Source organism: Streptomyces sp. NPDC003393 (assembly GCF_053589015.1).
This window is the reverse complement of record NZ_JBSFRB010000007.1, coordinates 225926-270441: the sequence shown is the minus strand read 5'-3', so window position 1 is coordinate 270441 and position 44516 is coordinate 225926. Positions and strand designations below refer to the sequence as shown.

Genomic DNA, 44516 nt, shown 5'->3' with positions numbered 1-44516 from the left:
TCGGTGTCTCCGACTCTATCAGATCTTTTCGACCCGATTTCCTCGGTGCTTTCCAGGTTCCCGCTCTCGCGTTTCCCTTTCCGGCGGACCCGACTCTATCAGATCCTTTTCGGCCTGATCCCCGGTCAGCGGGGTTCGTCCTCCCGGCCGTTGGGCCGTTCCGACGAGTGAGACTTTAGCGGATTCCTTGCTCCCGAGCGAATCGGGGGCCCGTCCTTTCGAACGCGGATTCCTCATTCCGTAAATGCGCATACCGACGACACGACGGCAGACGAATTGCACGACTGTCGTCGAGTAGCGGTTGGTACCTACGGAGTGGCTGTCCGGGGACCGACCGAGGTCGGCTCTCACGTCGGACAACCCGGAGAACAGTACGGATCTCGCCGGGCTGTGTCAACCCGCTGCCGGAGGGGCGCTGTGGGCGTACCCTGGGCGCCATGACCACGCGTACGCACACCCGGCAGTGGTGGCCCGCCTGACGGCGGCCGCCTCTCACGTACGCATGCAACGGCCGCCGCTCTGGCGGCCGTTCTCGTTTCTCCCTCAGGGCTCCTGGGGCCGGCCGTCCGGGGACGGCGGCCACGACCAGGAGATGGAGTGGAGATGACACGGGTTTTCAGCGGGATCAAGCCGACCGGGCACCTGACGCTCGGGAACTACCTGGGCGCCCTGCGCCGGTGGGCCGAGGTGGACCAGCACCAGGCGGACGCCTTGTTCTGCGTCGTCGATCTGCACGCGCTGACCGTGGAACACGATCCGGCGCGGGTGCGCAGACTCAGCCGGCAGGCGGCGACTCTGCTGCTGGCTTCCGGGCTCGATCCCAGACGGTGCACGGTGTTCGTGCAGAGCCATGTGGACGAGCACGCGCGGCTGTCCTACCTGCTGGAGTGCGTGGCCACCGACGGCGAGATGCGGCGGATGATCCAGTACAAGGAGAAGGCCCCGCGCGAGCAGCAGCGGGGCGGGAGCGTGCGGCTGTCGCTGCTGACGTATCCGGCGCTGATGGCCGCGGACATCCTGGCGTACGGCACGGACGAGGTGCCGGTCGGCGAGGACCAGAGGCAGCACGTGGAGCTTGCGCGCGATCTGGCGGTGCGGTTCAACCACCGGTACGGGCACACGTTCGTGGTGCCGAGGGCGACGGCCCCGAAGGTGGCGGCGCGGGTGATGAATCTGCAGGACCCGACGTCGAAGATGGGGAAGTCGGACGACTTCGGGCCGGGCATCGTCTATCTGCTGGACGAGCCGGAGGTGGTGCGTAAGAAGATCATGCGGGCCGTGACCGACAGCGGTCAGGACGTCGTCTACGACCGCCCGGAGCGGCCCGGCGTCGCGAACCTGCTGGAGATCCTGGCCGCCTGCGTGGGCGGGGACCCGGAGGCCCTGAGCGGTGACTACGCGTCCTACGGCGCCTTGAAGAAGGACACCGCGGAGGCCGTGGTCGAAGCTCTCAGGCCGGTGCAGGAGCGGCACCGGGAGCTGTGCGCGGATCCCGGATACGTGGACGGGGTGTTGCGGGCCGGCGCGGAGAAGGCCAGGGAGATGGCGCGGCCGACCGTGGACGCGGCGTACCGGGCGATCGGGCTGCTGCCCGCCTGAAGGAGCCCGGTCGGGGTGGGCCCGGAGGGGGTCGCCTTCCGGGCCCGGCGCGGAGCGTCAGTTGTTGCCGGAGGCCAGCTCGCGGCCGCGGTCGCGGGCGGCTTCCAGCGCGGCGATGAGGGCGGCGCGCACTCCGTGGTTCTCCAGTTCACGGATGGCGCTGATCGTCGTGCCGGCCGGGGAGGTGACGTTCTCGCGGAGCTTCACGGGGTGTTCCCCGCTGTCGCGGAGCATCACGGCGGCGCCGATGGCGGACTGGACGATCAGCTCGTGGGCCTTGTCGCGGGGCAGGCCGAGGAGAATCCCGGCGTCGGTCATGGCCTCGACCAGGTAGAAGAAGTACGCGGGACCCGAACCGGAGAGGGCCGTGCAGGCGTCCTGCTGGGACTCGGGGACGCGGAGCGTCTTGCCGACCGCGCCGAAGATCTCCTCGGCGTAAGCGAGGTGGCCGGCGGTGGCGTGGGTGCCGGCGGAGATGACGGACATGGCCTCGTCGACGAGGGCGGGCGTGTTCGTCATGACCCGGACGACGGGGGTGCCCGCAGCCAGGCGCTCCTCGAAGAACGAGGTGGGGATGCCCGCCGCTCCGCTGATGACCAGGCGGTCGCCGGGGACGTGGGGGGTGAGTTCGTCGAGGAGGGTGCCCATGTCCTGCGGCTTGACCGTGAGGATCAGGGTGTCGGCAATCTTGGCTGCCTCCGGGTTGGTGACCGGGGTGACTCCGTAGCGGGCACGGAGTTCCTCGGCCCGTTCGGGGCGGCGGGCGGTGACCAGGAGGTCGGAGGGGGCCCAGCCGGCCCGGATCATTCCGCTGAGCAGGGCTTCGCCGATCTTGCCGGTGCCCAGGACTGCGACTTTCTGGCTCATGGACTCATCCTCGCACCGGCGCTGCGCGGGGCGATGGGTTTGTCCGTCAGGCGGAACGGCGGGGTGGGCGACGGCCGGGGCCCGTGTGCCGCGGGGCTATGCGGTGCGGCGCCGGAGGGTCGCCGCTCCCAGGCCCAGGACCAGCAGGGCGCAGCCGGCCACGACCAGTACGTCCCGGACGAAGGTGGCCGTCACGTCGGTGTGGCGCATGACCTGGTTCATGCCGTCGACGGCGTAGGACATGGGCAGGACGTCGGAGATGGCCTCCAGGACGGGGTGCATGCGGGAGCGCGGGGTGAACAGGCCGCAGAGCAGGAGCTGGGGGAAGATCACGGCCGGCATGAACTGGACCGCCTGGAACTCGGAGGCCGCGAAGGCGGAGACGAAGAGGCCGAGGGCCGTGCCGAGCAGTGCGTCGAGGAGGGCCACCAGGAGGAGCAGCCATGCTGAGCCGGTGACCTTCAGGCCGAGGATCCAGAGTGCCAGGCCGGTGGCGAGGGCGGACTGGACGATCGCGAGGGCGCCGAAGGCGAGGGCGTAGCCGGCGATGAGGTCGCCCTTGCCGAGGGGCATGGCGAGGAGGCGTTCGAGGGTGCCGGAGGTGCGCTCGCGCAGGGTGGCGATCGAGGTCACGAGGAACATCGTGATGAGCGGGAAGATGCCGAGCAGCGAGGCGCCGATGCTGTCGAAGGTGCGCGGGCTGCTGTCGAAGACGTAGCGCAGCAGGACCAGCATGACGCAGGGGACCAGCAGCATCAGAGCGATGGTGCGGGGGTCGTGGCGGAGCTGGCGCAGGACGCGGGCGGCGGTGGCGGTGGTGCGGGCGGCGCCGAGGGCGCGGGTCGCGGCGGGGGCGGGGGTGGTGCCGGTCATCGTGCTGTCTCCTTGGCGCGGCCTGCGGCGACCGCCTCGTCCACCAGGTGCAGGAAGGCCGCTTCGACGGTCTCGGTGCCGGTGCGGGTGCGGAGCGCCTGCGGGGTGTCCTCGGCGAGGATGCGGCCCTCGCGCATGAGCAGGAGGCGGTGGCAGCGCTCGGCCTCGTCCATGACGTGGGAGGAGACGAGGAGAGTGGTGCCGCGGGTGGCGGCGATGTCGTGGAAGAGGTTCCACAGATCGCGGCGCAGCACGGGGTCGAGGCCGACCGTGGGTTCGTCGAGGACGAGCAGTTCGGGGGTGCCGAGGAGGGCGACGGCGAGGGAGACGCGGCTGCGCTGGCCGCCGGAGAGGTTGCCGGCGAGGGCCTCGGCGTGGCTGGTGAGGTCGACGTCGGCGATGGCTCGGGTCACGTTGTCGTGCCGGCGTTCGGCCGCTGCGTGGCCCGGGTCGAGGACGGCGGAGAAGTAGTCGAGGTTCTGGCGGACGGTCAGGTCGTCGTAGACGGAGGGGTGCTGGGTGACGTAGCCGATACGGGTGCGCAGGGCGGGGTGGCCGGCCGGGAGGCCGAGGACGTCCAGGGTGCCGGTGACGCTGGCCTGGGTGCCGACGATGGCGCGCATCAGGGTCGACTTGCCGCAGCCGGAGGGGCCGAGCAGGCCGGTGATCCGTCCGCGGGGGACGGTGAAGTCCAGGCCGTGCAGGACGGTGCGGCGGGCGCGGACGGCGGTGAGGCCTTCCGCGTGGACGGCGTGGCCGGCGTGGTGGTGCGCGTCCGGTGGACTGGAGGGGTCGTCAGAATTATTCACCATTCGATGATTAATGCGCGTCACGGCACCCCCGTCAAGGGGTGCCGTGGAGGTGATGGCGGGTCAGGGCTTGGTGGCGACGAGGAGCAGGACGTCGTAGGTCTCCTCGACGACGCCGTCGGGAAAGACGTTCAGCAGGTGGTCGCGCTCGGCGGTGAGGAAGGCGGTCTTGCGTTCCTCGGGGCAGACCAGGAAGACCGAGTGGCTGGCGAGGTTGGCGAGGTGGGTGTCGAGGGAGACGCGGCGGCTCCAGCGCACCGTGCGGCGGGTGAAGTCGAGGCGGCCGCTGGGGTCGGCCAGTTCGACGCGGGCGGCGCGCTGTTTCTCGGCGGGGACGTCGATGCCGAAGTGGTCGCCGACGCGGCGGCCCGCCTCGGCGATCCACTCGATGTCGAGGGCCTCGGTGTTCCACCACAGCGCGAGCGCGCCGCCGGGGCGCAGGACGCGCAGGGCCTCCGGCACGGACCGGGCGGGGTCGGTCCAGTGCCAGGCCTGGGCGTAGGTGAGGAGGTCGGCGGAGGCGTCGGCCAGCGGGAGGGCGTCGCCGTTGCCGCGCACGATCGGGATGCGGGGGTGAGAGCGGCGGAACTGGGCGGCCATGCCCTCACCGGGTTCGACGGCCAGCACCCCGGCACCGCGCTCGTGCAGGAGGGCGGTCGCGATGCCCGTACCGGCGCCGATGTCCGCGGCGCGCGCACCGGCGAGGGGGCGGCCGGCCAGTTCCTCGACGGCGTCGAGAAGCGCGGGCGGGTAGGAGGGCCGGTTGGCGGCGTACTGGGCGGCGGCGGCGTTGAAGGAACGGGCCCGGGCGGAGTGGAGGGGCCCGGAGCCGTGCCCGGGCGGCGACGATGCCGGAGACGACGACGGCACCCTGGGCGACGGGGCGGACTGGGGCGACGGAGACGCGGTCATACGCCCATGATCCGACGGCGGCGCGGGCGGGTGTGAGCGGGCCGCGCCTCTCGCGGGCGGGCCGCTCAGGAGCGGCGGCGCTTCTTCGACGGGCTGCCCGAGCGTCGCCCGGTCCGGCGTTCGTGACGCTCGCGGGCCTCCTGGTACTCCTGTCGGTGCAGGCCCTCGCCGGGGGCCTCGGTGAGGGAGCGGAAGAAGTAGGCGAGCAGGGAGCCGATGAAGCCGATGGCGAGCAGGCCGCGCAGGGAGGAATGGCGCTCGGGGTCGGGCCGCTCGGTGAAGCCGTCCCAGGTGTGCCGGAAGGCGAGCGCGCTGCACACGGCGAACATGACGACGACCAGCAGCGTGACGAAGGCTCCGGAGCCGGCGATCTGGAGCCCCTCGTAGGCGAAGCGGAGCACGAAGCACGCGGCCGCGGCGGCCAGCAGCGAGCCGACGGCGACGCCCGCGCGGCGCACCGCGTACCCGTCGTCGTGGTGCACCCAGCTGGTGCCGAAGAAGCGCAGGGGCTCGGGCCGGGGGCCGCCGGAGCCGGCGGGCCCCCTGGAGCCCGCGGTGGTGTCCGGGGTGCCGTTCTCGTCGCTCACGGGACGATTATGGCTCCGGCGCGGCCGCGGGCTCGGGGCGGGCTCAGCCGCAGCGGGGGGCCACGTAGCCGTCGCTGCCGGTGAGCACATAGGTGTCGGAGACGTACTGGCCGTCGTCGATGTTGTCCCAGATGTTCGACGTGCCGTACCGGCCGGTCACCGTCGTCCCGGGCCGCTGGCAGAAGATCGGGACCTTGGCGCCCTCGGGCAGGACGCGGACGATGCCGTAGCCCGTACCGGGACCGCTGCGGACATTGAGGCGGACGCCCGGAGCGACCGGGTAGTAGTGCACGGCCGCGGCAGTCTCCGGTGCCTCCCGGCCGGTCGCGTCTTCGGTGTGGTCAGCGGACATGAGGTACCTCCCCCGTCGAGCCCCACGACTGCCGTGGGGCGGGCGTTGTCGCCACGGAACGCGCCGTGGAGCACACGTTCGCGACTCGCACGCGGAGGCTAGCAAGCCGCCTCGGTCCCGTACGAGTCATCGACTAGGGTCGGTGGGTCGCGCGCGGGACGAACAGCACGGGGGTGATCCCATGACGCCACGGCGCGCCACCGGAACCGGCGCGGAACCGGAACTTCCGGAGTACGCCGGTCACTACCGTCTGGAGTCGCGGCTGGGTTCCGGTGGCATGGGTGTCGTGCACCTGGCCCGCAGTACCTCCGGGATGAAGCTCGCGGTGAAGGTCGTGCACGCCGAATTCGCGAGGGACCCGGAGTTCAGAGGCCGTTTCCGGCAGGAGGTGGCGGCGGCCCGCAGGGTGAGCGGCGCCTTCACGGCGTCGGTCGTCGACGCCGACCCGGACGCCGAACGACCCTGGATGGCGACGCTGTTCATCGCCGGGCCGTCGCTGGCCGAGCATGTGAAGCGGAACGGCCCCATGGACTCCGCCCAGTTGCGTCGGCTGATGGCCGGACTCGCCGAGGCGCTGCGCGACATCCACCGGGTCGGTGTCGTGCACCGGGACCTCAAGCCGAGCAACGTTCTGCTCGCCGAGGACGGGCCGAAGGTCATCGACTTCGGCATCTCGCGGCCGAAGGACAGCGAACTGCGCACGGAGACGGGGAAGCTGATCGGGACGCCACCGTTCATGGCTCCCGAGCAGTTCCGGCGACCGCGGGAGGTGGGCCCCGCGGCGGACGTCTTCGCGCTCGGGTCCCTGCTGGTGCACGCCGCGACAGGACGCGGACCGTTCGACTCCGACAGCCCGTACGTCGTCGCCTACCAGGTGGTGCACGACGAACCGGACCTGACGGGCGTACCCGAGCATCTCGCGCCGCTCGTCCGGAGCTGCCTGGCCAAGGAACCCGACGACCGGCCCACACCGGGCGAGCTGATGCGGGAACTGCGCTCGGTGGCGGCGTCGTACGACACCCAGGCGTTCATACCGGAACAACGCGCGGGTGAGGCCGCCGTGCCGGCCGTGCGGTCCCGCGCCGCCGAGCCGGCACAGCCGCCCGGGCGGCGGCGGGGCAAGCGGCTGGCGATCGCCGCCGGAGCGTTCGGCCTGGTCCTGGGGGGCGCGCTGACCTCGGTCGAGCTCTTCGAGGCCGGCCGCGGTGCCGCGCCGAGGTCCGACCGGGCGCCGACGGCCTCGGCCGCGTTCGCTCCCTGGGTGAGCCGGCCGGTGTCCCGGACCGGCGGTACACCTCACTGCTCCTACGGTGTCGGCAGATTGGTGTGCGCGCAGTCGGGCGCGGTCTTCGCCCTCGATCCCGTGGACGGCCGGCTGCTGTGGCGGCGCACCGTCGCGAAGGCGGCGACGAGCCGGGCTCCGCTGATGTCGGGCGGTCTCGTGCAGCCGCCGGCGACCCGCAGCCGCCGGCTTCAGGCGCTCGATCCCGCCTCCGGCAAGGTCCGTGCCGTGCGCGACGTTCCGGCGTACGAGGCGATCCGGTTCGTCGGGGACATGCTGCTGCTGACCGCCGCCGACGGCACCGTGACCGGGATGGACAGCACCTCCGGCGCCATCAAGTGGAGCAGGCGCATCCCGGGCCAGCGGGCCGCGTACTTCAGCTCGTTCGCCGGGGACCCGCTGGCGTACGCGGCGAACGTGTCGAGCGACCGGGCGAGCACACGGGTGACCGCCGTCGACCCCGAGACGGGTGACGTCCGCTGGGCGGCCCGGCTGGACGGCGCCCTGCGGCCGTTCGGTGCGAGCGGTGGCTCCGTCCTCTTCCAGTCGGTCGGCAGCGTCTACGACGACACACGCGCTGTCGTCCGCTACTCCCCGGCGTCCGGGTCCACGCGACGGGTCACGCTGCCGGTTCCGCTCCAGCTGGCCCATGCGACCGTGCACGCGGACGTGGTCTACCTGTTGGCGGCCGGTGGCTCGCTGGCGGCCGTCGACATGGAGGCGGGCAAGCACCTGTGGTCTCTGGAGACGTCCTTGAGCCGCGGTTCCGCACCGGTCGCCGACGGCCGCCACGTGTACATCTCGTCGGCCGACGGTCGGCTGCTCGCCGTGGACGCCCGCACGGGGGCGCTGGTCGGCCAGACGCCCGCACGGCTCGGCGCCCACGCCGATCGCGTCGCGCCCTCCGTTCCCGAGCCCGTCCTCGCCGGCGGTCACGTCTACGCCGGCGCGCCCGACGGCACCGTCTTCGCCGTGGACGGGCGCAGTCCGGCGAGCTGGTGACGTGCGGAAAGGGCCACCCCCGTGAGGGGGCGGCCCTTTCCACCGGGTCGGCGGTGGTCAGCCGAGCTTGGTCACGTCCCGGACCGCGCCCTTGTCCGCGCTGGTCGCCATCGCGGCGTAGGCGCGCAGGGCGGCGGAGATCTTGCGGTCGCGGTTCCGGGGGGCGTAGGTGCCGTTCAGGGCCTGCTCGCGACGGGCGAGTTCCTGCTCGTCCACCAGGAGTTCGATGGTGCGGCCCGGGATGTCGATGCGGATGCGGTCGCCGTCCTCGACGAGTGCGATCGTGCCGCCGGAGGCCGCTTCGGGCGAGGCGTGGCCGATGGACAGGCCCGAGGTGCCGCCGGAGAACCGGCCGTCGGTGACCAGGGCGCACACCTTGCCCAGGCCGCGGCCCTTCAGGTACGAGGTCGGGTAGAGCATCTCCTGCATGCCGGGGCCGCCCTTGGGGCCCTCGTAACGGATGACGACGACGTCGCCCTCCTTGACCTGCTGGGTGAGGATCTTCTGGACGGCCTCCTCCTGCGACTCGCAGACGACCGCCGGGCCCTCGAAGGTCCAGATCGACTCGTCGACGCCGGCCGTCTTCACCACGCAGCCGTCGACGGCCAGGTTGCCCTTGAGCACGGCCAGGCCGCCGTCCTTCGAGTACGCGTGCTCGACGCTGCGGATGCAGCCGTTCTCGGCGTCCTCGTCCAGGGCCTCCCAGCGCTCCGACTGGGAGAAGGCCTCGGCGGACCTCTCGCACCCGGGCGCCGCGTGCCACAGTTCCACCGCCTCGGCGGACGGGGAGCCGCCGCGGACGTCCCAGGTCTTCAGCCAGTCCGCCAGGGACGGGCTGTGCACCGCGTGCACGTCCTCGTTGAGCAGGCCCGCGCGGTGCAGTTCACCGAGCAGGGCGGGGATGCCGCCGGCCCGGTGCACGTCCTCCATGTAGTACGTGCGGTTCTTGGCGACGTTGGGCGCGACCTTCGCCAGGCACGGGACCCGGCGGGAGACCGCGTCGATCTGCTCCAGACCGAAGGGGACGCCCGCTTCCTGGGCCGCCGCCAGCAGGTGCAGGATCGTGTTCGTGGAGCCGCCCATCGCGATGTCCAGGGCCATCGCGTTCTCGAAGGCCTGGAAGGTGGCGACGGAGCGCGGCAGGACCGTGTCGTCGTCCTGCTCGTAGTAGCGGCGGGTGAGGTCCATGACCGTGTGGGCCGCGTCGACGTAGAGCCGCTTGCGCGCGGTGTGGGTGGCGAGGACCGAACCGTTGCCCGGCAGGGAGAGGCCGATCGCCTCGGTCAGGCAGTTCATCGAGTTGGCGGTGAACATGCCCGAACAACTGCCGCAGGTCGGGCAGGCGTTCTCCTCGATGCGGAGGATGTCCTCGTCGGAGATCTTGTCGTTGACGGCTTCGGACATCGCGTCGACCAGGTCGAGGGTGCGGACGGTGCCGTCGACCAGGGTGGCGCGGCCGGACTCCATGGGGCCGCCGGAGACGAAGACCGTCGGGATGTTCAGGCGCAGGGCCGCCATCAGCATGCCCGGTGTGATCTTGTCGCAGTTGGAGATGCAGACCAGGGCATCGGCGCAGTGGGCCTCGACCATGTACTCGACGCTGTCGGCGATCAGGTCCCGGGAGGGCAGCGAGTACAGCATGCCGCCGTGGCCCATCGCGATGCCGTCGTCGACCGCGATGGTGTTGAACTCGCGCGGGATGCCGCCCGCCTCCCTGACCGCCTCGCTGACGATCCGGCCGACCGGCGCCAGGTGGGTGTGGCCGGGCACGAACTCGGTGAAGCTGTTGGCGATGGCGACGATCGGCTTCCGGCCGATGTCCGCACCGGGTACACCGGAGGCGCGCATAAGGGCGCGAGCGCCCGCCATGTTGCGGCCGTGGGTGACTGTGCGGGACCTCAGCTCGGGCATCGTCGCTCGCTCCTTCGAAGGGTTCTGCCTCAGGGTCCTGCCGGGAGGCCGGCGGGCCGTGGGACGGCATGCCATCGCGGCAGAGTTCTGACGGGGTCGAGCGTACGCCGGTCATCCACGGGGCGGGACACACTGTCCGGAATGCGGGACGCGTGTCTCGGGCGGGCCGGCCCGCCCCGGCCGGGTCACCGGCCCGTGAAGTGTCTCTCCACGACCGGTGCCACCCGGGCGATGATCTGCTCCACGTCCGCCGACGCCAGCGGCTCCAGCCTGATCACGTACCGCAGCATCGCGCACCCCACCAGCTGCGCCGCCGCCAGTTCGGCGCTCAGCTCCGCGTCCGGCTGCTCGAGCCGGCCGGCGATGCGGCGCAGCAGCTGGGAGGCGACCAGACGGCGGAAGACCGCGGCCGCGGTGTCGTTGTTCATCGCGGAACGGACGATCGCCAGCAGGGGCGTGCGGGTGGTGGGGTTCTCCCAGATGCCGAAGAAGTAGCGGGTCAGGCGTTCACCGACCCCCTCCAGCGGGCCGTCGGCGATCATGTGCGACGCGCTCAGGGCGGGCGCGAAGGCCACCTCGATCGCCGCCTCGAACACCTGCTCCTTGGTGCCGAAATAGTGGTGGACCAGGGCCGAGTCGACTCCGGCGGCCTTGGCGATGCCGCGCACGGACGTCTTCTCGTAGCCCCGCTCGGAGAACTCCTCGCGCGCCGCGGTCAGGATGCGGTCGCGGGTGTCCCCCGCCTCCTCCCGCCTCGGGCGCCCACGGCCCCGGCCGCTCCGGCCGGCCGTGCCGGATCCGGGGCCGGTGGAGCCGGGGTCCCGGCTGGTCGTGTCGGTCATCGCCGGGGCACCCGCACGGTCGAGGTCAGGTGCAGCCGGGTGAAGGCCAGGGCCTCGGCGAGGTCGGACTCGCGCTCCGCGCCGGACATGGCGCGGCGGGTGTTGACCTCGATGACGACATGGCCGTCGAAACCGGTGGCGGCGAGACGTTCCAGCAGTTCGGCGCAGGGCTGGTTGCCGCGACCGGGCACGAGGTGCTCGTCCTTCGCCGAGCCCTTGCCGTCGGCGAGGTGGATGTGGCCGAGGCGGTCGCCCATCCGCTCGGCCATCCGCAGCGCGTCGGTGCGGGCCGTGGCCGCGTGGCTGAGGTCGATCGTGAAGTGGCGGTAGTCGTCCTTCGTGACGTCCCAGTCGGGGGCGTAGGCGAGCATCTCGCGGTCGCGGTAGCGCCACGGGTACATGTTCTCCACGGCGAACCGCACATCCGTCTCGTTCGCCATCCGCCAGATCCCGGTCACGAAGTCACGGGCGTACTGGCGCTGCCAGCGGAACGGCGGGTGGACGACGACGGTGCTCGCGCCGAGCTTCTCCGCGGCCGCCCGGGCGCGCTGGAGCTTGGCCCAGGGGTCGGTCGACCACACCCGCTGGGTGATCAGCAGACAGGGGGCGTGCACGGCGAGGATCGGTATCCCGTGGTAGTCGCTGAGCCTGCGCAGCGCGTCGATGTCCTGGCTGACCGGGTCGGTCCACACCATCACCTCGACGCCGTCGTAGCCGAGGCGCGCGGCGATCTCGAAGGCCGTCGCCGTCGACTCCGGATACACGGAGGCCGTCGACAGGGCGACCTTCGCTTCCGGGATGCGCACGACGGGTTCCACCACGATGGACAGGTTACGGGGTGCGGTTGGGTGACGCGGGGTGCCCGCTCGCCGGTGAGGCGTATGTCTCGAAACCGGACCCGTCTCCTGCCGCCCCGCCGCCCCCGGCCGCTCTGCCGCCCCGGGCTCTACGCCGACCCCATGTGATCCAGGCGCCGGAGGATCACTCCCTCGCGCAGCGCCCAGGGGCAGATCTCCAGGCGTTCCACGCCGAAGAGGTCCATCGCGCCCTCGGCGACCAGGGCGCCGGCCAGCAGCTGGCTCGCGCGGTCGTCGGAGACCCCGGGCAGCTCGGCGCGCTCCTCCGTCGTCATGGCGGCCAGGCGCGGCACCCACGCCTCCAGGGACTCCCGCTTCAGCTCGCGCTGGACGTAGAGGCCCTCGGCGGAGCGCGCCGCCCCGGCGATGCGGGCGAGCTGGCGGAAGGTCTTGGAGGTGGCGACGACGTGGTCCGGGGCCCCGAAGCGGCTGAACTCGCCGACCGTCCGCGCGATCTCCGCGCGCACATGGCGGCGCAGCGCCCTGACGTCCTCGGGGTCGGGCGGGTCGCCGTGCAGCCGGCCGGCGGTGAGGCGGCCCGCGCCGAGCGGCAGCGACACGGCCGCGTCGGGGTCCTCGTCGATGCCGTACGCGATCTCCAGTGAGCCGCCGCCGATGTCCAGGACCAGCAGCTTCCCGGCGGACCAGCCGAACCAGCGGCGGGCGGCGAGGAAGGTGAGGCGTGCCTCCTCCTCGCCGCTGAGCACCTGGAGCTCGACGCCGGTCTCGGCCCGCACGCGCGCGAGGACGTCGTCGGCGTTCCCGGCCTCCCGCACGGCGGAGGTCGCGAACGGCAGCAGGTCCTCCACGCCCTTGTCCTCGGCGGCCTGGAGCGCGTCCTGGACCACGGCGGTCAGTCTGTCGACGCCCTCGGAGCCGATCGCGCCCTCCTCGTCGAGGAGTTGGGCGAGCCGCAGCTCCACCTTGTGCGAGTGCGCGGGCAGCGGGCGTGCGCCGGGGTGCGCGTCGACCACCAGCAGATGCACCGTGTTGGAACCCACGTCGAGGACACCGAGTCTCATGTACGGCACGCTACTGCCACCGGCGCCGCGCTCTACCCCGGATGCCCGGTCCGGTTCCGCCGCGGGGGTGCCTGGTCCGGGTCCGTCCCCGGTGTCCGGTCCCCGGCGGTCCCGGCGTCGGGGCCGGGCGACTTACTCTGGACGCGTGCCAAAGACGAAAAAGGCGAAGACCGATAAATCGGCGGCCTCCGCGAGCCCGGGGAAGGCGGCGGAAGCCGTGCTGCCGGAGCCGAAGCGGAAGAAGCACTCGGAGCCCGACGAGAAGGGGCTGGACTTCGCACGGGCGTGGGTGGAGTTCCCGGATCCGGCGGACGACGAACAGGTCTTCCGCTGTGATCTGACCTGGCTGACCTCTCGTTGGAACTGCATCTTCGGCAGCGGCTGCCAGGGCATCCAGGAGGGCCGCGCGGACGACGGGTGCTGCACGCTGGGCGCCCACTTCTCCGACGAGGACGACGAGCAGCGCGTCGCCGAGCATGTGGCCAGGCTCACACCGGACATCTGGCAGAACCACGCCGAGGGCACGAAGAACGGCTGGGTGACCGAGGACGAGGAGGGTTCCCGGCAGACCCGCCCCTTCCAGGGGTCGTGCATCTTCCAGAACCGGCCCGGTTTCCCGGGCGGCATGGGCTGCTCGCTGCACATCCTGGCGCTGAGGGAAGGGCGCGAGCCGCTGGAGACCAAGCCGGACGTGTGTTGGCAGCTGCCGATCCGGCGGACCTTCGAGTGGATCGACCGCCCCGACGACACACGGGTGCTCCAGGTGTCGATCGGTGAGTACGACCGCCGGGGCTGGGGTCCCGGCGGCCACGACCTGCACTGGTGGTGCACCTCGGCAACGTCGGCGCACGGCGCGGGCGAGCCCGTGTACGTCTCCTACCGGGCCGAGCTGACCGAGCTGATGGGCAAGGCCGGCTACGACCGCCTGGTCGAGCTGTGCGAGGAACGGCTGGCCTCGGGGCGGCCGCTGTCGGCACCGCACCCGGCGGATCCCGCCTGAGTCTCCCGGGATTCCGGCAGCGCGGCGAGGTGCCGTGGCCGGCGTCGCGCGCCCGCCGGGGATCGCGGCACAGCCCTTGTCAGGCGTCCGACGGGCTCGGCGCGCCGTTGGCGTCGTCGTCCGGTGGCCGCGAGGGGCCGTCCGGGCCGGACGGGGACGATCCGGTGGCCGTCGGGGTCGGGGTCGTGCTGGACGTCGGACCGGACGGTGTGGGCGGGGGGTCGCTCGGGGTCGGGCTGGAGGGGCTCGTGGGGGCCGTGCGCGTGGGCGTCGGGCGCGGGGCGGTGGTCCGGGGCGGGTCGGCCGGGTGCGTGGTGGCCGGGGCGGAGTGACCGGGCGCCGTGCCGTAGCCGTCGATGGAGACCACGGCTCCGGCGGGTGCGATCGCCACCCGCGCGCTCCAGTGACCTGACGGCTCTCGCAGATGGTCGACGTACACCTTGATCGTCAACGACTCGCCGGGCCTCAGGGCGCCCGACGCCCGGCTCAGGTAGAGCCAGGGCGCTTTGGTGGTCGCCGACCAGCGGACCGGCGCCGTACCGGAGGCGGTCAGGGTGACGAGTGTGGTGTCGCCGGCGCCGGTGGCCCTGACGGTCAGGTGGCCGGCCTTGTGCCCGGCGGCACCCCGGACGCTGACGACCTCCACGGACACATCGGGTCGCGCGCCCCCGTCGAAGCCGGCGTCGGGTCCGGGGCGCGCGTTGCCCGCGTTCTCGTAGCCGTCGCCGGTCTCCTCACCGGCCAGGGCGCCGGGGCCGCGGGCCTCGCGCGCGGTGGCCGACGGTCCGCCCTGCCCCTCGCCGGTCGGCGTGCCCCGGTAGGCGGCCCACAGAGCCAGTACGGGCGCGGCGACGACCGTGGCGACCACCGTCGTCGTGACGGCACGCGCGCGCAGACGGTCCCGGCGGGCGGCGCGGTCCTTGGGGTCCATCGGGAAACCGCGCCGGTCGAAGCGCGGAGCGGCGCCCCGCGCGCGCGGCTGGTGCGCCATGGCGACGTGCAGGGCCGTGCGGGGGGCCGGAAGCAGGGGCAGTTCCGCGGGCGTGACGCTCGCGCCGGGCCACCGGCCCGGGACCGCGCGCTCGGCGGTACGACGGCAGCGCGGGCAGTCGTCGACGTGCCGGACGAGCTCACGCCGCAGCGCCGCGCTGAGCACGAGGGGGCTGTCCCCGGTGAGCGCGCTGACACCCGGGCAGCCGCCGGTCTCGACGACGGCGAGAGCGGCGCGGGTGCGCTCCACCTCGCAGGCCGCGGAGGCGAGCAGTTCGCGGGCGGAGGCGAGGTCCATGCCGAGGACCGCGGCGACCTCGTGGCCGGCGAGGCGGTGGCGTACCGCGAGTTCGAGGGCCTCGCGCTGCTCGGGGCTGGTGCCGGCGGCCTCCGGCCAGGCCAGCTGGGCCAGTTCGCGCCGCCGCCGCTCCTGGACCGCCTCGGAAGCAGCCGCGGTGGGGTACGCGGCCGGGGCGGTCCGGCCCGTGGCCTGCCGCCCGTTCGTGCCCTGCCGCGCGGCGCCCGCCGGCTGCTGCCCGCCCGCGCCGTGACGACGGCTTGTGCCCGACCCGGCGCCCGGGCCCTGCCGGGAGCCCGGGCCTCGGGCGTCGTCGGCGTGGCGGCCCGTGGCATGCGTGCCCTGACGTTTCTGCTTGGCGTCGGCCAGCTTGCGCAGGCACGCCCAGCGGGCCAGCGCGTACAGCCACGCCCGCCGGTCCTGCGGGCTCGGCACGACGCGCTGACCGCGCCGCTCGGCGAACGCCAGCGCGTCCGCGAGGGCGGCGATCGCCGCGTCGTGGTCGCACAGCACGGACAGGCAGTAGGTGAACAGGCCGTCGAGGTGGGGCTCGTAGTGCGCGGGCGGATGCTGCGCCAGTGCGCGCGCGGCAGCGCGGTCGCGCGCCTCGCGGTGCGTCCGGTGCGCACCGGTCGTACGGGTCGAGGTGTCCGGACTGCTGCTCATCACCCGTGCGACCGTAGGCGGCGAAGCTTCGTCCGTTCTTCCCCGTTGCGCACTTTTAATCCGTACGGGTGAAACGATCCCTCATACGAGCGCACGGACCTTCCGCGGTCCCGCGCGCCGCGTCCGGGGCGGCCGGGGCCCCTGGCTGTCAGTGACTGCGGTTACGGTTTCCCGCATGGCTGCCCGTACGAAGACCACCAAGGACCGCCCGTCCTACCGCTGCACCGAATGCGGCTGGCAGACGGCCAAGTGGCTCGGCCGCTGCCCCGAGTGCCAGGCCTGGGGCACGATCGAGGAGTACGGCGCGCCCGCGGTCCGTACGACCACACCCGGCCGCGTCACCACGTCGGCCCTGCCCATCGGCCAGGTGGACGGCCGCCGGGCCACCGCCCGCTCCACCGGCGTGCCCGAACTCGACCGCGTCCTCGGCGGTGGGCTCGTGCCCGGCGCCGTCGTCCTCCTCGCGGGCGAGCCGGGCGTCGGCAAGTCCACGCTGCTGCTGGACGTGGCCGCGAAGGCCGCGAGCGACGAGCACCGCACGCTGTACGTCACGGGCGAGGAGTCCGCGAGCCAGGTCCGGCTGCGCGCCGACCGCATCGGCGCCATCGACGACCATCTGTACCTGGCCGCCGAGACCGACCTGGCCGCCGTCCTGGGCCATCTGGACGCGGTGAAGCCCTCGCTGCTCGTCCTGGACTCGGTGCAGACCGTGGCCTCCCCGGAGATCGACGGCGCGCCCGGCGGCATGGCGCAGGTGCGGGAGGTGGCGGGAGCGCTGATCCGCGCCTCCAAGGAGCGCGGGATGTCCACCCTGCTCGTGGGCCATGTCACCAAGGACGGTGCGATCGCGGGCCCGCGCCTGCTGGAGCACCTGGTGGACGTGGTGCTGCACTTCGAGGGCGACCGGCACGCGCGCCTGCGCCTGGTCCGAGGGGTGAAGAACCGCTACGGCGCGACGGACGAGGTGGGCTGCTTCGAGCTGCACGACGAGGGGATCACGGGCCTCGCCGATCCCAGCGGCCTGTTCCTGACCCGCCGCGACGAGCCGGTGCCGGGCACCTGCCTGACGGTGACCCTGGAGGGCCGCCGCCCGCTGGTCGCCGAGGTCCAGGCGCTCACCGTCGACTCCCAGATCCCCTCCCCGCGCCGTACCACGTCGGGCCTGGAGACCTCCCGGGTCTCGATGATGCTGGCCGTGCTGGAGCAGCGGGGCCGGATCAGCGCGCTGGGCAAGCGGGACATCTACTCCGCGACGGTCGGCGGGGTGAAGCTGTCCGAACCGGCCGCCGACCTCGCCGTCGCCCTCGCGCTGGCGTCCGCGGCGAGCGACACACCGCTGCCGAAGAATCTCGTCGCGATCGGCGAGGTGGGCCTGGCGGGCGAGGTCAGGCGGGTCACGGGCGTGCAGCGCCGCCTCGCGGAAGCCCATCGCCTCGGCTTCACGCACGCCCTGGTGCCGGGCGACCCGGGCAAGATCCCGTCGGGCATGAAGGTCCTGGAAGTGGCCGACATAGGGGACGCGCTGCGGGTCCTGCCGCGTTCGCGTCACCGGGAGGCCCCACGGGAGCAGGAGGACCGCCGGTAGACTTTGCCCTGGTCTCGCCCGTCCGTACGAACCGAGTGTGCGAAACGGGAGCGCCTGGAGAACCTGCGACGAGTGAGCCCGTGGGGGCGCCCCGGAGGCGAACGAGCATCCAAAAGCGGAGGAGTGCAGTGGCAGCCAACGACCGGGCGGCAGCTCCCGGAAAGTCCGGCGGGAGTTCCGGCGCCGATGGCCTGATGCGCGCCTCACTGAGCGCCGTGGCGCCGGGAACGGCCCTGCGGGACGGGCTGGAGCGGGTGCTCCGCGGCAACACCGGCGGCCTGATCGTGCTCGGCGCGGACAGGACCGTGGAGTCGATGTGCACGGGCGGCTTCGTCCTGGACGTCGAGTTCACGGCGACGCGGCTGCGGGAGCTGTGCAAGCTGGACGGCGGCATCGTGCTGTCCTCGGACCTGTCCAAGATCCTGCGGGCCGGCGTGCAGCTGGTCCCGGACCCCACGATCCCCACGGAGGAGACCGGCACCCGGCACCGCACGGCGGACCGCGTCAGCAAGCAGGTCGGCTTCCCCGTCGTCTCCGTCTCGCAGTCGATGCGGCTGATCGCCCTCTACGTCGACGGCCAGCGACGGGTCCTGGAGGACTCCGCCGCGATCCTCTCCCGCGCCAACCAGGCCCTGGCCACCCTGGAGCGCTACAAGCTCCGCCTGGACGAGGTGGCGGGCACGCTGTCGGCGCTGGAGATCGAGGACCTGGTGACGGTCCGCGACGTCTCGGCGGTCGCGCAGCGCCTGGAGATGGTGCGCCGGATCGCGACCGAGATCGCCGAGTACGTGGTGGAGCTGGGCACCGACGGCCGCCTGCTGGCGCTCCAGCTGGACGAGCTGATCGCGGGCGTGGAGCCCGAGCGCGAGCTGGTGGTACGGGACTACGTCCCCGAGCCCACGGCCAAGCGCTCCCGCACGGTCGAGGAGGCGCTGACCGAACTCGACAAGCTCTCCCACGCCGAGCTGCTGGAGATGCCCACCGTCGCCCGTGCCCTGGGCTACACCGGCTCGCCGGAGACGCTGGACTCGGCCGTCTCCCCGCGCGGCTTCCGCCTGCTGGCCAAGGTTCCCCGGCTGCCCGGCGCCATCATCGACCGTCTGGTCGAGCACTTCGGCGGCCTGCAGAAGCTTCTCGCGGCCAGCGTCGACGACCTCCAGACGGTGGACGGCGTCGGCGAGGCCCGGGCCCGCAGCGTCCGCGAGGGCCTGTCGCGGCTGGCGGAGTCGTCGATCCTGGAGCGGTACGTCTGACAACGCCGGTGCGTCCGAGAACGCCGGTACGTCCGAGCGCGCAGACACCGCCGAGGAGCTGACCGCCTCGGAGGTACGCCGCTAGTCCGCCGACAGAACGAACGACGTCTGCAGCTTGCCGTACCCCGGAACCTTCGCCTCCACCAGGTACGTCCCCGCCCCGGCCGAGCCCGCCGGTGGCGTCGCGCACCGCGGAGCGCTCGGCTTGCGGTCCCAGCGCACGGTGGAGGTCACGGCGCTGCCCGCCGGCACCCGGTACAGCAGGTTTCCGGCCGTCTTCGGGCAGTCGTCCGAGGACCAGTAGTCGGTGCTGCTGTCGGCCTTGCTGATCGTCAGCACCGCGGACTTCGGCCCGAGGTCGACCTTGCAGTCGGCGCCGGAGGAGTTCTTCGCCGTCAGTTCGAAGGTCGGCGTCTGACCCGGCGCGTAGGTGTTGTGCACACTGCGCAGGGTCAACGCGACAGTCCCGGGGACGCAGTTGGGGAGCGTGCTGCCGGCCGGCAGCACGGCGCCCGTCCCGGAACCGCCGTCGGCGCCGCCGCCCGAGCCCGCACCGGATCCGGAGCCGGCACCCGAGCCGTCCCTGCCCGGAGAGCCGGAAGCGGTGCCGCCGCCCGAGGCGGCCCCCGATCCGCCGGAGTCACCGCCGCCGGACTCGTCACGTCCACCGGGGCGTTGGCTGATCGCGGGACCGGAACCGGAGGGTCCCGGGGTGATGGTGGAGGGCGTGGGATGCTTGCCGTCGGACGCACTGCCGCTGTTCTTGTGGCCCCCGCCGCCCGAGGTGACGGCCCAGACGACCAGCAGGGCCAGCAGGGCGACCACGGACAGCAGTACGACCCTCCGTCGCCAGTAGATGGACGAGGGAAGCGGCCCGACCGGATTGCGCAGAGATCCCACGGCCCAAACTGTACGAGAGATCGTGGCCTTCCCCCGCCCCACCCGCCGCGCCGACCACAACTTTTCCGGATCATCATTCGAGCAACGCCCGTACAGGCCACCTCCTTTGCGGTCGTGGTAACCGAACAGTGACGGTCGGTGACGACACCGGGACGCGCGGGATCACGCGGCCGTCCATCCCCACGTGGCAGGATCGGAAGGGCCATGACTGCGCCCACACTGCCCCCACACAGCCCCACCGCCACGGCCACCGCCCCGGCCACCGACGTCGACGCCGTCGAAAGCGCCGTCGACAGCCCCCTCGACGCCACCGACGCCGCCGCCGCCGCCTCGGCGTCCGGCACGCCCGGCGCCCCGCACGGCGCGACCCTGCACGACCACGTCATCACCTGGTTCGACGCCAACGCCCGCGACCTGCCCTGGCGGCGCGCCGACGCCGGCGCCTGGGGGGTGATGGTCAGCGAGTTCATGCTCCAGCAGACGCCGGTCAACCGCGTCCTGCCCGTCTACGAACAGTGGCTCGAACGCTGGCCGCGCCCCGCCGACCTCGCCAAGGAGGCGCCGGGCGAGGCCGTCCGCGCCTGGGGCCGGCTCGGCTATCCGCGCCGCGCCCTGCGCCTGCACGGCGCCGCGATCGCCATAACGGAACGGCACGGCGGCGACGTACCCACCGAGCACGCGCAGTTGCTCGCCCTGCCCGGCATCGGCGAGTACACGGCCGCGGCGGTCGCGTCCTTCGCCTACGGGCAGCGGCACGCCGTGCTGGACACCAACGTCCGCCGGGTCCTGGCCCGCGCGGTCACCGGCGTGCAGTACCCGCCGAACGCCACCACCGCAGCCGAACGCCGCCTGGCCCGCACCCTGCTGCCGGAGGACGAGCGGACCGCGGCCCGCTGGGCCGCGGCCTCCATGGAGCTCGGCGCACTGGTGTGCACGGCGAAGAACGAGTCGTGCGACCGCTGCCCGATCGCCGGGCACTGCACGTGGCGGCTGGCGGGCAAGCCGGAGCACGAGGGGCCGCCGCGCCGCGGTCAGACCTACGCCGGCACCGACCGGCAGGTGCGCGGCAAGCTGCTCGCCGTGCTGCGGGAGGCTCACACGGCGGTGCCGCAGGCGGTGCTGGACCGGGTGTGGCACGAGCCGGTCCAGCGAGGCCGGGCCCTGGACGGACTCGTCGCGGACGGTCTGGTGGAGCCGCTGCCGGGCGGCCTGTACCGGCTGCCGTCGGCCTGACACCACGTCACCGCCCGGACTCGGTCGCGGCGGTGACGCCTCCTGGGGCGGCGCGGGCGTCCGTGTCACACACCCGCGCGCCACCCGAGGGCTCAAATCACCCCATATCAGGGCCAATCAGAGCACCTCTTTACCCCGTTCCTACGTCTGTTACACAACCGACGTACAGCCGAGGGCCAGCCGCAGGCTGCTTCGGACAACGCCGTGACAACGCCTCCGTACCTTCTGTTGCGTGCCCGACGGGCACCGGGCGGCTGCCGACCACGGCCGGCCCGCACACAGCGTGGGATCCGACAGCAGGCGGGTCGGAAAACGGGGAGCGGAGGCGGTTGATCATGGCCCAGGGTGAGGTGCTGGAGTTCGAGGAGTATGTGCGCACCCGGCAGGACGCGCTGCTGCGCAGCGCCCGCCGGCTGGTGCCGGACCCCATCGACGCCCAGGACCTGCTCCAGACCGCTCTGGTGCGCACGTACGGTCGCTGGGAGGGCATCGCCGACAAGCGGCTCGCGGACGCCTATCTGCGCCGAGTCATGATCAACACGCGTACGGAGTGGTGGCGGGCGCGGAAGCTGGAGGAGGTTCCCACCGAGCAGCTTCCGGACGCCAGCGTCGAGGACTCCACCGAGCAGCACGCCGACCGCGCGCTCCTGATGGACATCATGAAAGTTCTCGCTCCGAAGCAGCGCAGTGTCGTGGTGCTGCGACACTGGGAGCAGATGTCCACGGAGGAGACGGCCGCCGCCCTCGGCATGTCCGCGGGAACGGTCAAGAGCACGCTGCACCGGGCGCTCGCCCGGCTCCGCCAGGAGCTGGAGGCCCGCGATCTGGACGCACGCGCGCTGGAGCGTGAGGAGCGGGAGCGTTGCGCGGCCTGAGCGGTACGGCCGAGGTCGACCGGAGCGGCGGGGCCGAAGCCGGCCCGAACGGCGAGGGTGACTCCTGCCCCGGCGACGGCGCGGGTCGTCGTGCCGGGCTCGCCCCGGTCCGGGGGACCTTCCAGGCGGTGACCACGGCGGCGGCCGTGGTCACGGCCCTCGGCCTGCTGGTCTCCGCCTGCGGCACGGGCGGCACCGGCGCCCGCGACGAGGGGCCGGCCGACGCCAGCTCGGTGGCCGGCGCGCCCTCGCCCAGCCTCTCCGCGAGCCCCGCCGACACCCCCCGGCCGGTGGACCCGGTCCGGCTCGTCAAGGACGACCCGAAGGTCTCGGCCGCCGTCAAGCGCGGCCTCAAGCCGTGCGCGGGCGACCAGTACCCCGTCGACGTGGCGTACGGCAAGCTGACCGGCGGCTCCGTCGACGATATCGTCGTCAATGTGCTGACCTGCGAAGAAGCGGTGGGCGTGGGCTCGTACGTGTACCGCGAGCGCGGCGACGGGTACGAAGAGGTGTTCCGGGCCGAGGAGCCGCCGGTCTACGCGGAGATCGACCGCGGCGACCTCGTGGTGACCAAGCAGGTGTACGAGAAGGACGACCCGGTGTCCAACCCGTCCGGCGAGTTTGTGATCACCTACCGGTGGAACGGGCGCGCGTTCACGAAGGAGTTCAGCACGCGCAACGAGTACAGCAAGGCCGTCGGCGGGAACGCGTCGGCCGCTCCGACCCCCGGCAACTGACGCGGGACAATTGCGGTGGCGTGAACCGGTCGCCCGCGGGGGCCGAGCCGCCGGCCGGACGTGCGAGTGAACGCCTCACGCGCCGGACACGTCCACACAGTGGGCGCACCCTTCGAAGTACACAAGGACTGAGAGCAACCGGGATGGCAGAGCAGACCCACGTCCTGTTCGTCGAGGACGACGACGTCATCCGTGAGGCCACACAGCTCGCCCTGGAGCGGGACGGCTTCGCGGTCACGGCCATGCCCGACGGCCTGTCGGGCCTGGAGGCGTTCCGGGCGAGGCGGCCCGACATCGCGCTGCTGGACGTCATGGTCCCCGGCCTGGACGGCGTCAGTCTGTGCCGCCGCATCCGCGACGAGTCGACGGTGCCGGTGATCATGCTGTCGGCGCGGGCGGACTCCATCGACGTCGTGCTGGGTCTGGAGGCCGGCGCGGACGACTATGTGACCAAGCCGTTCGACGGCGCCGTGCTGGTCGCCCGGATCCGGGCGGTGCTGCGCCGCTTCGGGCACGCGGGCGGTGGCCGCGCCGAGGCCGGCTCCTCCTCGGTGGACGGCGGGGTGCTGACCTTCGGCGATCTCGACGTCGACACCGAGGGGATGGAGGTGCGCCGGGCCGGGCAGCCGGTGGCGCTCACCCCCACCGAGATGCGGCTGCTGCTCGAGTTCTCCGCCGCCCCGGGCACGGTCCTGTCCCGGGACAAGCTCCTGGAGCGCGTGTGGGACTACGGCTGGGGCGGCGACACCCGGGTCGTCGACGTCCACGTGCAGCGGCTGCGCGGGAAGATCGGCCAGGACCGCATCGAGACGGTCCGCGGCTTCGGCTACAAGCTGAAGGCCTGAGCGGGGCGCCATGCCGGGAAACACGCGGCGCCTGCTCCCGGGGCGCCTGGAGCAGGCGGACATCCGTACGGGGCTGAGGTGGAAGCTCAGCGCGGCCATCGCGCTGGTCGGCGCGCTGGTGGCGATCGCGCTCAGCCTGGTGGTGCACAACGCCGCCCGGGTGTCGATGCTGGACAACGCCCGCGACCTGGCCGACCAACGGCTCCAGTTCGCGCAGAGCATCTACGACCGCCCGGGCCGGCGGCCTGCCCCCGCCCCCTTCAAGATCGACGATCCGACCCTGCCCGCCGCGCTGCGGGAGAAGGTCGAGAACGGTCGGCGAGCCACGTACGTCACCGACCACCCGGGCGGCGTGCCCGACATCTGGGCGGCCATGCCGATCAAGGGCGGGCATGTGCTCTCCCTGCACACGCACTTCACCGACCGCAGCACGGACATCCTCAACGACCTCGACCAGGCGCTGGTGATCGGCTCCATCGCGGTCGTGCTGGGCGGCAGCGCGCTGGGGGTGCTCATCGGCGGCCAGCTCTCGCGCCGGCTGCGCAAGGCGGCGACCGCCGCGAACCAGGTGGCCAAGGGCGAAACGGACGTACGGGTCCGTGACGCCATCGGCGGGGTCGTGCGGGACGAGACCGACGATCTCGCACGCGCGGTGGACGCCATGGCGGACGCGCTGCAGCAGCGGCTGGAGGCGGAGCGGCGGGTCACCGCGGACATCGCGCACGAGCTGCGCACCCCGGTGACCGGACTGCTGACGGCCGCCGAGCTGCTGCCGCCGGGCCGGCCCACCGAGCTGGTCCTGGACCGGGCGAAGGCCATGCGCACGCTGGTCGAGGACGTGCTGGAGGTCGCGCGGCTGGACGGCGCCTCGGAGCGGGCCGAACTCCAGGACATCGTGCTCGGCGAGTTCGTCGCCCGGCGGGTGGCGGCGAAGGACCCGGACGTCGAGGTACGGGTGGTGCACGAGTCGGAGGTCACGACGGACCCGCGGCGCCTGGAGCGGGTGCTGTTCAACCTGCTCGCCAACGCCGCCCGGCACGGCAAGCCGCCGATCGAGGTCACCGTCGAGGGCCGGGTCATCCGGGTGCGCGACCACGGGCCCGGTTTCCCGGAGGCGCTGCTGGCGGAGGGCCCCAGCCGGTTCCGCACCGGCAGCGCGGACCGCGCGGGACGCGGCCACGGCCTGGGCCTGACCATCGCCGCCGGCCAGGCCCGGGTGCTGGGGGCACGCCTGACCTTCCGCAACGTACGGCCCGCGGGCGCCCCCGAGCACATTCCGGCCGAGGGCGCGGTCGCGGTGCTGTGGCTGCCGGAGCACGCCCCGACGAACACGGGCAGCTATCCGGTGCTGCCGCAGCAGGTGCCCCGGCAGGGGGAGTGACCGCCCGCCGGGTCCGCTGGGCAGACCCGGGGTCCTAGCAGGCCCATTCCTTGTCCGGGTCCAGGCCGCCCTCGCGCCGCTGGGTGAAGGAGAACCAGTTGCCGGAGTCGTCGCGGAAGAGCGCCTCCGTGCCGTAGGGGCGCTCCTGCGGTTCCTGGAGGAACTCCACCCCGCGCTCCTTGAGCTTCTTGTAGTCGCCGTGGATGTCGTCGGTCGTCAGGACACCGGCGCCGAGGGCACCCTTGGCGACCAGCTTCCTGACCATCTCGGCGGACTCGGGGTCCATCGCGGGCGGCCCCGGCACCATGAGGGTCAGCTCGACGTCGGGCTGGTCGGGGGAGCCGACGGTGAGCCAGCGCGCGCCGCCCTCCCCCATCGTCATGTCGGTGCGGACCTCCAGGCCGAGCTTCTGGGTGTAGAACTCCTTCGCGCGGTCCTGGTCGAGGACCCAGACGGTGGTGATGGCGATGCCCTTGATCATGGCGTCTCCGGGGGTTGCGGGATGCGGTTGCGCTGCCACGGTAGGCGGGCGGGCCCTCAGCCCGCTTCTCGGGAATTGCTCTCTCGCTCGCGGGACGTGCCGGGGCGGAATCCGCCGGCCCAGAGCATGGCGTAGCAGCCGGGGATGAGGGCGGCGCCGCGGCCGACGTGCCGGGCGCGGTACTCGCTCGGGGTGAGCCCGGTCCGGGCCTTGAAGCGGGACGAGAACGTGCCCAGGCTGCTGAAGCCGACGAGGTGGCAGATCTCGGTCACCGTCAGGTTCGCGGTGCGCAGCAGGTCCCCGGCCCGCTCGATGCGGCGGTGGGTGAGGTACTGGCGGGGCGTCTCGCCGTACGCCTCCTTGAAGGCCCGGACGAAGTGGTAGCGCGAGTAGCCCGCGTGAGCCGCCACCGTGTCCAGGTCGAGGTCCGGGTCCGCCCAGTCCCGGTCCATGGCGTCCTTGGCCAGGCGCAGCCGCCGCATCCTGCCCGCCACCGCTTCCATACGGCCGATGGTGACACGGGGCACTGACAGACGGCCCGGGCGCCGTGACGGGGGGCTCAACGGGGCGGGCTCGCGGGACGTGCCGGAAGGCCTGGCGGCACGGGGAAGGCCCCCGGCTCGCGCCGGGGGCCTTCGGGGGCGGGGGGACGTCCGCGGGGGCTCAGACGGCTTCCGCGACACCAGCGGGGGTCGCCGCGTCGCTCGTGGCCTCCTCGCCCTCGGGCTTGGCCTTGGCCGGTCCCGCGCCCTTCAGCGGCACCTCCTTGACGAACACCGCCGCCGCCAGGGCGAGGATGCCGACCACGGCGCCCAGCAGGAACGCCGAGTGCGTACCGGCTGACACCGCGTGCTGGTACGCCTCCCGCGCCGCCGCGGGCAGCATCTCCAGGTGCTTGGCGTCCAGCTGCGCGGACTGCTCCGTGATCTTGGAGCCCAACCCGCCGGCCCGCTCGGCCATCACGTCCTGGACCCGGTGGTTGAACAGCGCGCCCATGATCGCCACACCGAAGGACGAGCCGAGCGTACGGAACAGGGTGGTGGACGAGGAGGCCACGCCCATGTCCTTCATCTGCACGCTGTTCTGCGCGACCAGCATGGTGATCTGCATCAGGCAGCCCATGCCGGCGCCGAGCACGGCCATGTACAGGCCGGAGGTCAGGCGGGTGGTCTCGGTGTCCATCAGGGACAGCAGGTACAGCCCGGTGACCATCAGCACGCTGCCGACGATCGGGAAGACCTTGTACCGGCCGCTGTTGGTGGTGACCCGGCCCGCGATCATCGACACGACCAGCATCGCGCCCAGCATCGGCAGGAGCAGCAGACCGGAGTTGGTCGCGGAGGCGCCCTGCACGGACTGCTGGTACAGCGGCAGGAACAGCACCGCGCCGAACATCACGAAGCCGGTGATGAAGCCGATCAGCGACATCAGGGTGAAGTTGCGGCTGCGGAAGATGTGCAGCGGCACGATCGGCTCGGCGGCCCTGGTCTGCCAGAAGACGAACCCGACCAGCGCGGCCACGCCGATCGCGATGAGCTCCATGATCCGGGCCGAGGTCCAGGCGTACTCCGTGCCGCCCCAGGTGGTGACGAGCACGATGGAGCTGATGCCCAGGGTCAGCAGCCCGGCGCCCAGGTAGTCGACCCGTGCCTGTGCGCGCTTCTTCGGCAGGTGCAGCACGGCGCTGACCGCCACGAGTGCCACCGCGCCGAGCGGCAGGTTGATGTAGAAGGCCCAGCGCCAGCCCCAGTTGTCGGTGATGGTGCCGCCGACCAGCGGGCCGCCGATCATCGCGAGCGCCATGACACCGGCCATCATGCCCTGGTACTTGCCGCGCTCCCGGGGCGGGATCAGATCGCCGATGATGGCCATCACGCCGACCATCAGACCGCCCGCGCCGAGGCCCTGGATGGCGCGGAAGCCGATCAGCTCGCCCATGTTCTGCGCCATGCCGCTGAGCGCGGAGCCGACCAGGAATATCACGATCGACGTGAGGAAGGCGCCCTTGCGCCCGTACATGTCGCCGAGCTTGCCCCACAGCGGCGTGGCCGCGGCGGTCGCCAGCGTGTAGGCCGTCACCACCCAGGACAGGTGCTGAAGGCCGCCGAGCTCGCCCACGATCGTCGGCATCGCGGTGCCCACGATCATGTTGTCGAGCATCGCGAGCATCATCGCGATCATGAGCGCGAGCAGGACGACCCGCACGCTCTTGGGTTGTTTGCCGGCCGGGCCGGTCTCCGTCTCGGGTTTCGGTGCGTCCGCCATGGTTCCTGTTTCCCCCAGCTACCGTTCTGCTACTTACTTGCCGCCCGGCAAGTTACTACACTCAGGAAGGTAGAGGTTTACTAGCCGGTCGTCAAGTAAGTTTCCGTCGGCCGGCCGACAGGTAGTCTCAGGGAGCGCGAGGAGTACGAAGGATGGGCGGCACGATGGACGGCACGAAGCGGCAGCGCCGCGGAAACACCCGTCAGCGCATCCAGGACGTGGCCCTGGAGCTCTTCGCGGAGCAGGGTTACGAGAAGACCTCGCTGCGCGAGATCGCCGAGCGCCTGGACGTCACGAAGGCCGCGCTCTACTACCACTTCAAGACCAAGGAAGAGATCATCGTCAGCCTCTTCGAGGATCTGACGCAGCCGATCCAGGAACTGATCGAGTGGGGCCGGAAGCAGCCGCACACCCTGGAGACCAAGCAGGAGATCATCCGCCGCTACAGCGACGCGCTCGACGGCGCGGCGCCGCTGTTCCGCTTCATGCAGGAGAACCAGGCGACGGTCCGGGAACTGCGCATCGGCGACACCTTCAAGACCCGGATGACGGGCCTGCGGGACATCATCATCGACCCGGAGTCGAGCCTGACCGACCAGGTGCGCTGCGTCAGCGCCCTGTTCACGCTGCACGCGGGCATGTTCGTCATGCAGGACATGGAGAGCGACCCGGAGGAGCGGCGCAAGGCCGTCCTCGAGGTCGCCATCGACCTGGTGACGCAGGCCCACCGGGGGACGCACGGACACTGACGCCCCGCAACGGCAGACGCACGGCATCGAAAGCCGCCCCGTGATCCGCTGATCCACCGCGGATCACGGGACAGCCCTTGGACAGCGCACCGGCGCCCCACTGGTTCCAGCGGGGCGCTGGTGCGCTGCGGGTGGGCGTCCGCCCGACGGCCGGTCCGGCCGGGGCCTTCGCGCCGGGCTCGGGCCCGGGGTCGGGCCTCGTGCGGTGCTTCGCTCAGACCTTCACGCCGTGGGTGCGCAGGAAGGCGACCGGGTTGACCGCGGAGCCGTAGTTCGGGGTCTTGCGGACCTCGAAGTGCAGGTGCGGGCCGGTGCTGTTGCCGGTGTTGCCGGACAGGGCTATGTGCTGACCGGTGGCGACGACCTGGCCGACCTTCACGTCGATGCGCGAGAGGTGCGCGTACTGCGAGTACCGGCCGTCGGCGTGCTTGATGACGATGGCGTTGCCGTACGCGGAGCCGTCACCCCCGCCGTAGGGGCCGGCCTTGACGACGGTACCGCCGTGCGCGGCGACGACCTCGGTGCCGATCGGCACGGCGAAGTCCTGGCCGCTGTGCTTGTGCGCCCAGTGGCTGCCGCCCTGGTTGAAGCTGGCGCTGAGGCTGTAGTGCTTCACCGGGCCGACCCAGGTGGCGGCCGACTTGGCCGCAGTGGGTGCCGCCGCGGTGCCGGCGGCGGACGCTACTCCCGCACCCGCGACGGCCGAGATCCCCAGTCCGGCGGCCAGGACGGCGGCGCGGGTACGGAACTTGGTCGCACGGGCGGAACGGGACGTGGCGCTCAGGAACATCGAAACCTCAGGGTGTGGGGGGCATGGAAACCGCCCGGAGGCTCGTGCCTCAGCCGGGCGGGCACCACCTTGGTAACCCGCCCGGTCTTTCACCCTCAAACTCTCTTACTACGAGGGAATCTAGTAATAGCCCTCAGTGATTTACATCTCTTGACACCTCTCCCATTTAGGACAAAACCCCTGCAGAGACCCCACATAGGGGCATTTTTGGAGGAGAAATGTCTGATTTGATGGACCCTGTTCTGCACTAAGCCTCGTAGTACCGGGAAAGGCGCCTGTGCCCCATGTCACGGGCGGGCACCTTCAGGGCCCACTCCGCTGTGACCGGCCTCATGTGGCCCGCGTCTCAGTACGGTTACCGTCCGGTAATCCTGCCGTCCTCTCCCGCCAGAATGAGCATGCCCACAACAAAGAGCCGGGTTACGGACGCGAGAGGACCCTCATGAGAACAGGCACCTGGACGCGCCGCATCGGCATGGCCGCCGCCGCTACGGTCGCCGCCACGGCGCTGGCCGCCCCCGTGAGCGCGCAGGCCGCGCCTCAGCGCCCGGCCACCACCGCGGCCACGGCCACCAGCACCACCACCGCCGCGAAGGTCGACTACGCGACCTGGCAGCGGGACTGCCAGGCGGTGATGAACCAGGCCCTGCCGTACCTGCGGCAGCGCATATCGGACGGCGCGCCGGGCGAGAAACAGGCCATCGTGCTCGACGTGGACAACACGACCCTGGAGACCGACTTCGGCTTCAGCTGGCCCCAGCCCGCCAACCAGCCGGTGCTGGCGGTGGCCCGCTACGCCCAGGAACACGGCGTCTCGCTCTTCTTCGTCACCGCCCGCCCGGGCATCATCAAGGCGCCCACCGAGTACAACCTCGAACGCGACGGCTACGACGTCGACGGCCTCTATGTCCGCGGCCTGCTCGACCTGTTCGAGGACGTCGCCGACTACAAGACCGCCCGGCGCGCCGCCATCGAGTCCCGGGGCTACACGATCATCGCCAACATCGGCAACAGCCCCACCGATCTCACCGGCGGCCACGCCGAGAGGACCTTCAAGCTGCCGGACTACGACAGTCAGCTCTCCTGAGCGCACACCCCTGAGGGGGCACGGCGAAAAAAGGGCTTGCCCCGGGACCGAGGTCCCGGGGCAAGCCCCCTTCCGGTTCAGGCCGAGCGCGGCGCCTACGCGTCCTTGCTCAGGTTCGGTCCGGCTCCGCCGGCCGCCTGCTCGATCGGCGGGACGTCCGGCAGGGCCGACTTCTCCTCGCCGCGGAAGGTGAAGGTCTGGCTCTCGCCCTCGCCCTCCGTGTCGACGACCACGATGTGACCGGGGCGCAGCTCGCCGAAGAGGATCTTCTCCGACAGCGAGTCCTCGATCTCGCGCTGGATCGTCCGGCGCAGCGGCCGTGCGCCCAGAACGGGGTCGTAGCCCTTCCTGGACAGCAGCTCCTTGGCGGACTGGGAGAGCTCGATGCCCATGTCCCGGTCCTTCAGACGCTCGTCCACCTTGCTGATCATCAGGTCGACGATCCGCAGGATGTCCGCCTGCGTCAGCTGCGGGAAGACCACCACGTCGTCGACGCGGTTGAGGAACTCGGGCCGGAAGTGCTGCTTGAGCTCGTCCTGGACCTTGTTCTTCATGCGCTCGTAGTTGGTCTTCGTGTCACCCGAGGCCGCGAAGCCCAGGTTGAAGCCCTTGGAGATGTCCCGGGTGCCGAGGTTGGTCGTCATGATGATGACCGTGTTCTTGAAGTCCACGACCCGGCCCTGGGAGTCGGTCAGGCGGCCGTCCTCCAGGATCTGCAGCAGCGAGTTGAAGATGTCCGGGTGGGCCTTCTCCACCTCGTCGAACAGGACGACGGAGAACGGCTTGCGGCGCACCTTCTCGGTCAGCTGGCCGCCCTCCTCGTAGCCCACGTAGCCGGGGGGCGAACCGAAGAGACGCGAGACCGTGTGCTTCTCGCTGAACTCCGACATGTCGAGGGAGATCAGCGCGTCCTCGTCACCGAAGAGGAACTCCGCGAGCGCCTTGGACAGCTCGGTCTTACCGACGCCGGACGGGCCGGCGAAGATGAACGAGCCACCCGGACGCTTCGGGTCCTTCAGACCGGCGCGAGTACGGCGGATCGCCTTGGACAGCGCCTTGACGGCGTCGTCCTGGCCGATGACCCGCTTGTGCAGCTCCTCCTCCATGCGGAGCAGGCGGCTGGACTCCTCCTCGGTCAGCTTGAAGACCGGGATGCCGGTGGCCGTGGCGAGGACCTCGGCGATCAGCTCGCCGTCGACCTCGGCGACGACGTCCATGTCGCCGGCCTTCCACTCCTTCTCCCGCTTGGCCTTGGCGGCCAGGAGCTGCTTCTCCTTGTCGCGCAGGGAGGCAGCCTTCTCGAAGTCCTGCGAGTCGATCGCGGACTCCTTGTCCCGGCGGACGGCGGCGATCTTCTCGTCGAACTCGCGCAGGTCCGGCGGAGCGGTCATCCGGCGGATGCGCATCCGGGAGCCGGCCTCGTCGATCAGGTCGATCGCCTTGTCCGGCAGGAAGCGGTCGGAGATGTACCGGTCGGCCAGGGTGGCGGCCTGGACCAGAGCCTCGTCCGTGATCGAGACGCGGTGGTGCGCCTCGTACCGGTCGCGCAGACCCTTGAGGATCTCGATGGTGTGCGGCAGGGACGGCTCGGCGACCTGGATGGGCTGGAAGCGGCGCTCCAGGGCCGCGTCCTTCTCCAGGTGCTTGCGGTACTCGTCCAGGGTGGTGGCACCGATGGTCTGCAGCTCGCCGCGGGCCAGCATCGGCTTCAGGATGGAGGCCGCGTCGATGGCGCCCTCGGCGGCACCCGCACCGACCAGCGTGTGCAGCTCGTCGATGAACAGGATGATGTCGCCGCGGGTGCGGATCTCCTTGAGCACCTTCTTCAGGCGCTCCTCGAAGTCACCGCGGTAGCGGGAGCCGGCGACCAGGGCACCGAGGTCGAGGGTGTAGAGGTGCTTGTCCTTGAGGGTCTCGGGCACCTCGCCCTTGACGATGGCCTGGGCGAGGCCCTCGACGACGGCGGTCTTGCCGACGCCGGGCTCACCGATCAGCACCGGGTTGTTCTTGGTACGGCGGGACAGCACCTGCATGACCCGCTCGATCTCCTTCTCGCGCCCGATGACGGGGTCGAGCTTGGACTCACGAGCGGCCTGGGTGAGATTCCGGCCGAACTGGTCGAGGACCAGGGACGTCGAGGGGGTGCCCTCGGCAGGGCCGCCCGCGGTGGCGGTCTCCTTGCCCTGGTAACCGGAGAGCAGCTGGATCACCTGCTGCCGCACGCGGTTCAGATCTGCGCCCAGCTTGACCAGGACCTGGGCGGCGACGCCCTCGCCCTCACGGATCAGGCCGAGCAGGATGTGCTCCGTGCCGATGTAGTTGTGGCCCAGCTGAAGCGCCTCCCGGAGCGACAGCTCCAGGACCTTCTTGGCACGGGGGGTGAAGGGAATGTGACCGGACGGCGCCTGCTGGCCCTGGCCGATGATCTCCTCCACCTGCTGGCGGACCGCCTCGAGCGAAATCCCGAGGCTCTCAAGGGCCTTGGCGGCGACACCCTCACCCTCGTGGATCAGGCCCAGGAGGATGTGCTCGGTGCCGATGTAGTTGTGGTTGAGCATCCGGGCTTCTTCCTGAGCCAGGACGACAACCCGCCGCGCGCGGTCGGTGAACCTCTCGAACATCGTTAATCGCTCCTCAGAGCGGTCAGGCAGTGGGGGGAACTTCCCCTCCCTGTCCTTCCGCAGCTTAGTCCCGCAAGCGGGGACCGCTCATTCCAACTGCCGACACCGTCGATGGCCTCCTGACCCCGAACGCCGACATCTGCTCCAACCCGATGGTGCGAGACGATGTTCCCGCAGGCCAGGCAGTTACCCCAGTCGCCAGTACGCCCATGGCGAACGTGAGACTCCTTTGCCCGGCTGTGGCCTGCGTGTCGCCCCCTCCCACTAGGCATGTCTTACCCGCTGGGACTGACACTCCATGCGGCGCGCACCGGTTCCCTCCGCTATGGGCGAACAACCTTGCGCCCCTTCCCACCTCCTCGCACCCTCCTGTTCGAAACTGTCCGCGTCCGTGAAGCCACACAGCGTAACCATGCCCGTCTTCCGGCGGTTGCACCTGACATGGTCGGCCGCCTCCCCACGCTTCCTGTTCCGGTCCGGTCCGCTCCGGTCCCGTCCGGTCCGGTCCTCTCTGTTCCGGTTTCCCCGCCTGGTCCGGTTCCCTCGCCCCGTCGGCCGCTCGGTGCGGGCGGCGGCAGAGTGCGGGACTGGTACGAGAACGAACTGGGGTGGGCCACGGTGCCCGGTACGCCGTTGCGTCTGGTCGTGGGCCGCCACTTCGACGTCCTGGACGTCCCGGTCGAGGCCGGACGTGCGGCGCTGCGCCATCTGGGGGCTGCTTCTCCGGTGGCCGTGCACGGGGACCGGATGCGGCTGCTGGCGGCCGCGGGCAGCGCGGAGGAGCTGCCTGGGCTGCTGGAGTGGCTGGAGTGGTCAGCGGTGGACCTGGATCTCGTGGCGCTGGGTGCGGGCACGCTGATGGACGCCCCGCGGCCGCCCTTCGCGGGGCAGGCCGGAGCGCGGCCGCCCGGAGGCGGGCTGCCCGGTGCGCGGGCGGCGGCCCGGAGCCGCTCCGCTGCGCAGGGGGCCGCCGTGTGGTTGCGGCCCCCCGGGCCGGGACGCGAGACCGGGGCCTCGCTGCCGACGCTGTCGGCCATGGGGGGCGACAGGGGCGCCCCCGATCTCGTGCGGGTCGTGGAGACGGTGGCGACGCACTGCCATCGACTCCGGCTGCGGCGTGCTCACGCACGACCGCCGGCCGTTTCCTAGGCCCGGGGCGCGGGACCGTGGGCCTGGGGCGACGGCCTTGCTCTGGACCTGGATGCCGTCGGCCACGTGGGCCGCACCGCCCGTCAGGCGTTGGCCTTCTCGTAGGCCTCGCGGATGGACGCGGGGACACGGCCGCGGTCGTTGACCTCGTAGCCGTTCTCCTTCGCCCAGGCGCGGATCTGCGCGGTGTCCTGGCTGCCACCGGCAGCGGCGGCGCGCGCCTTCCCGCGTCCGCCGGAAGCGCGGCCTCCGGTACGACGACCGCTCTTGACGTACGGCTCGAGAAGGCCGCGGAGCTTGTCCGCATTGGCGGTGGTGAGATCGATCTCGTACGTCTTGCCGTCCAACGCGAATGTCACGGTCTCGTCCGCCTCGCCGCCGTCGAGGTCGTCGACAAGAAGGACCTGAACCTTCTGTGCCACCGGATTTCCTTTCATCGATAACGTGAGGGTCGGGGTTGGTCGGCGTCCGCCGTTTAGCCGCCCCTTGATATATGCAGTACTGCAGTACGTCGGAAAGCAAACCGCTTTTGCCGGAAAAACACAAACCCCTGGGAGAGACCGGACCCTCGACCCCGACCGGAAACATGCGCGTTTCGGACATAGGGGTTCCACGGGGTTCGCTCTGGGTTCCTCCGCGTTCCCTCCGGCTTCCCCCGGCTTCCTGTGGAGGTCCGGCGATCACAGATGCAGAAGCATCCGGCTGTTGCCCAGGGTGTTCGGTTTCACTCGTTCGAGACCGAGGAACTCCGCGACACCCTCGTCATAGGAACGCAGCAGCTCGGCGTAGACGTCGGTGTCGACGGGCGTCTCACCGATCTCCACGAAGCCGTGCTTCCCGAAGAAGTCGACTTCGAAGGTCAGGCAGAATACGCGGCGAACGCCGAGCCAGCGTGCGGTCTGGAGCAACTTCTCCAGCAGCCGGTGGCCGACGCCGGCGCCCTTGAGGCCCGGCTTCACCGCGAGAGTGCGCACTTCCGCCAGGTCTTCCCACATCACGTGCAGGGCCCCGCAGCCGACGACCTCGGCGTTGTCGTCGCGTTCGGCCACCCAGAACTCCTGGATGTCCTCGTAAAGCGTCACCGTCGCTTTGTCGAGCAGGATGCCGCCGCGGACGTAGGCGTCCAGCAGCCGACGCACGGCCGGAACATCGCTGGTCCGGGCCCGCCGGACGGTGATGGCTTTTGCGGAGTCTTCGGGTCGCGCTGCGGACATGAGCGGACGCTATCGCCCGCGGCCCCCCGGTGCGGAGCCGGGGTTCTGGTCGCCGGTTTCGGAGGCATCGGCGGATTCGGCGGGCGGGGAGGAGGTTTCGGGGAAGGCGGCGGCCCCGGCGGTATCCGGGACTTCCCCCACGACTTCGGGCGCCCGCGCAGGCGCTTCTTCGCCGGGCTCTTCACCGGGCTCTTCGGCGGGTTCTCCGGAGGACTCCGCGCGGGGCTCTTCCGCCACGCCTTCCGGGCCGCCTTCGACAACCCGCAGCGCATCACGCAGAGCGCGCCGCTGTTCGTCGCTCATCATGCCGAAGAAGGCGACGAGAGCGGCGGCGGGGTTGTCGCTCTGGGACCATGCGTCGTTCATCAGTGCGGCCGCGTAGGCGGCCCGGGTGGAGACCGCCTCGTATCGGTAGGCCCGGCCCTCCGCTTCGCGGCGCACCCAGCCCTTCTGGTGGAGGTTGTCCATAACGGTCATCACCGTGGTGTACGCGATGGACCGTTCCTTCTGAAGGTCTTCCAGGACTTCTCGAACGGTCACCGGGCGGTTCCACTTCCACACCCGTGTCATGACCGAGTCTTCGAGTTCTCCCAAAGGGCGAGGCACAACTCCGACCATAGTGCGAGATGTCGGTCATTGCGTGCCGGACGTGCATGCCATCGCACCGACAGACACAAAAAGGGCGCACAACTCCACAACGGTGATCTCCGTGCGGTCGAGTCGTACGCCGGGGTCCGGGCCGGATCAGGCCTCGGTGGAGGTGCCGCCCGCGGCCGGCGGGCCGCTCTGCACACGCGCGACCGCGGCGTCCACGGCGGCGTCCTCCTTGGCCTTGGCGGCCCCGCCCTGGGTCTTCACCATCACCCTGACCAGGGCGATGAAGAACGCGGCCATGACGACCGGCGGAACGAGTGCGGAGACGTAGTCCATGCCACCAGGGTAGCCACGCGGCCGGGACTAACAGGGGCGGGGTGGTCCGGAAGCACTACACCGCGGCGAGTCGCTGCCGCGGCGGGCTCTGCGGGGTCTGCGGGTCGCCGGACGGCTGGGTGGGCCTGCGGCGCGGGAACACCTCGCCCGGGGTGGGAACGGGGCGGCGGGCGGGTTTCGGCGTCCCGGGGGCGGGCGCCGGTCCGGGCCGGGCGGGTGCGGGGCGCTCGCCGGGCTTGGGCGAGGGCGCCGGCTTGCGGGAGGGTTCCTCCTTGCCGGTCTCGCCGCCCAGAGCGTCACGGGCGCCGGGCAGAGCTCGCGGAAACGCCCCCGGAACGGCCCTGAGGGCCCTCAGGGGGCCGCGGGAGGCCGGCACGGTGGGCGGGGGAGTCGCACTGGGACCCTGCGCGCGACAGCGACGCAGAAGGGCGGCGGCGGCCGGACTGCCGCGCAGGGCGCCCAGCGCGGCGAGATCGTCGGGGACGGGCCGGTACCCGGCGTCCAGCGCCTCCTGGAGGAGCGTGCAGTAGCCGGCTGCCGCGCCGGGCAGGGCGTCGCGGTAACGGGCGAGATCAGCCAGCAGGAACGCGCGCAGTCGCTCGCTCTCGCGCATCGCCTCGTCGAGCGACTCGGCGAGGCGGAGGCAGTCCTGCACGTCCTCGGCGCGGGCGGGACGCAGATGAAGGGCAACGGCGAGGGCGCGACGGAGCACACGCAGCTCCTCCGCACCGAACGCCACACCGCCGCGAGTTCCGTATGGCATGGGCATACGGCGACCATACGCGCTAATCAGACAAACTCGACATAAGCCGCGGGCGTGGCGCGGTGCGGGCGGACGAGCCCGGCCGGACGGCGGCAGGCGACCCGCCCCGGGGGGCCCGGCTATTGGCCTGATCCCGGAGCGGCGGGGCCCGACGCTACATGCGGGAGATGTTGCGTTCGTAGACCAGTCGGAGGCCGATCAGGGTCAGCCAGGGCTCGTGCTCGTCGATCACCGAGGACTCGCCGAGCACCATCGGGGCCAGACCGCCGGTGGCGATCACCGTGACGTCCTCGGGGTCGTCGGACAGCTCGCGTGCCATCCGGCCCACCACGCCGTCGACCTGCCCGGCGAACCCGTAGACGATGCCCGCCTGCATCGCCTCGACCGTGTTCTTGCCGATCACGCTGCGCGGCCGGGCCACCTCGATCTTGCGCAGCTGCGCCGCCTTGACGCCCAGGGCCTCGACCGAGATCTCGATGCCGGGCGCGATGACGCCGCCGACGTACTCCCCGCGCGCGGAGACCGCGTCGAACGTGGTCGCCGTGCCGAAGTCCACCACGATCGCCGGGCCGCCGTAGAGCTCGTTCGCGGCGACCGCGTTGATGATGCGGTCCGCGCCGACCTCCTTGGGGTTGTCGAACAGGATCGGTACGCCCGTCTTGACGCCCGGCTCGACGAGGACGGCCGGCACGTCGCCGTAGTAGCGCCGCGTCACCTCGCGCAGCTCGTGCAGCACCGACGGCACGGTCGCGCAGATCGCGATGCCGTCGATGCCGTCGCCCAGCTCCTCGCCGAGCAGCGGATGCATGCCCATCAGCCCCTGAAGGAGCACCGCCAGTTCGTCGGCCGTGCGCCGCGGGTCGGTGGAGATGCGCCAGTGCTCGACGATGTCCTCGCCGTCGAACAGGCCCAGGACGGTCTGCGTGTTGCCTACGTCGATGGTCAGAAGCATGGCCGGTACTACTCCGCCTCGCGCAGGTCCAGGCCGATGTCCAGGATCGGCGAGGAGTGGGTGAGGGCCCCGACGGCCAGGAAGTCGACACCGGTCTCGGCGTACGCCCGGGCGTTGTCCAGAGTGAGCCGGCCCGACGCCTCCAGCTGCGCGCGGCCGTCGACGATCGCGACGGCCTCCTCGCACTCGATGGGCGTGAAGTTGTCCAGCAGGATCAGGTCGGCGCCCGCGTCGACGACCTCCCGCAGCTGGTGCAGGGTGTCGACCTCGACCTCGATCGGCACGTCCGGGAAAGCCTCCCGTACGGCCTTGAAGGCCGCCCCGACGCCGCCGGCCGCGACCACGTGGTTGTCCTTGACCAGCGCCGCGTCCGACAGGGACATGCGGTGGTTCACGCCACCGCCGCAGCGGACGGCGAACTTCTCCAGGGAGCGCAGGCCGGGCGTCGTCTTGCGGGTGTCGCGCACCTTGGCCCCGGTGCCCTCCAGGACGTCCGCCCACGCGCGCGTGGCGGTCGCGATGCCGGACAGGCGGCACAGCAGGTTCAGCGCGCTGCGCTCGGCGGTCAGCAGGTCACGCGTGCGCGTGGTGACCGACAGCAGCTTCTGCCCGGCCTCCACACGGTCGCCGTCCAGGACGTGCCGCTCGACCTCGAACTCGTCGGTGCAGACGACCGAGAGGACCGCCTCGGCGACGCGCAGACCGGCCACCACGCCGGCCTCGCGTGCCGTGAAGTCACCGGTGGCCACGGCGTCCTCGGGGATGGTCGCCACCGTCGTGACGTCCACGCCGTGGGCGAGGTCCTCCTGGATGGCCACGTTCGCCAGGTCCTCGACCTCGACGGGGTCGAGGCCGGCGTCGGCCAGCAGCTGGGCGAGCGCGGGGTCGAGCCCGCACTCCAGGTACTCCTCGTCGCCGTCCGCGCCGCAGGCACAGCCGTCGCCGCAGCCGCCGTTCGAGGCGAGAGGAAGGTCGTCGGTGCTCACTTGGGTCACTGCTCCTGGGGACGGCGGGGCGCGGGGGCCTCGGTGCGGGTCGGGGGGAACTGGGCGGTCTCCGTGGTGTCCACGGTGGGCGTCCTGTCGGGGTTCAGGCGTACGACGATGTGGCGGCGCCAGTCGGTGTCGTCGCGCTCGGGGCGGTCCTCGCGCCAGTGGCAGCCGCGGGTCTCCTCGCGCAGCCGTGCGGCGGCCACCAGGACGCGGGCCACGCACAGAAGGTTGGTGGCCTCCCAGGTGTCCACGCCCGGCTCGGCGGTCTTGCCGTTCTCGTCGAGGGCGCCGCGGGCCTCGGCGTGCAGCTGTTCGAGCTGGTCGGCCGCCCTGGCCAGGGACTCGGCCGAGCGCAGCACACCCGCGCCCTCGCTCATGATCCGCTGGATCGCGAACCGGGTCTCGGGGGCGAGCAGGGGGTGCGCCGGCTGCTCGGCGTACGGGACGGGCTGCGGCACGCGCGCGTGCAGGCCGCTCACCGACCGCTCCCGGGCGATGTCGGCGGCGATCCGCTCGGCGTAGACCAGCCCCTCCAGCAGGGAGTTGGAGGCGAGCCGGTTGGCGCCGTGCACGCCGGTGCAGGCGACCTCTCCGCACGCGTACAGGCCGGGCACGGTGGTCCGGCCGTGGGGGTCCGTGCGCACGCCTCCGGAGGCGTAGTGCGCGGCCGGGGCGATCGGGATGGGGTCGGTCACCGGGTCGATGCCGTGGGCCCGGCAGGCGGCCAGGATCGTCGGGAAGCGCTGCTCCCACATCTCCGCCCCGAAGTGCCGGGCGTCGAGGAACATGTGCTCGGCGTTCTGCTCCAGCATGCGGCGCAGGATGCCCTTGGCGACGATGTCCCGGGGCGCGAGTTCGGCCAGTTCGTGCTGTCCGACCATGAAGCGCACACCGTCGGCGTCGACCAGGTGGGCGCCCTCGCCGCGCACCGCCTCGGAGACGAGGGGCTGCTGGCCCTCGGCGTCCGGACCGAGGAAGAGCACCGTCGGGTGGAACTGGACGAACTCCAGGTCGGACACCTCCGCGCCCGCGCGCAGGGCGAGCGCCACACCGTCACCGGTGGACACGGACGGGTTCGTGGTCGCGGAGAAGACCTGGCCCATGCCGCCGGTGGCGAGAACCACGGCGGGCGCGTGCACGGCGCCCACGCCGTCGTGCTGGCCCTCGCCCATGACGTGCAGGCTCACGCCCGCGGTGCGGCCTTCGGCGTCCGTCAGCAGGTCCAGGACGAGCGCGTTCTCGATCGTGCGCAGGCCACGCGCGCGGACGGCCTCGACGAGCGCCCGGGAGATCTCCGCGCCGGTCGCGTCACCGCCCGCGTGCGCGATACGGCGGCGGTGGTGGCCGCCCTCGCGGGTGAGCGCCAGCCCCCCGTCGGAGGACTGGTCGAAGTGGGCGCCGGTGCCGATCAGCCGGCGCACGGCGTCGGGGCCCTCGGTGACGAGGATCCGTACGGCCTCCTCGTCGCACAGGCCGGCGCCGGCCACCAGGGTGTCGTCCAGGTGCTGTTCTGGGGTGTCGCCCTCGCCCAGGGCCGCGGCGATGCCGCCCTGGGCCCACCGGGTGGATCCGTCGTCGAGGCGGGCCTTGGTCACGACGACCGTGTCCAGGCCGGCGGCCTCGCAGCGCAGGGCGGCGGTGAGGCCGGCGACGCCGGAGCCGACGACCACGACGTCCGCGGCGATGGACCACCCGGGCGCGGGCGCGTGCAGTCGTATGCCTGTGCTGGTCACGAGGCGGCTCCGAGAGTTCTGTGGGTTGCGTGTGGTGCCTGGGAGGTGCGGGGCTCGTGGGCCCCGAAGGTGAGGGGCAGGTTGTCGATCAGCCGGGTGGATCCGACCCGGGCGGCGACGGCGAGGACCGCCTCGCCCGTGAAGTCGTCCCCTATCTCGGTGAAGTCGGAGGGGTCGACGAGAGCCAGGTAGTCGAGCTCCAGCGGCGGGTCGAGGCGGGCCGCCTCGTCGAGCACCAGCCGGGCCGCCGCGCGGACGGCGGCGGCCGCACCGGGGGACGCCTTGGCGACGGCGGCGGCGTCGGCGGCCGCACGGGACTCCCCCAGCGCGCTCAGGGCCTCGGCACGCGCGCGCGTCGAGGGTACTTCGCGGGCCCGCGCGCGCAGCGCCTCCTGGGCGGCGTGCCGGTCGCGGCCCGCGAACAGGGCCCGGGACAGGGCGAGGGCGGTGTGCCGCTCCTGGGGCGACAGATAGCGGTTGCGGCTGGACAGGGCCAGGCCGTCGTCCTCGCGCACGGTGGGTACGGCGATGACGTCCACACCGAAGTTCAGGTCGCGCACCATGCGCCGGATCAGGGCGAGCTGCTGGGCGTCCTTCTGGCCGTACAGGGCCACGTCGGGGCGGGTGAGGTGCAGCAGCTTGGCGACGACGGTCAGCATGCCGTCGAAGTGGCCCGGCCGGGAGGCGCCCTCCAGGCGTTCGCCCATGGGACCCGCGGAGATGCGGACCTGGGGTTCGCCTCCCGGGTAGACCTCCTCCACGGACGGCGCGAACACCACGTCGGCGCCCGCCTGCTCGGCGACCTTCAGGTCCGCCTCCAGGGTGCGCGGATAGCGCTCCAGGTCCTCGCCCGCGCCGAACTGGAGCGGGTTGACGAAGACGGTGACGACGACCTCGCCGTCGGCGCCGGCGATCCCGCGCGCGGTGCGGATCAGGGTGGCGTGGCCCTCGTGCAGGGCGCCCATGGTCATCACGACGACACGGCGGCCGGCACGCGCGCGTGCGTGCAGCTCGTCGGCGGTGCGCAGCAGGGCTGTGGTCATCGGGCGTCTCCGTTCTCGGGCGCCGGGGTCACCGGGCGGCCCTCCTCTGCGTTCACCGGTGCCACCCGGTTCGCCGAGTGCCCCGTGCCGGTGGGTGCGACCCGGCTCGTCGTGGCCGCCGGTGCCGTCCGGCCGGTCGTGCCCGCGGGCTTCGGCCGCGGCGGGCACGTCGCGTCTCCCGCGCGGGTCATCGGGCGTCCCCTTCGCCGTCGTCGGGCCGGTCCGGGCCGTCCGGGCCCTCGGAGCCGTACGCGCCGTCGGAGCCGGTGGTGCCGCCCGTGGCGGCGGTGCCGGGTGTTCCGTCGGCGAGGACGCCCAGCAGGTCCTCGGCCAGCTCCGGCTTCAGCAGGCCGTGGGCGAGCGCGCGGTCGGCGGTGGCGCGGGCCATCGCCAGGTAGCCCGCGACGGTCTGCGGGGCGTGCCGGCGCAGCTCGTCGACATGGGCGGCGACCGTGCCCGCGTCCCCGCGCGCGACGGGACCGGTCAGGGCCGCGTCGCCGGAGCGCAGGGCGTTGTCCAGGGAGGCGCCGAGCAGCGGGCCGAGCATCCGGTCGGGCGCCTCGACGCCCGCTTCGCGCAGCAGCTCCATGGACTGGGCGACCAGGGTCACCAGGTGGTTCGCGCCGAGCGCGAGTGCCGCGTGGTACAGCGGCCGCATCTCCTCGGCGATCCACTCCGGCTCGCCGCCCATCTCGATGACCAGGGCCTCGGCGGCCAGCCGCAGTTCCTCGGGGGCGGTCACGCCGAAGGAGCAGCCCGCCAGCCGCTGCACGTCCACGGGTGTGCCGGTGAAGGTCATCGCCGGGTGCAGGGCCAGCGGCAGCGCGCCCGCGCGCAGGGCCGGGTCCAGCACCGTCGCGCCGTATCGCCCGGAGGTGTGCGCGAGCAGCTGTCCGGGGCGTACGGCGCCGGTCTCGGCGAGGCCGGCGACGAGTCCGGGCAGCGCGTCGTCGGGCACGGTCAAAAGCACCAGTTCGGACCGTTGCAGCACCTCGGCGGGGGTCACCAGGGGCACGTCGGGGAGCATCAGCCCGGCCCGGCGCCTGGAGGCGTCGGAGACCCCGGAGACGGCCACGGGGCGGTGCCCGGCGAGCTGGAGGGACGCGGCGAGTGCGGGGCCCACCCGGCCGGCGCCGACGACGCCGACGGTGAGCCGCGCGGGGCGGTCCCTGGGGTCTGGCTGTTGGCTTGTACTCACGCGACGGTGGCCTTCCCGTTCCAGTCCGCTCGGGGTACCGGACGATTTCTCGTCATGTTAACGCTATCCGTCCCGGAGGCGTTCGGCCGTCCACAGGCTGTGGGCTTCCCCACGGCCTCCGGCACGGAAAACCGGTGTCCGCCCCGGCCCGCGCGCGGGATGATCCCGGCATGAGCGATACCGCGGCACAGGACGAGCAGGAGACCGAACAGCTGTCGGGGGAGGAGGGGCGCGAGCGCCTGCGGGAGCGGCGTATCGCCGCCTGCCGGAGCGCGCCTCGCGCGCTCGCGCGCCACCCCTTCCTGGGCACCCTCCGGCAGCGGCTGGCGCTGCTGGCGGAGGCGGAGGACGTGTACGACCTCGACCAGCGGTCGGACCTGTACGGCAACGGCGTGGTGGAGGCCCTGGAGGAGAAGGTCGCCGGGCTGCTCGGCACCGAGGCCGCCGCGTTCTTCCCGACCGGCACGATGGCCCAGCAGATCGCCCTGCGCTGCTGGGCGGGCCGCACGGGCAGCCCGGCCGTCGCCCTGCACCCGATGTCCCACCCCGAGGCGCACGAACGGAACGCGTTCAGCCAGGTCAGCGGCCTGCGGCCGGTACTGCTGACGGGCGAGCCCCGGTTGCCGACCGCCGACGAGATACGCGCCCTCGACGAGCCCTTCGGGACGCTGATGCTCGAACTGCCCCTCAGGGACGCGGGTTTCGTACTGCCCTCCTGGGAGGAACTCTCGGAGGTCGTCGAGGCGGCACGGGAGCGCGAGGCGGTGGTGCACTTCGACGGGGCCCGCCTGTGGGAGTCCACCGTGCACTTCGGCCGCCCCCTGGAGGCGATCGCGGACCTGGCCGACAGCGTCTACGTGTCGTTCTACAAGAGCCTGGGGGCCTTCGGCGGCGCGGCCATCGGCGGTCCGAAGACGCTGGTGGAGGAGGCGAAGGCCTGGCGGCACCGGTACGGCGGCATGGTCTTCCAGCAGTTCCCCACGGCGCTGTCGGCGCTGATCGGCCTGGAGCGCGAGCTGCCCCGGCTGCCCGGCTACGTACGGCACGCGCGCGTGGTGGCCGCCGCGCTCCGCGAGGGGTTCGCGACGGCGGGGCTGCCCTGGTCGCGTGTCCATCCCGAGGTGCCGCACACGCACGACTTCCAGGTCTGGCTGCCGTACGAACCGGAGGTCGTCGAGAGGGCGGCCGTCCGCACCACCGAGGAGACGGGGGCCGCCCTGTTCGAGAACGGCTGGCAGCAGGCCGGCCCGGGCATGGCCAGCGCCGAGGTCCACGTACGGGCCGCGGGGCTGGAGTGGACGGCCGAGGACGTGGCGGCGGCGGTCGGGGAGTTCGCCTCGCGGCTGGCCGAAGAGGTCAAGGGCTACTAGTGCTGCCGGGCGCGGTGGGTGTCGAGGACATACCGCCGCGAAACGCTCGTGATTGTACCGCCTGCCAGGACGGGAGGCACCGGGACGGTCGGGGCTCGGCGGCCGCCCCGGTCCGTCGTCCTGACGTACGCCGCCGTCCGGCCGGGGACCGTCGATCGACGGCGGCGTTGTCAGTGGCGACGTGCACCATAGGGGCATGAGCGTGCGCATCGACATCGCGGGGCTGCGGCCGGAGAGGATCGCCGTCGTGCCCTCCCCTCTGGCCGAGCTCGGCATGGCGCTGCACGCGCTGTCCGAGCCGGGGCACCACCCGCGCCTCCAGGGCTGGGTCACGGGCGTGACCGCCCGGCTCGACTCGCATCTGGCCGACCGGATGTGCGAGGCCGACTTTCTGTGGCGGACGACGTTCTCCGACCTGTTCATGCCGTTCGCGGGCGTGCCCGGCGGGTCCACGCTGCCGGGCCGGACCCTCGCGGAGGACCTGGATCTGCTCGACAAGCT

42 protein-coding genes (1 of these 42 cut by a window edge) are annotated in these 44516 nt (G+C 72.1%); 15 read left to right on the top strand and 27 right to left on the bottom strand.

What is annotated here, in order from left to right:
• Positions 1 to 603 precede the first annotated feature (603 nt).
• Complete coding sequence (gene trpS, locus ACWDUZ_RS10615; RefSeq protein WP_451631428.1) at positions 604 to 1599, top strand: tryptophan--tRNA ligase; 996 nt, start codon at positions 604 to 606, stop codon at positions 1597 to 1599.
• A 57-nt stretch (positions 1600 to 1656) separates the two neighbouring features.
• Here trpS and proC read toward each other — a convergent pair whose 3' ends face one another.
• The 6 genes from proC to ACWDUZ_RS10585 all read right to left on the bottom strand — a co-directional run bounded on the left by proC (position 1657) and on the right by ACWDUZ_RS10585 (position 5999).
• Positions 1657 to 2466, bottom strand: coding sequence for a pyrroline-5-carboxylate reductase (gene proC / locus ACWDUZ_RS10610; RefSeq protein WP_451631427.1), 810 nt, complete (start codon positions 2464 to 2466; stop codon positions 1657 to 1659).
• Positions 2467 to 2562: 96 nt separating this feature from the next.
• Positions 2563 to 3339 carry an ABC transporter permease gene (locus ACWDUZ_RS10605; protein ID WP_451631426.1) on the bottom strand — a complete coding sequence of 259 codons (777 nt, stop codon included), beginning with the start codon at positions 3337 to 3339 and terminating at the stop codon, positions 2563 to 2565.
• A complete protein-coding gene (locus tag ACWDUZ_RS10600) occupies positions 3336 to 4151 on the bottom strand; it encodes an ABC transporter ATP-binding protein (RefSeq protein WP_451631425.1) in 816 nt (271 codons plus the stop codon). The genes ACWDUZ_RS10605 and ACWDUZ_RS10600 overlap by 4 nt, the downstream gene beginning before the upstream one ends.
• Before the next feature lie 60 nt (positions 4152 to 4211).
• Entirely contained in the window at positions 4212 to 5060 is an 849-nt protein-coding gene (locus tag ACWDUZ_RS10595; RefSeq protein WP_451631424.1) for a class I SAM-dependent methyltransferase, read from the bottom strand.
• Positions 5061 to 5125: 65 nt separating this feature from the next.
• Positions 5126 to 5647, bottom strand: a complete 522-nt coding sequence (locus ACWDUZ_RS10590) for an EamA/RhaT family transporter (RefSeq protein ID WP_451631423.1) — start codon at positions 5645 to 5647, stop codon at positions 5126 to 5128.
• A 43-nt stretch (positions 5648 to 5690) separates the two neighbouring features.
• On the bottom strand, positions 5691 to 5999 hold the full coding sequence (locus ACWDUZ_RS10585) for an SH3 domain-containing protein (RefSeq protein ID WP_451631422.1): 309 nt from the start codon (positions 5997 to 5999) through the stop codon (positions 5691 to 5693).
• A 181-nt stretch (positions 6000 to 6180) separates the two neighbouring features.
• Between ACWDUZ_RS10585 and ACWDUZ_RS10580 the strand changes: the two genes are divergently transcribed.
• Positions 6181 to 8283, top strand: coding sequence for a serine/threonine-protein kinase (locus tag ACWDUZ_RS10580; protein WP_451631421.1), 2103 nt, complete (start codon positions 6181 to 6183; stop codon positions 8281 to 8283).
• Positions 8284 to 8340: 57 nt separating this feature from the next.
• On the opposite strand, the gene ilvD is transcribed toward ACWDUZ_RS10580, so the two are convergent.
• The 4 genes from ilvD to ACWDUZ_RS10560 all read right to left on the bottom strand — a co-directional run bounded on the left by ilvD (position 8341) and on the right by ACWDUZ_RS10560 (position 12915).
• Positions 8341 to 10194 (bottom strand): dihydroxy-acid dehydratase, encoded by a 1854-nt coding sequence (ilvD, locus tag ACWDUZ_RS10575; RefSeq protein WP_451631420.1) that lies wholly within the window; start codon positions 10192 to 10194, stop codon positions 8341 to 8343.
• A 185-nt stretch (positions 10195 to 10379) separates the two neighbouring features.
• Positions 10380 to 11036, bottom strand: coding sequence for a TetR/AcrR family transcriptional regulator (locus tag ACWDUZ_RS10570; RefSeq protein ID WP_451631419.1), 657 nt, complete (start codon positions 11034 to 11036; stop codon positions 10380 to 10382).
• On the bottom strand, positions 11033 to 11857 hold the full coding sequence (locus ACWDUZ_RS10565; RefSeq protein WP_451631418.1) for a sugar phosphate isomerase/epimerase family protein: 825 nt from the start codon (positions 11855 to 11857) through the stop codon (positions 11033 to 11035). Before ACWDUZ_RS10565 ends, ACWDUZ_RS10570 begins: the two co-directional genes overlap by 4 nt.
• A 125-nt stretch (positions 11858 to 11982) precedes the next feature.
• Positions 11983 to 12915, bottom strand: coding sequence for a Ppx/GppA phosphatase family protein (locus ACWDUZ_RS10560; protein ID WP_451631417.1), 933 nt, complete (start codon positions 12913 to 12915; stop codon positions 11983 to 11985).
• A gap of 145 nt (positions 12916 to 13060) precedes the next feature.
• Here ACWDUZ_RS10560 and ACWDUZ_RS10555 point away from each other — a divergent pair, with 145 nt between their 5' ends.
• The gene (locus tag ACWDUZ_RS10555; protein ID WP_451631416.1) at positions 13061 to 13915 is read left to right on the top strand and encodes a hypothetical protein; all 855 of its coding nucleotides are present in this window, start codon (positions 13061 to 13063) and stop codon (positions 13913 to 13915) included.
• Positions 13916 to 13994: 79 nt separating this feature from the next.
• Here the strand turns inward: ACWDUZ_RS10555 and ACWDUZ_RS10550 are convergent, their stop codons facing one another.
• A complete protein-coding gene (locus tag ACWDUZ_RS10550) occupies positions 13995 to 15869 on the bottom strand; it encodes a BACON domain-containing protein (RefSeq protein ID WP_451631415.1) in 1875 nt (624 codons plus the stop codon).
• A 175-nt stretch (positions 15870 to 16044) separates the two neighbouring features.
• Between ACWDUZ_RS10550 and radA the strand changes: the two genes are divergently transcribed.
• Both radA and disA read left to right on the top strand, forming a co-directional pair.
• Entirely contained in the window at positions 16045 to 17454 is a 1410-nt protein-coding gene (gene radA, locus ACWDUZ_RS10545; protein ID WP_451631414.1) for a DNA repair protein RadA, read from the top strand.
• Positions 17455 to 17582: 128 nt separating this feature from the next.
• Positions 17583 to 18707: a DNA integrity scanning diadenylate cyclase DisA gene (gene disA, locus ACWDUZ_RS10540; RefSeq protein WP_451631413.1), complete on the top strand. Its 1125-nt coding sequence runs from the start codon at positions 17583 to 17585 to the stop codon at positions 18705 to 18707.
• A gap of 81 nt (positions 18708 to 18788) precedes the next feature.
• Here disA and ACWDUZ_RS10535 read toward each other — a convergent pair whose 3' ends face one another.
• Positions 18789 to 19607, bottom strand: a complete 819-nt coding sequence (locus ACWDUZ_RS10535; RefSeq protein WP_451631412.1) for a hypothetical protein — start codon at positions 19605 to 19607, stop codon at positions 18789 to 18791.
• Between the two features lie 204 nt (positions 19608 to 19811).
• Here ACWDUZ_RS10535 and ACWDUZ_RS10530 point away from each other — a divergent pair, with 204 nt between their 5' ends.
• The 5 genes from ACWDUZ_RS10530 to cseC all read left to right on the top strand — a co-directional run bounded on the left by ACWDUZ_RS10530 (position 19812) and on the right by cseC (position 24678).
• Positions 19812 to 20840, top strand: a complete 1029-nt coding sequence (locus ACWDUZ_RS10530) for an A/G-specific adenine glycosylase (RefSeq protein ID WP_451631411.1) — start codon at positions 19812 to 19814, stop codon at positions 20838 to 20840.
• A 335-nt stretch (positions 20841 to 21175) separates the two neighbouring features.
• Positions 21176 to 21715 (top strand): SigE family RNA polymerase sigma factor, encoded by a 540-nt coding sequence (locus ACWDUZ_RS10525; RefSeq protein WP_451631410.1) that lies wholly within the window; start codon positions 21176 to 21178, stop codon positions 21713 to 21715.
• Positions 21703 to 22452, top strand: coding sequence for a hypothetical protein (locus ACWDUZ_RS10520; RefSeq protein WP_451631409.1), 750 nt, complete (start codon positions 21703 to 21705; stop codon positions 22450 to 22452). Before ACWDUZ_RS10525 ends, ACWDUZ_RS10520 begins: the two co-directional genes overlap by 13 nt.
• A 143-nt stretch (positions 22453 to 22595) precedes the next feature.
• Positions 22596 to 23297, top strand: coding sequence for a two-component system response regulator CseB (gene cseB / locus ACWDUZ_RS10515; RefSeq protein ID WP_451631408.1), 702 nt, complete (start codon positions 22596 to 22598; stop codon positions 23295 to 23297).
• Between the two features lie 10 nt (positions 23298 to 23307).
• Entirely contained in the window at positions 23308 to 24678 is a 1371-nt protein-coding gene (cseC, locus tag ACWDUZ_RS10510) for a two-component system sensor histidine kinase CseC (RefSeq protein WP_451631407.1), read from the top strand.
• A 34-nt stretch (positions 24679 to 24712) separates the two neighbouring features.
• Here the strand turns inward: cseC and ACWDUZ_RS10505 are convergent, their stop codons facing one another.
• The 3 genes from ACWDUZ_RS10505 to ACWDUZ_RS10495 form a co-directional block, all read right to left on the bottom strand.
• Positions 24713 to 25159 (bottom strand): VOC family protein, encoded by a 447-nt coding sequence (locus tag ACWDUZ_RS10505; protein ID WP_451631406.1) that lies wholly within the window; start codon positions 25157 to 25159, stop codon positions 24713 to 24715.
• A 56-nt stretch (positions 25160 to 25215) separates the two neighbouring features.
• On the bottom strand, positions 25216 to 25662 hold the full coding sequence (locus ACWDUZ_RS10500) for a helix-turn-helix transcriptional regulator (protein ID WP_451631405.1): 447 nt from the start codon (positions 25660 to 25662) through the stop codon (positions 25216 to 25218).
• Positions 25663 to 25822: 160 nt separating this feature from the next.
• A complete protein-coding gene (locus ACWDUZ_RS10495; RefSeq protein ID WP_451631404.1) occupies positions 25823 to 27424 on the bottom strand; it encodes an MDR family MFS transporter in 1602 nt (533 codons plus the stop codon).
• Positions 27425 to 27576: 152 nt separating this feature from the next.
• Here ACWDUZ_RS10495 and ACWDUZ_RS10490 point away from each other — a divergent pair, with 152 nt between their 5' ends.
• Positions 27577 to 28173, top strand: coding sequence for a TetR/AcrR family transcriptional regulator (locus ACWDUZ_RS10490; RefSeq protein WP_451631403.1), 597 nt, complete (start codon positions 27577 to 27579; stop codon positions 28171 to 28173).
• A gap of 214 nt (positions 28174 to 28387) precedes the next feature.
• On the opposite strand, the gene ACWDUZ_RS10485 is transcribed toward ACWDUZ_RS10490, so the two are convergent.
• Positions 28388 to 28963, bottom strand: coding sequence for a M23 family metallopeptidase (locus ACWDUZ_RS10485; RefSeq protein WP_451631402.1), 576 nt, complete (start codon positions 28961 to 28963; stop codon positions 28388 to 28390).
• 442 nt (positions 28964 to 29405) lie between these two features.
• Here ACWDUZ_RS10485 and ACWDUZ_RS10480 point away from each other — a divergent pair, with 442 nt between their 5' ends.
• A complete protein-coding gene (locus ACWDUZ_RS10480) occupies positions 29406 to 30050 on the top strand; it encodes an HAD family acid phosphatase (RefSeq protein ID WP_451631401.1) in 645 nt (214 codons plus the stop codon).
• 95 nt (positions 30051 to 30145) lie between these two features.
• Here the strand turns inward: ACWDUZ_RS10480 and ACWDUZ_RS10475 are convergent, their stop codons facing one another.
• Positions 30146 to 32671, bottom strand: coding sequence for an ATP-dependent Clp protease ATP-binding subunit (locus ACWDUZ_RS10475; RefSeq protein WP_451631400.1), 2526 nt, complete (start codon positions 32669 to 32671; stop codon positions 30146 to 30148).
• A 579-nt stretch (positions 32672 to 33250) separates the two neighbouring features.
• Here ACWDUZ_RS10475 and ACWDUZ_RS10470 point away from each other — a divergent pair.
• Positions 33251 to 33820: an SCO3374 family protein gene (locus tag ACWDUZ_RS10470; RefSeq protein WP_451631399.1), complete on the top strand. Its 570-nt coding sequence runs from the start codon at positions 33251 to 33253 to the stop codon at positions 33818 to 33820.
• A gap of 83 nt (positions 33821 to 33903) precedes the next feature.
• Here the strand turns inward: ACWDUZ_RS10470 and ACWDUZ_RS10465 are convergent, their stop codons facing one another.
• From ACWDUZ_RS10465 to ACWDUZ_RS10420, 10 genes are all read right to left on the bottom strand, one after another.
• Complete coding sequence (locus ACWDUZ_RS10465) at positions 33904 to 34242, bottom strand: histone-like nucleoid-structuring protein Lsr2 (RefSeq protein ID WP_086730921.1); 339 nt, start codon at positions 34240 to 34242, stop codon at positions 33904 to 33906.
• 258 nt (positions 34243 to 34500) lie between these two features.
• Positions 34501 to 35034: an amino-acid N-acetyltransferase gene (locus ACWDUZ_RS10460; protein WP_451631398.1), complete on the bottom strand. Its 534-nt coding sequence runs from the start codon at positions 35032 to 35034 to the stop codon at positions 34501 to 34503.
• Between the two features lie 9 nt (positions 35035 to 35043).
• Positions 35044 to 35604: a BlaI/MecI/CopY family transcriptional regulator gene (locus ACWDUZ_RS10455; protein ID WP_451631397.1), complete on the bottom strand. Its 561-nt coding sequence runs from the start codon at positions 35602 to 35604 to the stop codon at positions 35044 to 35046.
• A gap of 174 nt (positions 35605 to 35778) precedes the next feature.
• On the bottom strand, positions 35779 to 35964 hold the full coding sequence (locus tag ACWDUZ_RS10450; protein WP_451631396.1) for a hypothetical protein: 186 nt from the start codon (positions 35962 to 35964) through the stop codon (positions 35779 to 35781).
• Positions 35965 to 36019: 55 nt separating this feature from the next.
• Positions 36020 to 36733 (bottom strand): hypothetical protein, encoded by a 714-nt coding sequence (locus tag ACWDUZ_RS10445; RefSeq protein ID WP_451631395.1) that lies wholly within the window; start codon positions 36731 to 36733, stop codon positions 36020 to 36022.
• Positions 36734 to 36881: 148 nt separating this feature from the next.
• The gene (locus ACWDUZ_RS10440) at positions 36882 to 37679 is read right to left on the bottom strand and encodes a type III pantothenate kinase (protein ID WP_451631394.1); all 798 of its coding nucleotides are present in this window, start codon (positions 37677 to 37679) and stop codon (positions 36882 to 36884) included.
• A gap of 8 nt (positions 37680 to 37687) precedes the next feature.
• Positions 37688 to 38665 (bottom strand): carboxylating nicotinate-nucleotide diphosphorylase, encoded by a 978-nt coding sequence (gene nadC / locus ACWDUZ_RS10435; protein ID WP_451631393.1) that lies wholly within the window; start codon positions 38663 to 38665, stop codon positions 37688 to 37690.
• Positions 38666 to 38670: 5 nt separating this feature from the next.
• On the bottom strand, positions 38671 to 40404 hold the full coding sequence (locus ACWDUZ_RS10430; protein ID WP_451631392.1) for an L-aspartate oxidase: 1734 nt from the start codon (positions 40402 to 40404) through the stop codon (positions 38671 to 38673).
• Positions 40401 to 41447, bottom strand: coding sequence for a pantoate--beta-alanine ligase (panC, locus tag ACWDUZ_RS10425; protein WP_451631391.1), 1047 nt, complete (start codon positions 41445 to 41447; stop codon positions 40401 to 40403). The genes ACWDUZ_RS10430 and panC overlap by 4 nt, the downstream gene beginning before the upstream one ends.
• A 187-nt stretch (positions 41448 to 41634) precedes the next feature.
• Positions 41635 to 42645: a Rossmann-like and DUF2520 domain-containing protein gene (locus ACWDUZ_RS10420; RefSeq protein ID WP_451631390.1), complete on the bottom strand. Its 1011-nt coding sequence runs from the start codon at positions 42643 to 42645 to the stop codon at positions 41635 to 41637.
• A gap of 170 nt (positions 42646 to 42815) precedes the next feature.
• Here ACWDUZ_RS10420 and ACWDUZ_RS10415 point away from each other — a divergent pair, with 170 nt between their 5' ends.
• Together ACWDUZ_RS10415 and ACWDUZ_RS10410 are read left to right on the top strand one after the other, a co-directional pair.
• Positions 42816 to 44015: a threonine aldolase family protein gene (locus ACWDUZ_RS10415; protein ID WP_451631389.1), complete on the top strand. Its 1200-nt coding sequence runs from the start codon at positions 42816 to 42818 to the stop codon at positions 44013 to 44015.
• A gap of 196 nt (positions 44016 to 44211) precedes the next feature.
• A protein-coding gene (locus ACWDUZ_RS10410) for a DUF5937 family protein (protein ID WP_451631388.1) crosses the window boundary here: on the top strand, positions 44212 to 44516 show its 5' portion. Its footprint extends 802 nt past the window's final position; the window shows 305 of its 1107 coding nt (coding positions 1–305); the start codon lies at positions 44212 to 44214; the stop codon falls past the right edge of the window.

What these genes read in the sequence shown, in the direction of transcription:
- ACWDUZ_RS10485 (WP_451631402.1), bottom strand. Translation starts at nt 28,963, where the DNA reads ATGTTCCTGAGCGCCACGTCCCGTTCCGCCCGTGCGACCAAGTTCCGT.
- ACWDUZ_RS10490 (WP_451631403.1), top strand. Translation starts at nt 27,577, where the DNA reads ATGGGCGGCACGATGGACGGCACGAAGCGGCAGCGCCGCGGAAACACC.
- ACWDUZ_RS10480 (WP_451631401.1), top strand. Translation starts at nt 29,406, where the DNA reads ATGAGAACAGGCACCTGGACGCGCCGCATCGGCATGGCCGCCGCCGCT.
- ACWDUZ_RS10440 (WP_451631394.1), bottom strand. Translation starts at nt 37,679, where the DNA reads ATGCTTCTGACCATCGACGTAGGCAACACGCAGACCGTCCTGGGCCTG.
- ilvD (WP_451631420.1), bottom strand. Translation starts at nt 10,194, where the DNA reads ATGCCCGAGCTGAGGTCCCGCACAGTCACCCACGGCCGCAACATGGCG.
- panC (WP_451631391.1), bottom strand. Translation starts at nt 41,447, where the DNA reads ATGACCACAGCCCTGCTGCGCACCGCCGACGAGCTGCACGCACGCGCG.
- ACWDUZ_RS10580 (WP_451631421.1), top strand. Translation starts at nt 6,181, where the DNA reads ATGACGCCACGGCGCGCCACCGGAACCGGCGCGGAACCGGAACTTCCG.
- ACWDUZ_RS10525 (WP_451631410.1), top strand. Translation starts at nt 21,176, where the DNA reads ATGGCCCAGGGTGAGGTGCTGGAGTTCGAGGAGTATGTGCGCACCCGG.
- ACWDUZ_RS10505 (WP_451631406.1), bottom strand. Translation starts at nt 25,159, where the DNA reads ATGATCAAGGGCATCGCCATCACCACCGTCTGGGTCCTCGACCAGGAC.
- ACWDUZ_RS10450 (WP_451631396.1), bottom strand. Translation starts at nt 35,964, where the DNA reads ATGGACTACGTCTCCGCACTCGTTCCGCCGGTCGTCATGGCCGCGTTC.
- ACWDUZ_RS10445 (WP_451631395.1), bottom strand. Translation starts at nt 36,733, where the DNA reads ATGCCCATGCCATACGGAACTCGCGGCGGTGTGGCGTTCGGTGCGGAG.
- ACWDUZ_RS10605 (WP_451631426.1), bottom strand. Translation starts at nt 3,339, where the DNA reads ATGACCGGCACCACCCCCGCCCCCGCCGCGACCCGCGCCCTCGGCGCC.
- ACWDUZ_RS10570 (WP_451631419.1), bottom strand. Translation starts at nt 11,036, where the DNA reads ATGACCGACACGACCAGCCGGGACCCCGGCTCCACCGGCCCCGGATCC.
- ACWDUZ_RS10475 (WP_451631400.1), bottom strand. Translation starts at nt 32,671, where the DNA reads ATGTTCGAGAGGTTCACCGACCGCGCGCGGCGGGTTGTCGTCCTGGCT.
- ACWDUZ_RS10600 (WP_451631425.1), bottom strand. Translation starts at nt 4,151, where the DNA reads ATGGTGAATAATTCTGACGACCCCTCCAGTCCACCGGACGCGCACCAC.
- ACWDUZ_RS10585 (WP_451631422.1), bottom strand. Translation starts at nt 5,999, where the DNA reads ATGTCCGCTGACCACACCGAAGACGCGACCGGCCGGGAGGCACCGGAG.
- proC (WP_451631427.1), bottom strand. Translation starts at nt 2,466, where the DNA reads ATGAGCCAGAAAGTCGCAGTCCTGGGCACCGGCAAGATCGGCGAAGCC.
- ACWDUZ_RS10560 (WP_451631417.1), bottom strand. Translation starts at nt 12,915, where the DNA reads ATGAGACTCGGTGTCCTCGACGTGGGTTCCAACACGGTGCATCTGCTG.
- cseC (WP_451631407.1), top strand. Translation starts at nt 23,308, where the DNA reads ATGCCGGGAAACACGCGGCGCCTGCTCCCGGGGCGCCTGGAGCAGGCG.
- ACWDUZ_RS10595 (WP_451631424.1), bottom strand. Translation starts at nt 5,060, where the DNA reads ATGACCGCGTCTCCGTCGCCCCAGTCCGCCCCGTCGCCCAGGGTGCCG.
- ACWDUZ_RS10455 (WP_451631397.1), bottom strand. Translation starts at nt 35,604, where the DNA reads ATGACACGGGTGTGGAAGTGGAACCGCCCGGTGACCGTTCGAGAAGTC.
- ACWDUZ_RS10550 (WP_451631415.1), bottom strand. Translation starts at nt 15,869, where the DNA reads ATGAGCAGCAGTCCGGACACCTCGACCCGTACGACCGGTGCGCACCGG.
- ACWDUZ_RS10495 (WP_451631404.1), bottom strand. Translation starts at nt 27,424, where the DNA reads ATGGCGGACGCACCGAAACCCGAGACGGAGACCGGCCCGGCCGGCAAA.
- radA (WP_451631414.1), top strand. Translation starts at nt 16,045, where the DNA reads ATGGCTGCCCGTACGAAGACCACCAAGGACCGCCCGTCCTACCGCTGC.
- ACWDUZ_RS10460 (WP_451631398.1), bottom strand. Translation starts at nt 35,034, where the DNA reads ATGTCCGCAGCGCGACCCGAAGACTCCGCAAAAGCCATCACCGTCCGG.
- trpS (WP_451631428.1), top strand. Translation starts at nt 604, where the DNA reads ATGACACGGGTTTTCAGCGGGATCAAGCCGACCGGGCACCTGACGCTC.
- ACWDUZ_RS10530 (WP_451631411.1), top strand. Translation starts at nt 19,812, where the DNA reads ATGACTGCGCCCACACTGCCCCCACACAGCCCCACCGCCACGGCCACC.
- ACWDUZ_RS10500 (WP_451631405.1), bottom strand. Translation starts at nt 25,662, where the DNA reads ATGGAAGCGGTGGCGGGCAGGATGCGGCGGCTGCGCCTGGCCAAGGAC.
- ACWDUZ_RS10415 (WP_451631389.1), top strand. Translation starts at nt 42,816, where the DNA reads ATGAGCGATACCGCGGCACAGGACGAGCAGGAGACCGAACAGCTGTCG.
- cseB (WP_451631408.1), top strand. Translation starts at nt 22,596, where the DNA reads ATGGCAGAGCAGACCCACGTCCTGTTCGTCGAGGACGACGACGTCATC.